52 protein-coding genes and 1 tRNA gene (1 of these 53 cut by a window edge) are annotated in these 55,417 nt (G+C 72.4%); 19 read left to right on the top strand and 34 right to left on the bottom strand.

Features of this window, described 5'->3' with window-relative positions:
- Both AC4IJH_RS29180 and AC4IJH_RS29175 read right to left on the bottom strand, forming a co-directional pair.
- Positions 1–470 carry the 5' portion of an ABC transporter permease gene (locus AC4IJH_RS29180; protein ID WP_490854890.1) on the bottom strand. Its footprint begins 361 nt before the window's first position, so only the first 470 of its 831 coding nucleotides appear in the window; the start codon lies at positions 468–470; its stop codon lies off the left edge, out of view.
- Positions 467–1,378: an ABC transporter ATP-binding protein gene (locus tag AC4IJH_RS29175; protein WP_490854889.1), complete on the bottom strand. Its 912-nt coding sequence runs from the start codon at positions 1,376–1,378 to the stop codon at positions 467–469. Before AC4IJH_RS29175 ends, AC4IJH_RS29180 begins: the two co-directional genes overlap by 4 nt.
- Positions 1,379–1,510: 132 nt before the next feature.
- Between AC4IJH_RS29175 and AC4IJH_RS29170 the strand changes: the two genes are divergently transcribed.
- Together AC4IJH_RS29170 and AC4IJH_RS29165 are read left to right on the top strand one after the other, a co-directional pair.
- On the top strand, positions 1,511–2,755 hold the full coding sequence (locus AC4IJH_RS29170) for a sensor histidine kinase (protein WP_490854888.1): 1,245 nt from the start codon (positions 1,511–1,513) through the stop codon (positions 2,753–2,755).
- Complete coding sequence (locus tag AC4IJH_RS29165; RefSeq protein ID WP_490854887.1) at positions 2,752–3,405, top strand: response regulator; 654 nt, start codon at positions 2,752–2,754, stop codon at positions 3,403–3,405. The genes AC4IJH_RS29170 and AC4IJH_RS29165 overlap by 4 nt, the downstream gene beginning before the upstream one ends.
- A gap of 476 nt (positions 3,406–3,881) precedes the next feature.
- On the opposite strand, the gene AC4IJH_RS29160 is transcribed toward AC4IJH_RS29165, so the two are convergent.
- Both AC4IJH_RS29160 and AC4IJH_RS29155 read right to left on the bottom strand, forming a co-directional pair.
- Positions 3,882–5,006, bottom strand: coding sequence for a serine hydrolase domain-containing protein (locus AC4IJH_RS29160; RefSeq protein ID WP_490854886.1), 1,125 nt, complete (start codon positions 5,004–5,006; stop codon positions 3,882–3,884).
- Between the two features lie 361 nt (positions 5,007–5,367).
- Positions 5,368–6,576: a serine hydrolase domain-containing protein gene (locus AC4IJH_RS29155; protein ID WP_490854885.1), complete on the bottom strand. Its 1,209-nt coding sequence runs from the start codon at positions 6,574–6,576 to the stop codon at positions 5,368–5,370.
- Positions 6,577–7,058: 482 nt separating this feature from the next.
- Here AC4IJH_RS29155 and AC4IJH_RS29150 point away from each other — a divergent pair, with 482 nt between their 5' ends.
- Entirely contained in the window at positions 7,059–8,216 is a 1,158-nt protein-coding gene (locus tag AC4IJH_RS29150; protein ID WP_490854884.1) for a serine hydrolase domain-containing protein, read from the top strand.
- Between the two features lie 147 nt (positions 8,217–8,363).
- Here AC4IJH_RS29150 and AC4IJH_RS29145 read toward each other — a convergent pair whose 3' ends face one another.
- From AC4IJH_RS29145 to AC4IJH_RS29135, 3 genes are all read right to left on the bottom strand, one after another.
- Positions 8,364–9,059, bottom strand: coding sequence for a response regulator transcription factor (locus tag AC4IJH_RS29145; protein ID WP_490854883.1), 696 nt, complete (start codon positions 9,057–9,059; stop codon positions 8,364–8,366).
- Positions 9,056–9,748: a sensor histidine kinase gene (locus AC4IJH_RS29140; protein ID WP_490854882.1), complete on the bottom strand. Its 693-nt coding sequence runs from the start codon at positions 9,746–9,748 to the stop codon at positions 9,056–9,058. The genes AC4IJH_RS29145 and AC4IJH_RS29140 overlap by 4 nt, the downstream gene beginning before the upstream one ends.
- A gap of 1,306 nt (positions 9,749–11,054) precedes the next feature.
- Positions 11,055–11,130, bottom strand: a tRNA-Arg gene (locus AC4IJH_RS29135).
- Positions 11,131–11,885: 755 nt separating this feature from the next.
- Between AC4IJH_RS29135 and AC4IJH_RS29130 the strand changes: the two genes are divergently transcribed.
- On the top strand, positions 11,886–13,844 hold the full coding sequence (locus tag AC4IJH_RS29130) for an APC family permease (RefSeq protein ID WP_490854881.1): 1,959 nt from the start codon (positions 11,886–11,888) through the stop codon (positions 13,842–13,844).
- Between the two features lie 48 nt (positions 13,845–13,892).
- Here AC4IJH_RS29130 and AC4IJH_RS29125 read toward each other — a convergent pair whose 3' ends face one another.
- From AC4IJH_RS29125 to AC4IJH_RS29110, 4 genes are all read right to left on the bottom strand, one after another.
- Positions 13,893–14,675: an urease accessory protein UreH domain-containing protein gene (locus AC4IJH_RS29125; RefSeq protein ID WP_490854880.1), complete on the bottom strand. Its 783-nt coding sequence runs from the start codon at positions 14,673–14,675 to the stop codon at positions 13,893–13,895.
- 139 nt (positions 14,676–14,814) lie between these two features.
- The gene (locus AC4IJH_RS29120; RefSeq protein WP_490854879.1) at positions 14,815–15,819 is read right to left on the bottom strand and encodes a tetratricopeptide repeat protein; all 1,005 of its coding nucleotides are present in this window, start codon (positions 15,817–15,819) and stop codon (positions 14,815–14,817) included.
- Between the two features lie 186 nt (positions 15,820–16,005).
- The gene (locus tag AC4IJH_RS29115; RefSeq protein WP_490854878.1) at positions 16,006–16,329 is read right to left on the bottom strand and encodes a hypothetical protein; all 324 of its coding nucleotides are present in this window, start codon (positions 16,327–16,329) and stop codon (positions 16,006–16,008) included.
- Entirely contained in the window at positions 16,326–16,541 is a 216-nt protein-coding gene (locus AC4IJH_RS29110; RefSeq protein WP_490854896.1) for a hypothetical protein, read from the bottom strand. The genes AC4IJH_RS29115 and AC4IJH_RS29110 overlap by 4 nt, the downstream gene beginning before the upstream one ends.
- 55 nt (positions 16,542–16,596) lie before the next feature.
- Between AC4IJH_RS29110 and AC4IJH_RS29105 the strand changes: the two genes are divergently transcribed.
- Positions 16,597–17,235 carry a TetR family transcriptional regulator gene (locus tag AC4IJH_RS29105; RefSeq protein ID WP_490854877.1) on the top strand — a complete coding sequence of 213 codons (639 nt, stop codon included), beginning with the start codon at positions 16,597–16,599 and terminating at the stop codon, positions 17,233–17,235.
- Positions 17,236–17,253: 18 nt separating this feature from the next.
- Here the strand turns inward: AC4IJH_RS29105 and AC4IJH_RS29100 are convergent, their stop codons facing one another.
- Positions 17,254–18,555 (bottom strand): M6 family metalloprotease domain-containing protein, encoded by a 1,302-nt coding sequence (locus AC4IJH_RS29100; RefSeq protein ID WP_490854876.1) that lies wholly within the window; start codon positions 18,553–18,555, stop codon positions 17,254–17,256.
- 295 nt (positions 18,556–18,850) lie between these two features.
- Here AC4IJH_RS29100 and AC4IJH_RS29095 point away from each other — a divergent pair, with 295 nt between their 5' ends.
- Complete coding sequence (locus tag AC4IJH_RS29095) at positions 18,851–19,495, top strand: TetR/AcrR family transcriptional regulator (protein ID WP_490854875.1); 645 nt, start codon at positions 18,851–18,853, stop codon at positions 19,493–19,495.
- Between the two features lie 186 nt (positions 19,496–19,681).
- Positions 19,682–21,199: an MFS transporter gene (locus AC4IJH_RS29090; protein WP_490854874.1), complete on the top strand. Its 1,518-nt coding sequence runs from the start codon at positions 19,682–19,684 to the stop codon at positions 21,197–21,199.
- A gap of 115 nt (positions 21,200–21,314) precedes the next feature.
- On the opposite strand, the gene AC4IJH_RS29085 is transcribed toward AC4IJH_RS29090, so the two are convergent.
- Entirely contained in the window at positions 21,315–21,812 is a 498-nt protein-coding gene (locus tag AC4IJH_RS29085; RefSeq protein ID WP_490854873.1) for a MarR family winged helix-turn-helix transcriptional regulator, read from the bottom strand.
- A 140-nt stretch (positions 21,813–21,952) separates the two neighbouring features.
- A complete protein-coding gene (locus tag AC4IJH_RS29080; protein ID WP_490854872.1) occupies positions 21,953–23,005 on the bottom strand; it encodes a questin oxidase family protein in 1,053 nt (350 codons plus the stop codon).
- Between the two features lie 153 nt (positions 23,006–23,158).
- On the opposite strand from AC4IJH_RS29080, the gene AC4IJH_RS29075 reads away from it, so the two are divergent.
- Complete coding sequence (locus AC4IJH_RS29075; RefSeq protein ID WP_490854871.1) at positions 23,159–23,725, top strand: pyridoxamine 5'-phosphate oxidase family protein; 567 nt, start codon at positions 23,159–23,161, stop codon at positions 23,723–23,725.
- 12 nt (positions 23,726–23,737) lie between these two features.
- Here the strand turns inward: AC4IJH_RS29075 and AC4IJH_RS29070 are convergent, their stop codons facing one another.
- The 3 genes from AC4IJH_RS29070 to AC4IJH_RS29060 form a co-directional block, all read right to left on the bottom strand.
- Positions 23,738–24,148, bottom strand: a complete 411-nt coding sequence (locus AC4IJH_RS29070; protein WP_490854870.1) for a PPOX class F420-dependent oxidoreductase — start codon at positions 24,146–24,148, stop codon at positions 23,738–23,740.
- Positions 24,149–24,210: 62 nt separating this feature from the next.
- A complete protein-coding gene (locus AC4IJH_RS29065) occupies positions 24,211–24,612 on the bottom strand; it encodes a hypothetical protein (protein WP_490854869.1) in 402 nt (133 codons plus the stop codon).
- Between the two features lie 58 nt (positions 24,613–24,670).
- Positions 24,671–25,249 carry a GNAT family N-acetyltransferase gene (locus AC4IJH_RS29060; RefSeq protein ID WP_490854895.1) on the bottom strand — a complete coding sequence of 193 codons (579 nt, stop codon included), beginning with the start codon at positions 25,247–25,249 and terminating at the stop codon, positions 24,671–24,673.
- Positions 25,250–25,427: 178 nt separating this feature from the next.
- Between AC4IJH_RS29060 and AC4IJH_RS29055 the strand changes: the two genes are divergently transcribed.
- From AC4IJH_RS29055 to AC4IJH_RS29030, 6 genes are all read left to right on the top strand, one after another.
- Positions 25,428–26,492 carry a sigma-70 family RNA polymerase sigma factor gene (locus AC4IJH_RS29055; protein ID WP_490854868.1) on the top strand — a complete coding sequence of 355 codons (1,065 nt, stop codon included), beginning with the start codon at positions 25,428–25,430 and terminating at the stop codon, positions 26,490–26,492.
- A 259-nt stretch (positions 26,493–26,751) separates the two neighbouring features.
- Positions 26,752–28,266 (top strand): peptide MFS transporter, encoded by a 1,515-nt coding sequence (locus tag AC4IJH_RS29050; protein WP_490854867.1) that lies wholly within the window; start codon positions 26,752–26,754, stop codon positions 28,264–28,266.
- Positions 28,267–28,478: 212 nt separating this feature from the next.
- A complete protein-coding gene (locus AC4IJH_RS29045) occupies positions 28,479–29,240 on the top strand; it encodes a DeoR/GlpR family DNA-binding transcription regulator (protein WP_490854866.1) in 762 nt (253 codons plus the stop codon).
- A gap of 19 nt (positions 29,241–29,259) precedes the next feature.
- Positions 29,260–30,207, top strand: coding sequence for a 1-phosphofructokinase (gene pfkB, locus AC4IJH_RS29040; RefSeq protein ID WP_490854865.1), 948 nt, complete (start codon positions 29,260–29,262; stop codon positions 30,205–30,207).
- 298 nt (positions 30,208–30,505) lie between these two features.
- Positions 30,506–32,506 carry a PTS fructose transporter subunit IIABC gene (locus AC4IJH_RS29035; RefSeq protein WP_490854864.1) on the top strand — a complete coding sequence of 667 codons (2,001 nt, stop codon included), beginning with the start codon at positions 30,506–30,508 and terminating at the stop codon, positions 32,504–32,506.
- Between the two features lie 222 nt (positions 32,507–32,728).
- Complete coding sequence (locus AC4IJH_RS29030; RefSeq protein WP_490854863.1) at positions 32,729–33,418, top strand: hypothetical protein; 690 nt, start codon at positions 32,729–32,731, stop codon at positions 33,416–33,418.
- A 104-nt stretch (positions 33,419–33,522) separates the two neighbouring features.
- On the opposite strand, the gene AC4IJH_RS29025 is transcribed toward AC4IJH_RS29030, so the two are convergent.
- A complete protein-coding gene (locus tag AC4IJH_RS29025; RefSeq protein WP_490854862.1) occupies positions 33,523–34,338 on the bottom strand; it encodes an RICIN domain-containing protein in 816 nt (271 codons plus the stop codon).
- 110 nt (positions 34,339–34,448) lie between these two features.
- Positions 34,449–35,195: a TetR/AcrR family transcriptional regulator gene (locus AC4IJH_RS29020; protein WP_490854861.1), complete on the bottom strand. Its 747-nt coding sequence runs from the start codon at positions 35,193–35,195 to the stop codon at positions 34,449–34,451.
- Positions 35,196–35,315: 120 nt separating this feature from the next.
- Here AC4IJH_RS29020 and AC4IJH_RS29015 point away from each other — a divergent pair, with 120 nt between their 5' ends.
- Positions 35,316–36,833, top strand: coding sequence for an MDR family MFS transporter (locus AC4IJH_RS29015; protein ID WP_490854860.1), 1,518 nt, complete (start codon positions 35,316–35,318; stop codon positions 36,831–36,833).
- A gap of 162 nt (positions 36,834–36,995) precedes the next feature.
- Here AC4IJH_RS29015 and AC4IJH_RS29010 read toward each other — a convergent pair whose 3' ends face one another.
- Together AC4IJH_RS29010 and AC4IJH_RS29005 are read right to left on the bottom strand one after the other, a co-directional pair.
- The gene (locus AC4IJH_RS29010) at positions 36,996–37,466 is read right to left on the bottom strand and encodes a hypothetical protein (protein ID WP_490854859.1); all 471 of its coding nucleotides are present in this window, start codon (positions 37,464–37,466) and stop codon (positions 36,996–36,998) included.
- Between the two features lie 79 nt (positions 37,467–37,545).
- Positions 37,546–38,841 (bottom strand): L,D-transpeptidase, encoded by a 1,296-nt coding sequence (locus AC4IJH_RS29005; RefSeq protein ID WP_490854858.1) that lies wholly within the window; start codon positions 38,839–38,841, stop codon positions 37,546–37,548.
- A 301-nt stretch (positions 38,842–39,142) separates the two neighbouring features.
- Between AC4IJH_RS29005 and AC4IJH_RS29000 the strand changes: the two genes are divergently transcribed.
- Positions 39,143–39,403 carry a hypothetical protein gene (locus AC4IJH_RS29000; RefSeq protein ID WP_490854857.1) on the top strand — a complete coding sequence of 87 codons (261 nt, stop codon included), beginning with the start codon at positions 39,143–39,145 and terminating at the stop codon, positions 39,401–39,403.
- A 3-nt stretch (positions 39,404–39,406) separates the two neighbouring features.
- On the opposite strand, the gene AC4IJH_RS28995 is transcribed toward AC4IJH_RS29000, so the two are convergent.
- Entirely contained in the window at positions 39,407–40,024 is a 618-nt protein-coding gene (locus AC4IJH_RS28995; RefSeq protein ID WP_490854856.1) for a Yip1 family protein, read from the bottom strand.
- A 275-nt stretch (positions 40,025–40,299) separates the two neighbouring features.
- On the opposite strand from AC4IJH_RS28995, the gene AC4IJH_RS28990 reads away from it, so the two are divergent.
- Positions 40,300–40,572 carry a hypothetical protein gene (locus AC4IJH_RS28990; protein ID WP_490854855.1) on the top strand — a complete coding sequence of 91 codons (273 nt, stop codon included), beginning with the start codon at positions 40,300–40,302 and terminating at the stop codon, positions 40,570–40,572.
- A gap of 58 nt (positions 40,573–40,630) precedes the next feature.
- Positions 40,631–41,374: a VIT1/CCC1 transporter family protein gene (locus AC4IJH_RS28985; RefSeq protein WP_490854854.1), complete on the top strand. Its 744-nt coding sequence runs from the start codon at positions 40,631–40,633 to the stop codon at positions 41,372–41,374.
- A gap of 56 nt (positions 41,375–41,430) precedes the next feature.
- On the opposite strand, the gene AC4IJH_RS28980 is transcribed toward AC4IJH_RS28985, so the two are convergent.
- The 10 genes from AC4IJH_RS28980 to AC4IJH_RS28935 form a co-directional block, all read right to left on the bottom strand.
- Entirely contained in the window at positions 41,431–42,618 is a 1,188-nt protein-coding gene (locus AC4IJH_RS28980) for a P1 family peptidase (RefSeq protein WP_490854853.1), read from the bottom strand.
- A 63-nt stretch (positions 42,619–42,681) separates the two neighbouring features.
- Positions 42,682–43,488: a L,D-transpeptidase family protein gene (locus tag AC4IJH_RS28975; RefSeq protein WP_490854852.1), complete on the bottom strand. Its 807-nt coding sequence runs from the start codon at positions 43,486–43,488 to the stop codon at positions 42,682–42,684.
- 432 nt (positions 43,489–43,920) lie between these two features.
- Entirely contained in the window at positions 43,921–45,135 is a 1,215-nt protein-coding gene (locus AC4IJH_RS28970) for a low temperature requirement protein A (RefSeq protein WP_490854851.1), read from the bottom strand.
- On the bottom strand, positions 45,132–45,503 hold the full coding sequence (mnhG, locus tag AC4IJH_RS28965; protein ID WP_490854850.1) for a monovalent cation/H(+) antiporter subunit G: 372 nt from the start codon (positions 45,501–45,503) through the stop codon (positions 45,132–45,134). Before mnhG ends, AC4IJH_RS28970 begins: the two co-directional genes overlap by 4 nt.
- The gene (locus AC4IJH_RS28960) at positions 45,500–45,844 is read right to left on the bottom strand and encodes an MrpF/PhaF family protein (protein WP_490854849.1); all 345 of its coding nucleotides are present in this window, start codon (positions 45,842–45,844) and stop codon (positions 45,500–45,502) included. Before AC4IJH_RS28960 ends, mnhG begins: the two co-directional genes overlap by 4 nt.
- Entirely contained in the window at positions 45,841–46,389 is a 549-nt protein-coding gene (locus AC4IJH_RS28955) for a Na+/H+ antiporter subunit E (protein ID WP_490854848.1), read from the bottom strand. The genes AC4IJH_RS28960 and AC4IJH_RS28955 overlap by 4 nt, the downstream gene beginning before the upstream one ends.
- Positions 46,386–47,942 (bottom strand): Na+/H+ antiporter subunit D, encoded by a 1,557-nt coding sequence (locus AC4IJH_RS28950; protein WP_490854847.1) that lies wholly within the window; start codon positions 47,940–47,942, stop codon positions 46,386–46,388. Before AC4IJH_RS28950 ends, AC4IJH_RS28955 begins: the two co-directional genes overlap by 4 nt.
- Positions 47,939–48,370 (bottom strand): Na(+)/H(+) antiporter subunit C, encoded by a 432-nt coding sequence (locus AC4IJH_RS28945; RefSeq protein WP_490854846.1) that lies wholly within the window; start codon positions 48,368–48,370, stop codon positions 47,939–47,941. The genes AC4IJH_RS28950 and AC4IJH_RS28945 overlap by 4 nt, the downstream gene beginning before the upstream one ends.
- Positions 48,361–51,210: a Na+/H+ antiporter subunit A gene (locus AC4IJH_RS28940; RefSeq protein WP_490854845.1), complete on the bottom strand. Its 2,850-nt coding sequence runs from the start codon at positions 51,208–51,210 to the stop codon at positions 48,361–48,363. The genes AC4IJH_RS28945 and AC4IJH_RS28940 overlap by 10 nt, the downstream gene beginning before the upstream one ends.
- Positions 51,211–51,651: 441 nt before the next feature.
- Entirely contained in the window at positions 51,652–52,395 is a 744-nt protein-coding gene (locus AC4IJH_RS28935; protein ID WP_490854844.1) for a sirohydrochlorin chelatase, read from the bottom strand.
- A 282-nt stretch (positions 52,396–52,677) separates the two neighbouring features.
- Here AC4IJH_RS28935 and AC4IJH_RS28930 point away from each other — a divergent pair, with 282 nt between their 5' ends.
- Positions 52,678–53,193 carry a group III truncated hemoglobin gene (locus AC4IJH_RS28930; protein ID WP_490854843.1) on the top strand — a complete coding sequence of 172 codons (516 nt, stop codon included), beginning with the start codon at positions 52,678–52,680 and terminating at the stop codon, positions 53,191–53,193.
- Between the two features lie 22 nt (positions 53,194–53,215).
- Here the strand turns inward: AC4IJH_RS28930 and AC4IJH_RS28925 are convergent, their stop codons facing one another.
- Complete coding sequence (locus AC4IJH_RS28925) at positions 53,216–54,319, bottom strand: methyltransferase (RefSeq protein WP_490854842.1); 1,104 nt, start codon at positions 54,317–54,319, stop codon at positions 53,216–53,218.
- Positions 54,320–54,471: 152 nt separating this feature from the next.
- On the bottom strand, positions 54,472–55,281 hold the full coding sequence (locus AC4IJH_RS28920) for an alpha/beta fold hydrolase (protein ID WP_490854841.1): 810 nt from the start codon (positions 55,279–55,281) through the stop codon (positions 54,472–54,474).
- Positions 55,282–55,417 lie beyond the last annotated feature (136 nt).

Genomic DNA, 55,417 nt, shown 5'->3' with positions numbered 1-55,417 from the left:
TGCCGGGCGGACAGGACGGACTGGCTCAGGCCGAACGACGCCGCGGCGACGCACGCTCCGAAGACCGTGGTGACCGCCGCGACGACCGTCACCTTGGCCGCCATCACGGACCCGCGGGCAGGGACGGCGGCGAACGTCGTACGGATCAGCCCGGTGCTGTATTCGCCGACGACGGTGACGGCACCGATGGCGCTGATGCACAGTACGAGGACGGTGCCCGCGGTGCCGGTGAAGGCGTGCAGCAACGCCGTCTCGCTCCGTACGAAGTCGGCCTGCCCCGCCGCGTCGTACTGCGGCCAGGCGCGGTACTGGTCGTAGGCGGCGCCCACGTTGAACCCGATGACGGCCAGCGCGCCGATCACCAAGGACCAGGCGGTCGAGCGCAGCGACCGCAGTTTGAGCCACTCGGCGGCGAGCAGGTCGCGGAACCGGGCGGGGGAATCCGGGACCGCCAGGGCGAGCGTGGTCATCGCACATCTCCTGCGAGGTATTCGGTGCTGTCGGCGGTGAGGTGCATGAACGCCTCCTCCAGCGATCCGGTACGGGGGGTCAGCTCGTGCAGCAGGACGCCCTGCCGCAGGGCGAGTTCGCCGATCCGGGCCGCGGACAGACCGGTCACCGTGAGCAGTCCGCCGCGCTCCGGCCGGATGCCCGCGCCCTCGGCCCTCAGCACGCTCGTCAGCGCGGCAGCGTCGCAGGCGCCCACCGTCACGCTCGGCCGAGTCCCGCGGGCCGCGAACTGAGACAGGCTCTCCGCGGCGATCAGCTCACCGCGGCCGACGACAACGAGCTGATCGGCGGTGTGCTCCATCTCGGACATCAGATGGCTGGAGACGAAGACCGTGCGGCCCTCGGCGGCCAGCCGCCGGAACAGCCCGCGCACCCATTTCACGCCCTCCGGGTCGAGCCCGTTGAGCGGCTCGTCGAACAGCAGCACCGGCGGATCACCGAGCAGGGCGCCCGCGATGCCGAGCCGCTGCCGCATCCCGAGGGAGAACCCGCCGATACGGCGCCGCGCGGCACCCGCCAGCCCCACCTCCTCCAGCACCTGTGCCACCCGCCGCCGCGGAAGCCGGTTGCTGCGGGCCAGCACGGACAGGTGGGCCGCCGCGCTGCGGCCGCCGTGCACATCGCCCGCGTCCAGCAGCGCGCCGACGTGCCGCAGCCCGCGGGGGCGGTCCCGGAAGGGACGGCCGTCGACGGTGACGGTGCCGCTGGTGGGGGCGCTCAGGCCCAGCACCATCCGCAGCGTGGTGCTCTTGCCGGCGCCGTTCGGGCCGAGGAACCCGGTGACCTGCCCGGGGCGCACCCTGAAGGTCAGGCCGTTGACGGCGGTGGTGCTGCCGTAGCGCTTGGTGAGTTCATTGACTTCGATCACCCGGCCCACAGTTCCGCGGGCCGCCCCCGCGCGTCATCGGACCGCCGCTGACAATCGCCGCGGTGCCTGTCGACCGTGGGTGTACACCCACGGTCCGATGGCAGCCCTGTCGTACGCGCATACGATCGGCACATGCTCGTTGCCCTGCCCCTTCCCCTGGTCAAGCGCGTGCCGCCCGGCATCTGGACGGCCCTGACGTGGTGTGCGGGCATGGCGTTCACGCTTCTCATGAACGTCCGGCTGCCCGGTGAGACAGGGCCCACCAGGCTCCCCGGCGCCTTGATCCACCGGTGGGACGGTGTGACGTTCCTGGTGGTGGCCACCGCCCTGGCGCTGGCCGGCAGCGGCCTGCTGCGCCGTCACCCGCTGCCCGCGCTCGCCCTGCTGCTCACCGCCTCCGCCCTCGCCTCGTTCCCCCTGGGCGTGGGCGAGATCCCGCTGGCCCAGTTCCTGGCGGTCGATGCCGCGCTGTACTTCATCGCGGCCACCCGGCCGCGCCGTACCGGAATCACCGCCGTCGCCTCGGCACTCGCCGTCCTCGCCGGCTACCTGACCACCCGGCTGCTGTTCGGCTGGAACGTGGGAACCACCGCGGAGCTGGCCGTGGCCCTGACGGCAGTCATCGCCGGGCTGCTCGGCCATTCGGTCCGCCAGACCCGCGAGTACGCCGAGCGCCTGAGCGCCCAGGCCGCGACCCAGGCGGTCACCGCCGAACGGCTCAGGATCGCCCGCGAGATGCACGACACGGTCGCGCACAGCATCGGCATCATCGCCTTCCAGGCCGGTGCGGCACGGCGGGTCATCGACACCCAGCCGGTACGGGCGCGCGACGCGCTGGGCGAGATCGAGACGGCCGGCCGGGAGACGCTGGCGGGGCTGCGCCGGATGCTCGGCGCACTGCGCCAGAGCGAACCCGGCCAGGCCCCCCAGGCGCCGCCGCTCGACCCGGGCCTCGGCCTCGCCGACATCGACCGGCTCGCCGCGACGACCACGGCCGCCGGCGTCCGCGTCGACGTGCGCTGGCGAGGCGGACCGCGCCCCCTGCCCCCGGAGATCGACATCTCCGCCTACCGCATCGTCCAGGAGGCGGTCACCAACGTGGTGCGCCACGCGGGCACCCGCTCCTGCCAGGTGTCCATCGACTGCCGGGACGAGGAAGTCGCCATCGAGGTCCTCGACAACGGGCGCGGCCCCGCCAACTCACCCAAGGCCGCCCCAACGTCCGACCAGGGCACGGCCCCTTCCGGCACCGGCTACGGCCTGCTCGGAATGCGGGAGCGGGCCGGCCTGCTGCACGGCGAGTTCACCGCCGGCCCGCGCCCCGGCGGCGGCTACCGGGTGGCGGCCCGCCTGCCCGTACCGGCAGGCGCCCGATGACCATCCGCGTCGTACTCGCCGACGACCAGCCCCTGATCCGCGCCGCACTGCAGATGGTCATCGCCGAAGCCCCCGACCTCGAACTCGTCGGGGAAGCCGGAACCGGCGCCGAAGCGGTCCAGCTGACCGAGCACACCCGCCCCGACGTCGTGGTGATGGACATCCGCATGCCCGGCATGAACGGCATCGACGCCACCCGGCAGATCACCACGGGACCGAGCCGCGCCCATGTCATCGTCCTGACCACCTTCGACGACGACGAGTACGTCTACGGCGCCCTGCGCGCGGGCGCATCCGGCTTCCTCGTCAAGGACATGGCCCTGGACGACATCCTCTGCGCGATCCGCGTCGTCGCCGCCGGAGACGGCCTGATCGCCCCGAGCGTCACCCGCCGCCTGATCAAGGACTTCGCCGACCGCCCCGCCACCCCGCCACGACGGGAGATCACCGGCATCACCGACCGGGAACGCGAGGTCCTGACCCTCGTCGGCAGCGGCCTGACCAACGCCGAAATCTCCGAACAGCTCTGCATCAGCATCGCCACCGCCAAGACCTACGTGACCCGCCTGCTCGCCAAACTCAACGCCCGCGACCGCATCCAACTGGTCATCCTCGCCTACGAAACAGGCCTGGTCACACCCCCTCCATGAGCACCCCACCCCCACCCCCTCCCACGCCCACACAAAAGGGCCAGCCCACGAGGATCACACCCCTGAACTGGCCCTTCTGCCTGTGCCCCCGGCAGGATTCGAACCTGCGACACCCGCTTTAGGAGCGGGACGGAATCCATGATCGGTGGTGTTTGCTCGTGCCGCGTGGTGCTGTTCCTCCTGGTCAGCGCTGCGCGGCAGGATCGCTGATCCTGCCGCGGGCGGCCCGTGTCGCGCCGTCCGCTCACGCATCGCTCACGCATGCGAGAGTCGGTGGGGTGCACGGGATGGCTTTGCGGGATCCCAGGAGATCTCGACCGTCCGTCGTCAGGAGGCGCTTGACGTGTCGGTGTGAGTCTCAGGAGATGTCTGTCGGCTTCTGGTGTCTTCGCGCTCGGCGTGGTCGGTCGTCGCAGCGCGCTCGAAAGGGGCAGGCCATGAGTGAGTGAACGTCCCGGTCAGCCAGGCGGCGTGGTTCAGCGTCGGCACAGGGCCGTGGTCACGGTCTTCTCCAGGTGCCCTACGGCTTCACCGGTGTTCGGTTCAAGGGTCATCGTGACGCTGGCGGCGCGGCCGTCGTCGGTGGCTCCGGCCCAGGTCCCGTAGCCGGGGATGCCACCGCTGTGGCCCCAGAAGGCGCACTTGTCCGACTGCTGAACCCGCATGATCCCCAGTCCCATGGTGTTGCGGGAGTTCCCTTTCTCCATGGGGACGGTGGTGCGCATCTGCTTGCGCTGGGCCTCCTTGAGGAGAGGGTTGCCGTCGTCCTTGAGCAGCGCGGAGAAGAAGCGGTTGAGGTCGGAGTTGGTGGAGACCATCGCGCCTGCCGCCCAGGCCGCGGAGGGGTCGATCTCGGTGACGTTGCGCGCGGGTGCGCCCATGGGCTCCGGGCGGTAGCCCTGGGGGTGGCGTTCGCGGATGGCCGTCTCGCCGGGGGCGGGGAAATAGGTGTGGCGCAGCCCGATCCTCTGGATGATGCGCTTGTCGAGCTGTTCGGCGAGGGGACGTCCAGTGACCCTCTCCACCATCAGCCCGGCGACCAGGTAGTTCGTGTTGCTGTACTGCCACTTCTCGCCGGGCTTGAAGGCGGCTTCGTGCCGAAGGGCGATGTCCAGGGCATCGCGGGGAGAGAGGTAGCGGCGCTCCAGGATGTCGTCGGTGACGTCGTCCTCCAAGTCGGGCAGTCCGCTGGTGTGCTGCAGGAGCTGACGCACCGTAATGCCGTTTCCGTCGATCCCCTTGCCGCGCAGGAGGTTCGGCAGGTGCTTCTCGACCGGGTCCTCGAGGCTGATTCTGCCCTCGCCGACCAGTTGGAGCACGACCACCGCGGTGAACGTCTTGGTGACGCTCCCGATCCGCACCTGACCGTCCCGGGGCATCTTCGCGCGAGTGTCCCGGTCCCCTACACCGGCGGTATAGGTACGGAATTTCCCCTTGCCGTCCAACACGCTTGCCAGCGCGCCGGGTGCGCGATCCGAGTGCACCAGCGTCTCCAGCTCCTGTCGCACAGGATCCGGCCGGGCGGCGCTTGCGGGCGCCGCTACACCGGCGGCGACAGCGGTGGCCAGGGCAAGGGCGGTCAGGGCGTGACGTTTACGCATCGAGGTTCCTCCAGAACAGCGTTGACGGGCCTTAGTGGCAAGATCAACTCTGCTGGAAACGAACGCCGTTGCCCATCAGGGATCGCCCTGATCAGACCCCCAGCCTTCCTGGGAGCGGACTCCCGCAGTCTCCCTGGGAGCAGGCTCCCAGTTCACCCTGAGACACGGCCCGCCCGCGACCGGCCCGCGTGTGTGAGGAGCCCATAGGACGTCGCGGCGGGCACGGACCGGCTCGGCCACCGTGCATCCGAACCGGCCCGCGCCCGCCGTCGACCGCGCCCCGGAGCGAGCGTCAGATGTACCCGCAGGAACAGCTTCCGCGCACTGCCGGGGCCTTCACCTCACCTCTCCCGGCGGCACTTCACCGTCGCGGCGCCGGACGCTCCCCCTGCTTGCCCTGGCCCTTGCCCTTGCCCTTGCCGTCCGCTCCGCAGAACTCCGCGTCGATCACGTCGCCCTTCTCGCTCCAGTCGCCGTTGGCGTTGTACGTGAGGGTGTGACGGCCGTCCGCAGTGGTCACGGTATGCGTCTCGGAGCCGGGGGTTCCACCGCTGTGGCTCCACAGCTTCGCGTGGCAGCTCGTCCTGACGCTGTACAGCCCGAGGCCGTAGCCGGAGTAGGCGCGCTCGTCGGGCGTGGGCACCGTCGTCTGCATTGCGGCGAGTTGCTTCCCGGGCAGCAGCTTGCCGCGCATCAGGGCGCTGAAGAACCGGTTGAGGTCGCCGGTCGTGGAGATGCCTTCGCCTGCCGCCCAGGCCCAGGAGGCGTTGTTCTCGGTGACGTCGTGGATCCTCGTCGCGCCGGGGTCCCGGCTCAGCTTCGAGTACGCCCGGCTGCTCGGCTTCGGCAGGAAGGGATCGACGCCCGGGAGACGGGTGGTCCGCAGGCCGAGCGGGTTGATGATGCGCTCACGGATCTCGTGCCGGTAGCTGCTGCCGCTGATCTTCTCGATGATCAACCCGGCCAGGATGTACCCGGTGTTGGAGTACGAGTGCCTGGTGCCGGGCGCGAAGTCCGGCTTGTGCGACAGTGCCACCCGTATCAGTTCCCGCGGTGTGTGGGTGTCGTAGCGGTGTGCGGGGAAGCCCTCCAGCAGATTGTCGTTCGCGAACTTCGTGTCGCTGGTGTAGTTGAAAAGCCCGCTGGTGTGGTTGAGGAGTTGGCGCACGGTGATCCTGCGGCCGTCGTTGCCGTTGCCCCGTACGAGGCCGGGGAGCCAGCGCTCCACGGTGTCGTCGAGGCCGAGCCTGCCCTCGGCCTCCATCTGCAGCAGCACGGTCGCCACGAACGTCTTGGTGATGCTGCCCATCCGGAACCGGTCGTCGGCGCCGCGCGGCGTGCCCGTCTTCAGGTTGCCGACACCCGAAGTCCCCTGCCAGGCAACACCCTTGTCCACTGCCGCGGCCGTGATCCCGGGGATCCCGTCGGCCACCATGGCGTCCATCGCACGCTGGGTCGCCGCGTGCCCCTTCCTGGACTCGGCGTGTGCGGGGAACGTGAACGCGGTAGCGGCCACCGCCGCCACGGCGAGACCCACCACCCCGGTGCGCACTCGTCGACGTACTGCCATGTCGTGCTCCTTCGCGGTCCGAGCGTGCCGTGCCGCGGTCGCGGCACTCACCCGGCTCGTGCGCCCCTCGCGAAGCTCGCGGCGACGCGGTGAACCGTGGTCACAGGGAAGGACCACGCCTGGATGCGCGGCAGTTGACTCTCGAAGCAAATTTGACTGAAGGCACGGGATGGCTGACATGTCGTTGTTTTCCAGATGGCTTCCTGGCGTGGCACGTCCCGGTGCCGGCCCTCTCCACTCCTCTCCACTCCTCTCCACTCCTCTCCTCTCCGACCGGAGTCGGCGAGTCGGGCGTCCCGGATCGTTTTATGGAACCGTTGCAATCGCCGGCGGCCAGGAGCACGGTCCTGGCCGAGGCCGTCTCCCGGAGCCTGCTCCCGGGGTCGGGCTCGTCCTGAGTACGGATGAACGCCCCTGCCCCTGAATGGTCCTCTTGGTGAAGGCCGGGAGTCGCCGGCGCCATCCATCAGAAGGGTTCCTCCGTGCACGAGCATGCATCGCACCGTCGCTTCCCGCGCTTTCGCCGGGGCGGCCGGCACCGGGTGGTGGCGGCCGTGGCCGCCGGCGTCGTGGCGGCCGGGGTGCTGGCGCCGACCGCGGCGTTCGCGGGCGGCAGACCGGACAGCGTTCAGGCGAGCCTGAACACGTTGGTGAAGGACGACGGACTGCCTGCCGCACTGGCCACCGTCAAGGGCCGCGACGGCCGCACCCGTACCTACACCGCCGGCGTCGGCGACCTCGCCACCGGGGCCAAGGTCCCCGTCGACGGCCAGGTGCGAGCCGGAAGCAACACCAAGACCTTCACCGCCGTCGTCGTCCTGCAACTCGTCGCCGAAGGAAAGGTCGCTCTGGACGAGCCCGTTGAGACCTATCTGCCGGGCCTGCTGCGCGGCGACGGCATCGACGGACGCAAGATCACCGTCCGCCAACTCCTCCAGCACACCAGCGGCCTGCCCGAATACTTGGACAAGGACTCCGTCCTCACCGATCCGACGCGGTACTACGAACCGCGCGAACTCCTCGATGCGGCCCTGGCCCAGAAGGCCCACTTCACCCCGGGTACGAGCTGGGAGTACAACAACACCAACTACCTGCTGGCCGGCCTGATCATCCAGAAGGTCACCGGGCGGCCCCTCGGCGAGGAGATCACCAAGCGCGTCATCGACCGCATCGGCCTGCGCCACACCTATTTCCCCACCCCTGGAGACATGACCATCCGCAAGGCCCACCCCAAGGGCTACCACCGGGACGCCGACGGGGCGCTCCGCGACTACACCGAACTGGACCCCTCCTGGGGCTGGGCGGCGGGCGCCCTCGTCTCCACCAACACCGACCTCAACTCCTTCTTCACCGCGCTCCTTCGCGGCCGACTCCTGCCCCCGGCGCAGCTCGCCCAGATGCGCACCACCGTCCCCGCCGACAAGGTAGGCCCCGGCGTTCGCTACGGGCTGGGCCTGGTGAGCCGGCCGCTGTCCTGCCACGGCCTGTACTGGGGCCACGGCGGGACCCTTCCGGGCTACTACACCGCCGGGGGAGCCACCGATGACGGCCGCTCCGCCAGCATCGCGGTGACCATGATCCCAAGTGACGCGGCCGGGCAGCGTGTGGACGCCACGGTGGACGCGGCCCTCTGCCGCTGACTCCCCTCGGTCCGGGCCTCTGCGCGGAACCCGACATCGAGCAGAGTGATCGCGGCTTCGGTGGACGGGGGTCGCGATCACGCTGCCCGGCACAGCGGCCTTCCGTGTGCCTGTGCGGCTGTCCTCTGCCGGCCGGGGCAGCCAGGTTCAGCCCCCCGAGTTCGCCGACCGGGCCTCGACCAGGCCGGACTCGTAGGCCGCGATCACCGCCTGGGCACGGTCGCGGACACTCAGCTTGGCGAAGACGCTGGTGATGTGGTTCTTGACCGTGGAGACGCTGATGTCCATCGCCGACGCGATCTCGGCGTTGTCGAGGCCGGTGGCCAGCAGATGCCACACCTCGACCTCGCGGGGCGTCAGTTCGCCCGCGCCGGGCACCCGCGACGGCGGCTGCGGACGGCCCGGCGCGGTGACATAGGCCGAGATCAGGCGGGTGAGCAGGCGGGGCGCCACGGCCGCCTCCCCGGTGTGCACGGTGCGCACGGCCGCCACAAGCTCCTCCGGGGAGACGTCCTTGGGCAGGAAGCCGCAGGCGCCGGCGCGCAGGGCGGCGACCACGTACTCGTCCATGTCGAAGGTGCTCAGCGCCAGGACTCGGCAGGCGGGCAGCTCCCGCGCGAGCCGCTCGGTTGCCTGGACACCGTCGAGAACCGGCATCCGGATGTCCATCACCACGACGTGGGGCCGATGCTGGTGCGCGAGCTCGACCGCCCGCTGCCCGTCGTCCGCCTCGGCCACCACGTCGAACGCCGGGTCGGGGGTCAGGATCAGGGCCACCCCCCGCCGCACGAGCGGCTGGTCGTCCGCGATCAGTACCCTGATCCGCTCCGAGGGCCCTGTCATCCGAGCTGCTCCTCTCCGTCGACCGGCGCCACCGGCAGGGTGGCCGCCACCCGGAAGCCACCGCCGTCGAGGCCGCCGGCCACCATGCTGCCGCCCTGTAGCGCGACGCGCTCGCGCATGCCGATCAGTCCGTACCCGGTGCGGTGCGACCTCGGCCCACCCGCACCGCCCGCTCCTGCCAGGGCGCCCACCAGGGTGTCGGCCGGTGCGGCCGTGCCGTTGTCGGACACCTCGACGGTGATCCGGTCCGGGTGGTACGTCAGCCGCACCCGCGCCTGGGCCCGGCCGGCGTGCTTGCGGGTGTTGGTGAGGGACTCCTGGACGATCCGGAACACCGCCAGGCCGGTGCTCGGTGGCAGCGGGCGTTCCGCCCCGATGACGGCGAAATCGACGGGCAGGCCGTCCCTGCGGGCCTCGTCGACGAGCTGGACGAGGCTCCCGACACCGGGCTGCGGCGCGGACGGCACCTCGTCCGGCTCGTCGCCGGCCCGGAGCACGTCGAGCAGTTGGCGCATCTCTCGCAGCGCTATCTGCCCGGAGCCCTCCAGGGTGACCAGAGCGTCGCGCACCACCTCGGTGTCGCCCCCGAGGTTGGCCCTTGCACCACCGGCCATCAGCTGCATGGTGGTGAGGTGGTGGGCGACGATGTCGTGCAACTCCCGCGCGATACGGCGACGTTCCTGGGCCACCGCACGGTCGGCCAGCAGTCTGCGCCGGACCTCCACCGCGTGCTGCCAGCGCTTCAGTGCCTCGGCCGCAGCGATGACCAGCGCCGGGGGGGGGGGGGGGGGGGGCGAGCACGTTGCTCGCCACGTCCGCGACCGGCGGGGGCAGCGGATGCCCCCGTCCCAGCAGTGTCACGGCGGCCGCCACGAGGGCGGCCGGCGCCGCCACCGCGAGACGGCAGGACCGGGCCACGGCGAACAGCGCCACGGTGAGCGTGCCGTTGAAGTGGTGCGGTACCGGCCCGCTCAGGTTCAGTGCCAGGCTGAGGACCAGCACCCCCGCCAGTGACGCCAGCGGGTAGCGGCGCCTGGTGAGCAGCGGTACGGCCGCCAGCACGAGCAGGACCAGCGCGGCCAGGGAGACCGGCTGGCCGCGGTCCGGGCCGCCGACCGTGTACCCGAGGAGGTCGAGGACGGCCACCCCGGCAGCCACCAGCGCGTCACTGGCGGTCCAGGGCAGGCCGTCGGCTCTCGGTGACGGCGGCAGGGGCCGGTGGCGCGTCGACATGCTGGTGGTGGTCCTTTCCATGGCCGGCCGGTCCCGGCCTTCGCCGGTCCACCGCGACCGTCGTTCGTGAGCCGTTCCCGCGGCGGCCTGCGATCCCGGGAGGAGCCAGCGTCCGCGGTCCATTCTCGCAGTGGCTCCCGGCCCCGGGCAGGTACCCGGGACCGATCCCCGACCAGGCCCCTGGTCCTGGTCGGGGCCGTGTGCCGGACCCAGGTCCTGAAGGCGTTCTCGTCCCCTGCGCGGACGACGGCGCCCGGTGTGCCGGCGTACACCGAACGCGGCCCTGGCGAGATCTCCGCAGCCGGGGATCATCGCGGGGACGCGGTCCGGCCGGTGCACCGACGTCTCAAGTGCGCGATCAGGAGGACGCGTTGACGCAGCAGCGCGATGCCCGCGCCTGCTGACTCACGATCGAACTGCACACCGCTCTCACGGCTTGGGCCGCGCCCCTGCCCGGTGTGGCCATGGCCGTGCCCGAAAGCGTAGGTGACAGGGGCACGGGGCCGGTGGTGGGTTGGGTCAGAGGGGGGCCGGATGACGGCAGCTCCATCACAAGATCTCCGAAAGAGCCGCATCGCGTGGCCGCCGACAAGGCGAAGGCTGCGAGCGGCTGCGGTTGCCAGAGCCGACCGACCACGAACGCGCAGAACCCGTGCGGAGATCAACTCCCCGTCCGCTCACGCAAACGGCCCCGGACGAGACGTCCGAGGCCGAGCAGGACCCCTCCCTGAGGGATAAACCCCAGGTCAGAGCGGCAATGCATGGTGCCCCCGGCAGGATTCGAACCTGCGACACCCGCTTTAGGAGAGCGGTGCTCTATCCCCTGAGCTACGGAGGCGTGCGGTGGTGGGGCCGGGCCCGGGCTCCGGGGGCGTGCACCCTGGTCGAGGGGGTGGAACGCCTGTGGAGGCAGGGAAGGTCCCGCAGGACAGGGTAGCGGACGCCCAGCGGTGCGCGCGGCGGGCCCAGGGGGTTTGTGAGCGGGGGCACTGGGGCGTGGGGTGCGCGACCTTCGGCGGCGTGGGCGGGACATGGGCCGCTGATGGGGGCGGGGTGCGTGTGCCAGGGTGGCGAGTCGCGCGTCGGCGCGTATCCCCCTCGCCCTCGGCGACGCGTTCCCCCTCCCACTCGGCGACGCCGCGCGAGGTGGAGGAGGGGCGCATCCCCGTACGGGCCAAGGCGGCGGTGTCAGCGGTGGGGGCGTTGATTCTCCCGGGCGGTACGGCGGGAGCAATTACGAGCGGCTTTCGACCGAGGGCAAGGCGGCGCACGACACGTTGAACTGTGCCAAGGGGCCGGGGAAGAAGAAGGGCAGTTGCAAGGAGCTGCACCGCAAGTGCCGGTCGGCGGGGGCGCGGGCCACCAGCTCGAAGGGGGAGCAGCTCACCTGCCGCACGTCGCCGAAGGACGGCAGGCTGCGGTGGCTCGTTCCCGGGGAGTAGGCGTACGGCTGCACCGCACTCGGCGCCGGGTGCTGTCCCGGCTTCGTCGCGGCGAGCTTCGTTGCGGCGAACGGGAGGTGGTGGGCACCCGGATGGCCGACCGGTCGCCGTGCCCGGCGGGGGGCGGGGCCGGCGGTGGTGTGATGGGGGGATGAGCGACTTCAGTGCCGTGCCGCCGGGGGCGCTGCCCGAGCCGGTTTCCTACCGGATCAAGCGGCGGTTGCTCGGGCCGCCGCTGGTCACCGAGCGGATCGCGCAGGAGAAGCTGAACAACCGCACCGCGCTGGGGGTGCTGGCCTCGGACTGCATCAGCTCCTCGGCGTACGGCTCCGAGGAGATGCTGCGGATTCTGGTGCCCGTGGCGGGGGCCGCGGCCTTCACGCTGCTGATGCCGGTGACCGGGGCGATTCTCTTTGTCCTGGTGCTGCTGACGCTCTGTTACAGCGATGTCGTCATGATCTATACGCGGGCGGGCGGCTCGTATGTCGTCGCGCGGGACAATTTCGGGCCGAATGTGGCCCAGGTCGCCGCCGTCGCGCTGCTGGTGGACTACGTCGTGACCGTCGCCGTCCAGGTCTCGGCCGGTACGAACGCGATCGTCTCGCTCGCCCACCTGGTGGGCGGCGGCTGGACCGGCATGGACCATCTCCAACTGCCCATCAGTGTGGGGGTGGTGATGGTCCTGGCGTACGGGAATCTGCGGGGGCTGCGGGAGGCGGGGCGCGTCTTCGCCGTCCCCGCCTATCTCTTCATGGCCGCCGTCGGGCTGCTGCTCGTGGTGGGGCTGGCCCGCTGGGCCTTCGGGGACCTGCCGCACGCCGACGTACGGGCCGCGGGCGCCGTACCGCTGGGCGAGGCGGGGGACGGCTGGCTGTACGGCGCCTCGCTGTTCATGGTGCTGCGCGCCTTCGCCAACGGCGGCTCCTCGCTGACCGGCCTGGAGGCGATCTCCAACGGCATCTCCGTCTTCCGTGAGCCGCAGGGCCGCAACGCCCGCCGCACCCTGATCGCGATGAGCTGCATCCTGGGCACGCTCGTGCTCGGGGTGTCCTGGCTGGCGCACCTCACCCACGCCATCCCCTACACCGACGGCACCCCGACCGTCATCGCGCAGGAGGCCCACCTCGTCTTCGGCGGCACCTGGCTGGGCACGGCAGGGCTGGTCCTCGTACAGCTCGCCACTGCCCTGATCCTCTACACCGGCGCCAACACCCCCTTCACCGGCTTCCCCTTCCTGGCCAGCTTCGTGGCCGAAGACCGCTTCCTGCCCCGGCAGTTGACCCGCCGCGGGCACCGCCTGGCCTTCTCCAACGGCATCCTCGCGCTGACCGTCGTCTCGCTCGCGCTGCTGCTGGTCACCGGCGCGAACGTGGACAAGCTGGTGGCCCTGTACGCGATCGGGGTGTTCACCGCCTTCACCATGGCCGGCTCCGGGCTCACCGCCTACCACTGGCGGCGCCGCGAGCCGGGCCGCCGCTTCAAGCTCGCCGTCAACGCCAGTGCGGCCGTGGTCTCGGCCGCCGTCGTGCTGGTCTTCGCGGTCACCAAGTTCACCGAGGGCGCCTGGTTGGTGGTCGTGGTCTTCCCGCTCGGCGTCTGGGCGCTGATCCGTATCAACCGCGAATACCGCGACGAGGCAGCCGCGTTGGAGGCGCTGCCGGTGGGCAGCAGCGATCAGCCGCGCTGGCGGCGGCACCTCGTCTTCGTCCTCGTCGACGCCTTCGACCCGGCCGTCTTCGAGGCCCTGCGGTACGCGCACGAGCTGCGGCCCGACGAGATCCGCGCCGTCCACATCGCCGTCGACGCCGCCCGCGCCCGGCACCTGGCCGAGCGCTGGCAGGCGGCGCACAACACCGACGTACCGCTGGAGACCGTTCACTGCCCGGACCGGCGGCTGGTGCGGGCGGTCGGCGACCTGGCCGTACGGACCACCCAGGACGGCGGCACCGCGCTGACCCTGCTCATGCCGCGCCGCACCTACCGCACCCTGCTCGGCCGCCTCCTGCACCGCGGCACCGGTGAATCCCTGGCCCGCGCCCTGGACCGGCTGCCGTCCGTCGCGGTGACGATCCTGCCGTACACCGTGGGCCGGGCCCGGTCGCGGCGCTGAGCGGCCGCGCCCCTTGAGGGGCGCGCCCCGGCCTCTGTGCGTACGTCCTCAGTCGTCGTACAGCAGGGGTACGGCGCTGCGCAGGGCCAGGCCGGTGCCGACGGCGAGGACCAGCGCGGCGGTCAGGCGGGGGAGCCAGGGGCGTACCCGCTCCAGCCATCCGGCGCCGCGCGGCAGGCGCGCGGAGAGCCGGTCGCCGAAGCGGGCCACGAGCAGTCCGGCGGCGGTGAGCGCGGCGGCCATGCCGATGCCGTACGCCAGGACGAGGGTGATACCGAAGGCGGTGCGGTTCAGGGCGATCGCGCCGAGGAGGACGACGAGCGCGGAGGGGCTGGGGACGAGGCCCCCGGCCAGGCCCATACCGATCAGGCTGCGGCGGCGGTGGGGGAGGGGGTCATGATGGTGGCTGTGGCTGTGGCTGTGGCTGTGGCTGTGGCTGTGCTCATGCGTATGCCCGTGTTCGTGTCCGTGCGTGTGCCCGAATCCGTGCCCGTGCCCCGCCGCCCCGACGTCCCGCAGCAGCAGTACGCCGACCCCGGCGACCAGGAGTCCGCTGGCCACGCCCAGCCAGCCCAGCAGGCGGTCGGCGGCGAAGGAGGCGGCCACGGTGAGCAGCAGGCCCAGCGCCAGTACGCCCGCGGTGTGGGTGGCGGTGACGGTGGCGCCGACCAGCGCGGCGTCCCGTGCCCGGCCGCGGCGCCCCGCCAGCCGATCCGGCCCTGCCCGCCGCCGTCGGAGACGGCCGCCTCGGCGGGGCCGCGCAGCCTTACGGCCGCGGTGAGCCGGCGGCTGAACCGGGTCGTGCGCAGCCCCGCCTCGCCCGGCGGACACTCCACCCGCGCCCGTGTCACCCGCCAGTCCGCCCGCTCGCCGTCCACCTCGATGTGCAACTCCCGTGCCGTACGCGCGCATTCGGCCCCCGCGTCGTCCCGGCCGTGCGCCTGGAGCGTGGGGATCTCCGCCCGGTCGATCACCGCCGTGTCCTCGATGCGGTCCGGGTGCAGGACGAGGCCGTGGAAGCGGTTGACCGTGAAGTTCCCCAAGGGGTGGGCGAGTTGGGCAGCCGCCGACGGCTGTGCGAGCAGGGGCGCCTGGATCGGCAGCAGCGCAGCCGCCGCTCCCCGCGCGAGCGCCCTCGCCGTGCCTCCAGGGCCCGGCGTGCGCGCGGCGCCTGCAAGGGGGAGAAGTGCGGGTTGAGGCGCAGCGCCGCGCGCAGGTGGCCGCGGCCCGTACCGGTCATGCCCAGCGCCCGCTCGATCTCGCCCCGGTGGTAGGCGAACGCGGCGCTTCGCCACCCCAGTCGGGCCGCCCGGCGCGCGTACCGGAGCGCTTCGGTGTCCTGCCCGGCCCGGTGCAGGGCCCGGCCCAGCGCGTCGGCCACCTGGACGCCGGGCCGCCGCTGCCACTCTTGCCGCAGTGTCCGTACGGCGGCGCGCGCATCGCCGTGGTCGGTCTCGAAGAGCCCGAGGGTGAGGTCGTCGGAGGCGCCGTTCGCCGCCAGGAGCCGGACCTGGGCGCGCAGCACCTCGTACTGGCGCCGCGCCTGGTCCTTCCTGCCCAGGGATTCCTCCAACTTGCCCAGTTCCAGGACGTATTCGGGCAGTGGTACGCGCTCGGTCAGCCGCCGGTACCCGGCCGGCGCCGCATCCGTACGGCCCGGCGCGGCCAGCGCCTTCGCCCGCCCTGCCAGCGCCGGGTGCGCGGCCTCGTACTGCCGCAGCGCGCCGCGCGCGTCACCGCGCTCCCAGGCGAGTTCGCCGAGGCGGTGCAGGCAGAAGGCGGCCTCCGCCGGAGTGGCGGCCATCTCGCGGGCGCGCTCCAGGGCGGTGGCCGCCTCGTCCGGTCTGCCGTGCATCTCCAGCTCGTACGCGGCACGGGTGAAGGCGGCCAGGCCGGGCCGCAGATCGAGCAGCCGCTGCACGGCGGCGGTCGCCGCCCTGTGCTCGCCCAGCTGGGTGTAGGCGTCCACCAGCACCGGATACACCGTCCACAGTCCCGGCCGCTCCCGCCGGGCCCGCTCGCCCCACGACCACGGCCGCGCCCGCCACCGCTGTCTTGGTAACCATCCGCTCACTGTGCGGGCGGCGGCGCCCGGATCGCCTTCAGGCGCTCCGCTGGGTCGGACATTCGGCCGACGGGCGGGCGGCGCCGCCCGGCCGGGTCAGCCGCCGATGTGCCAGCTCACCGTGCCGTCGGCCGTTACCAGTGCGGCGAGCAGGATCAGGTCGGCGGCGCCCAGGGCGAGGCCGAGCAGCGCGCGGCCGCGGCGGCGGGTGCCGCGGATCAGCGCCAGCGTGGCCAGCACGAGGGCGCACGGGCCGAGGACGACGTTGAAGGCCAGGGTGCCGACGAGGCCCAGGACGAAGGAGGCCACGGCCATCGCGTCGGCGTGTGCGGCGGGGCTGCCCTCGGGTGTTTGCGGGGCGCGCTCGGCCGTCGTACGGGTGGTCTGCGGGGGTCGCCGCGTCAGTGTCGTCGGGGTCATCGGGCCGCTCCCTTGGAGGAGTGGTGGCGTTCGCGCAGGAAGAAGGCCAGGAGCCAGGCGCCGATGGCGGCGGCCGCGACGAGGGTCGCGGCGAGGGGGAGGTGTGCCGCGGTGCCCAGCAGGATCCCCAGCAGGAGAAGGGCTGCGACGAGGAAGAGCATGATCTGCCTTTCCGTATCGGCGAGTTCGGATTTCGGAGGACAGTTGTTCACTCAGTTGCCAGTGTAGGGGTGGAGCCACTGGGAGAACGGTTGTTTACTGGATGGTGTGAGTCACACTCTTGGGGTCCGGCAGGCCCAGAAGCAGCGGACCCGGCAGGCCCTTCTCGACGCGGCGCTCGGCCTGCTGGAGGAACAGAGCCTGAGCAGCCTGGGGCTGCGCGAGCTGACGCGGGTGGTGGGCGTGGCCCCGGCCGCCTTCTACCGGCACTTTTGCGACCTGGGCGAACTGGGCGTCGCGCTGGTGGAGGAGGCGCTGGGCAGCCTGCACGGCATGGTGCGCGCGGTGCTCGCCGAACAGGACGCGGCGCAGGGGCGGATCGACGGCGCGGTCGCGGTGGTCGAGCGGTTCGTACGCGAACACCCCGCCCATGTACGGTTCGTCGCCCGCGAGCGGCACGGCGGCGTACGCGCCGTACGCCGGGCCATCGCCCACGAGCTGGACACCTTCGCCGACGAGGTCGCCACCGCCCTGAAGTCCCAGCCGCAGTCGGAGGGTTGGCGCGCCCAGGAGGTACGGATGCTGGCCGAGCTCTACGTCGACCGGCTGGTGATGACCGCCTCCGCCCTCCTGGACGCCGCCGACGAGGGCGACGCCGTCGCCGCCCGCCGCACCGTGGACACCGCCCGCAGCCAGCTGAGACTGATCAGCGTCGGGCGGCGGCACTGGCGCGACGCCGCCCTGTAGTCATGGCGCCGGGCCGTCTCAGGAGTACATGTGCCGAGGGGCCGTGACCCGGACGCGATACCTGCCGTCCGCCTGCTTGGCGAGCACCCGCACCGATGTCCCGCTGCGCGGGTCGGTGTAGGTCTCGCCCGGCCGGAACGGCGCGTCCGTCAGCTCGGGATAGACGTCGGGGTCCGTGGTGCGGCAGCCGCCGCTGCGGGGCGTGGAGTCCAGGACGTGGACGGGCCCCAGTCCCGAGGGGATGTCGGTGGCGAGCCAGGAGATCAGCACGCCGGGGCGGCAGACGGCCGGATCCAGGGCGCTGCGCTCGCGCGCCTCCAGGACGAAGGCGCTGTACGCGTCGGTGGGAATCACCACGATCTTCGTGCCGCCGGGGACGGCGGTGGGGGTCAGGGTGTGCTCGGTGACTCCGTCGGTGGCGTCGCTGCCGTACGGCAGCACGCAGTTCACCTGGTCGCGCCCCAGCCAGCCCATCTTCCACTTGTGCCAGCCCATGAAGTCGTTGTGCGGCCCCCAGTCCTCGTCCATCGGGTCCCAGTGGCCCACCGGCGGCGGGGCCTTGCGGCCGTCGGCGTAGTAGAGGTCGGGCAGGCCGAAGGAGTGGCCGTTCTCGTGGTTCAGGACGCGGAAGGCGCTGTTGCCGGTCTGCCGGCTCCAGATGAACGAGACGTTCTGGAAGGGGATTCCGTCGTCGGTGAACAGGCCCATCTCGCCGCCGCTGAAGGTCACCGACAGCACGGTCCGCGTGGCGGGCGGTCCCGCGTTCGGCGTGGCCAGGACGTTGATCACGTCGTAGTCGCGGAAGTCGGTCTCCTCGTCCACGGCGTCCAGGATCTCCTGCGAGAGCGCGGCGTAGCCGTTGCCCGAGCCGGGGCTGAAGCTCGCGCCGCGCTTGATCCCGTACGAGGCGAAGGGGCGGGACATCCGGATCCACTTCAGGACGGGAGTGGAGCGGTAGTCGAGCTTGCCGTAGGAGCTGGTGCGGAAGAAGTCCGCGGCGGCGGGGAAGAACTCCGCGTAGCGCCGGGCGGGGGTGAGCGGGGCCCGGGCGTCCGGGAAGTCGATCAGGAGGGTCAGCGCCCTCACCGTGCCGCTGGAGCGGGCGTAGCCGGGAGGGGTCCGGGCGGTCTCGGCCACGTTGTCGGTGATGCCCTCCAGGGCGCAGGGGCCGGTGGGCGGCGCGGCCCGGAGGCCGGCGGCGGGGCGGGGCGGCGGGGCGGCGGCCGGTCCTGCGGCGCCGGCGGGCGGGGCGGTGGCCAGGGCGAGGAGCGCCGTCGCGGCAGCCGTGAACGCCGCCAGCGCGGCGGATATCTGCTTCATGCTGATCACCCTGTGGCGGTGGGTGATCAGCTGCGCGCGGGATTACGGCATTTGGCGTCACGTACAGAGCCACCGGGCCGGGCGTGTACGGAGCCGCGTTTGGCGTCACGTACAGCGCCGCCGAGCCGGGCGCGTACCCGTACGTCACCTCATGTGGTGCAGGTCACAAGCGGACGTGAAATATCCGGGGACGCTCTCCCCGTTTAACCCGGTGTCCCACGAAGCGGGGACCGGCTCCCCGCTTCATTGCCGCACCCGTCCTGCGGGTCCGGACCCCGAGAGGAGAAGTGCCGACGTGGCCGCCAGCGACGTGAAGATCCCGCAGCCCCGACTGCGGGCCGACGCCCTGCGCAACCGGGAGCGCATCCTCGCGGCCGCCCGGGAGGCGATGGTCGAGCAGGGGGCCGAGATCCCCCTCGACGAAATCGCTCGACGGGCCGGGGTCGGCAATGCCACGCTGTACCGGCACTTCGCGGATCGCCCTGCGCTGATCCACCACGTCACGCTCTCCGTCATGTCCCGTACCGCGGACCGGGCGGAGGCAGCCCTCACGGAGGAGTCCGATGCTTTCCAGGCGCTGAGGCGCTTTGTCCACGCTGCGGTGGAGGAGCGGATCGGGGCCCTGTGCCCGCTGCTCTCGGACGGCATCGACAAGGACCACCCCGACATGCTCGCGGCGCGCGACCGCCTGGAGGCGGCCGTCGAGGCCCTGATGGGCGCGGCGCGGGACAGCGGCCAGCTGCGCACCGACATCGCCGTCGGTGACCTGATGGTCGCGCTCACCCAGCTCACCCGGCCGCTGCCGGGGAGTGGCTGTATCGATTTCGACAGATTCGTGCACCGGCACCTCCAGCTGTTCCTGGACGGCCTGATGGCGCCCGCGCGCTCCGAACTGCCCGGCGCGGCGGCCACGTTGGAAGACCTCCGGCAACGGCCCTGAGCGCCCTGAGCGGAGCCGTGCGCCCCGTGTGTGCGGTCCCCCGCGCGTCCCGTAACTCCCCTCATCGACCCGGCAGCCCACCCCCACGACCCACCCGTCCCATTTCTCCGTATCCATACGTACGCGCCCGCTGACAGGCGATTGCGCCGCGTTTTTCGCTCACTGCACCACTAGGTGGATCCCGTCATGCCAGAAACAGCCCACTCCGTCGACCCCAGGCGCTGGAAAGCGCTGATCTTCATCGCTCTCGCCCAGCTCATGGTCGTGCTCGACGCCACGATCGTGAACATCGCGCTGCCCTCCGCCCAGGCCGACCTCGGCATATCCGACGGCAACCGGCAGTGGGTCATCACGGCCTACGCGCTGGCCTTCGGCGGGCTGCTGCTGTTCGGCGGGCGCGTGGCGGACCTGTGGGGCCGTAAGCGCACGTTCATCATCGGCCTGGTCGGCTTCGCCCTCGCCTCCGCGCTCGGCGGTGCCGCGAGCAACATGGGCCTGCTGCTCGGCGCCCGCGCGCTGCAGGGCGTCTTCGGCGCGCTGCTGGCCCCGGCCGCGCTCTCGCTGCTCGCGGTGACGTTCACCGAGGCCAAGGAGCGCGCGAAGGCGTTCGGCATCTTCGGCGCCATCGCCGGTGGCGGCAGCGCCATCGGCCTGACGCTGGGCGGCCTGCTCACCGAGTACCTGAACTGGCGCTGGACCTTCTACGTCAACATCCCCTTCGCCGTCATCGCCGCCGTCGGCGCGCTGCTGGTGATCCGGGAGCCCGCCGGCTCGCGCAACCCCTCCAAGCTCGACATCCCCGGCGTCCTGCTGGCCACCCTCGGCCTGGTCTCGCTGGTGTACGGCTTCACCCGCGCCGAGTCCGACGGCTGGACCTCGGGCTGGACGCTGGGCCTGTTCGCCGCGGCCGCCGCCCTGCTGCTGGCCTTCGGCGTCGTCGAGTCCAAGGTGAAGAACCCGCTGCTGCCGCTGCGCGTGGTCACCGAGCGCAACCGCGGCGGTGTCTACCTCTCCCTGGGCCTGGCCGTCATCGGCATGTTCGGCCTGTTCCTGTTCCTGACCTACTACCTCCAGGTCGTACGGGGCTACACGCCGGTCGTCACCGGCCTGGCCTTCCTGCCCATGGTCGGCGGCATGATCGTCGGCTCCACGCAGATCGGCACCCGCCTGATGACCCGGGTCCCGCCGCGGCTGCTGATGGCCCCGGGCTTCCTGCTCGCCGCCGTCGGCATGGTGATGCTCACCGGCATCGGGCTGGACACCTCCTACCCGGCGCTGATCCTGCCCGCCTTCGTCCTGCTGGGCCTGGGCATGGGTACGGCGTTCATGCCGGCCATGTCGCTGGCCACGCACGGCGTGCGGCCCAGCGACGCGGGCGTCGCCTCCGCGATGGTCAACACCTCCCAGCAGGTGGGCGGCGCGATCGGCACCGCCCTGCTGAACACCGTCGCGGCCAGCGCCACCACCGCGTACGCCACCTCGCACGCGGCCGGTGCCCGCTCCCTGGACGTGCTCAAGCTGGAGTCGATGACGCACGGCTACACCACCGCCATCTGGTGGGCGGCCGGCATCCTGCTGCTCTCCGCCGTGATCGCGTTCACCTTCATCAACACCGGCCACCAGGGCGGCTCCACGCCCGCGGCGCGCTCCGGTGACGGCGAGGGCGCGGAGCAGGACGTGCCGGTGCCGGTGATGGCGCACTGAGCGAGGCGTACGGCCCGGGACGGGGGTACGGGCCGTACGCGAGCCGGGCGGGTCCCCGCAGGCCACAGGGCCGCCGGGGGCCCCGCCCCGAGGGCGTCGGCCCGTCCCGTCTCCGCTACCGGAGCCAGGGCAGGTCGGCGCCCTTCGGCTGCAGCCCGTCGGTCATCACCCGGCAGATCTCGGCCAGTTGGCCGACCTGCTCGGGGCTGAGGCGGTCGAATATCGCCGCGCGGACGGCCGCGACATGGCCCGGCGCGGCCTTCTCCAGCACCCGCATGCCCTCGTCGGTCAGGACGGCGATCTGGCCGCGCTTGTCCGAGGGGCAGTCCTCGCGCTGCACCCAGCCGTTCTTCTCCAGGCGGGCGATGGCGTGCGAAAGGCGGGACCGGGTGATCTTGGCGTTCTGGGCCAGCTCGGTCATCCGCATCCGGCGCCGCGGGGCCCGGGAGAGGTGCACCAGGAGCCCGTAGTAGACGTGCGGCATGCCCGCGTCGCGCTGTAGCTGGCGGTCGAGGTGATCATCGAGCAGCGAGGTGGCGTGGAGGTAGCACTGCCAGGCGTACTGCTCTTCGTCGCTGAGCCAGCGCGGCTCGTCCGCGGATCGATTGCTCATGCTTCCACTGTCTCACCCGTCGAAGAATTCTTGAACATTTAACAACTGAGGCGGGAGTGTGACCTGGGACTTCAGGGGGAGCGGAGGCCCGAGCCCGCCCGGAGTCCGTCACATCGCCCCGCCTGGGCACCCCTGCCCCCTCAGTCGTCCACCTTGATCAGCCGTACGGCGTTCAGGGCCGCCGACAGGGCGCGCGTATCGCCGTCCTCGGAGCGGGCCGCCACGTCCAGCGCGGTGTCCGCGAACTTGATCGCGTGCTCGTTGCCGTTGGCGACCAGCGCCTGCTCGAAGACCTCCTCGGGGGTGAAGGCGGACGCGTCCGGGGCCGCCCGCGGGGTGTCGGCGGCGTAGATGGTGGTGATCGCCGAGGTCGCCGCCCAGGCCGTGGCGAGTGAGGCGCCCCACAGCTCCTTGGGCAGCGCGGGCAGGGTGCGCAGCACGGCGTTGGGGGCGGTGGCGGCGTGCACCAGCATCACGCCGTTGCCGTGCCCGTAGTCGGCGTAGTTCACGGTGGCCGCCCGTACGAGATCGGCGAGCCGGTCCCGTATCGCCTCGGGCTCCTGCGGGATGCGCAGGGACTGCGTGGTCTCCAGCCACCCTTGCGTGGAGGGGAGTTCGGCGTACCCGTCCACCGGGGTGGGGGCGGGCGCGGCGAGCCGGGGGAGCGCGGCCAGGGCCTCGGCCGGGGTGGCGGCGCCCGCGGGGTGCACGGCGGCGGGCAGCGGGAGGTGGCGGGCCGCCCAGTAGCCGACGGCGTGCGCGAACTCCGCGAGCCGCGGCCCGTCCTCGCCCTCCTCCAGAAGACTGCGCACGGCGTGGCCCACGCGGATCACGGGGTGGGTGGCGGCGCCGGCGATGCCCGGCAGCAGCCGCGGCCACCACTGGGCGAGCACCTCCCGCCAGGGGCGCTCGGCGATCTGCTCGGTGAAGTAGGCGGTCCAGTCGGTCACCCGGCTCGTATCGCCCAGCGCGCTCTGCCAGTTGGCGTCGGTGATACGGGCCACGGGGCGGGGTACGTCCTCCAGCTTGCGCTCGTAGGCGTCGAGCCAGCTGTGGACGGTACGGGCCTGGCCGTTGCGCACCAGGGCCTCCACGGCCATCGGGCCGTGGTTGCTCAGAAAGCCCCGGAACTCCGGGCCCGAGCCGTGCAGTCGCTGCAGGGCTTCGTCGAGAGTGCCACTCGTCGTATCCATGCGCCGAGGCTAGAACTGCGTGCATGGGGCAGGTAACGGTCGTTGGCCCTACGCCGCTGGTCGCACCGGACCTTCGGCCCAGCGCCGGAGGCGCCGGCGGCACGGCGAACAATCACGACACAAGGTGTCGGGTATCGCGGGCATTCTGGCCGCATGAACAGCCGCGAGCGCACAGACGACACGAGCGGTACGGGCGGTACGGGCGGCGCGATCCCGTCCGCCCGCTGGCCGCAATTCGTCGCAGCCCAGCCCGAGTTGGCGCGGCGCGTACGCGAGCGCTTCGGCGCGTACCGCCACCACGTCCTGGCGACCCTGCGCAAGGACGGCTCCCCCCGCCTGAGCGGCCTCGAAGCGGACTTCCGCCACGGCGAGCTGTGGCTGGGCATGATGGCCAACTCCCTCAAGTCCCGCGACCTGCGCCGCGACCCCCGCTTCGCGCTGCACGCCAACCCCGGCGGGGACTCGGACATGGCCGACGCCGGCGACGTATGCCTCGACGGCCGCGCCGTGGAGATCACCGACCCCGCCCTGATCGCCCGCTACACCGCCGAGGCCCACCCGCCCGAGCCCTTCCACCTCTTCCGCGCGCACCTGACGGCAGCGACCCGCACCTACATCCAGGACCCCCACATCGTCCTGGAGTCCTGGCACCCCGGCGGCCCGCTGCGCACCTTCCGGCGGGGGAACGACGACGCGCCGCCGCAGGTGAGCCCGGCGTGACGCGCCCCCGGATCAGCCGACGTCGCGGCCCCGGCCGCCGCTCTCCTCCAGATTCCAGCTGATTACCCGTCGCGGGTGGATGCGGATCACGTCGTTGCTGAAGAACTCCGGCGCCATCGGCGGCGCGTCCAGCGTCAGCAGCTCGGCGTGGCCGCGGATCTCCACTCCGCGGCCGTTGCCGCGCGCCACCGGGTCGTCCGTCGGCGACAAGTCGTCGACCACTAAAGAGACTTCGGGCCGGGCCTGGGCGTTGCGGTACTTCCGGCTCGTACTGAGCTTGGGTCCGCCGATGTCGATGGTGCCGTCGGCGTTGAGCACAAAGCCCACCGGACGCACCTGGGGCCCGCCGTCCGGGCCGATGGTCGCCAGCCGGGCCAGCGGCTGGGCGGCGAGGTAGTCACGTTCCTTGGGTGTGAATGCCATGAAGGGGACGCTAGGACCTCAACGGCGATCGAGGTCAAGCGCTGCCGGTGCAGCCGGTCAGCTCACCGCTCGTGTGTGCGGAACACGTACAGCGCGACGGCGAACATTCCGGCGCCGAGGGCGGCGGCCAGGGCGGTGGCCCTCAGGACGGAGGGGCCGGTGAGGCTGTAGAGGAAGCCCATGGCGGCGCCGAAGAGGGCGCCGTAGGCCAGCGCGCGCACCTCGGTGATCAGGGCGGACTGGTGGCGGATCAGCAGGACGCCGAGGGCGCCGACGACCACGGCGGCGGCCAGGCCCAGGAGCCAGGAGCTGCCCCAGGAGCCGCCGTTGGTGTGCTCCAGGAAGACCGCGTACAGGCCGTACGCGAGGGCGCCGGTGGCGGGGAGCGCCACGGCTGCCGAGAGGTGGTGCTGCGGTTGCGGCCGGGCCACGGCCGTCCCGTGCCGCGGGAGGTGCGTCTGCATGACGGACTCCTTCATCGTCGGCCCCCGCTCTCCAGGCCACACCCGCCACCGGGGTCCGTCAACCGGAGGGGGAGCCGGGCCGGGCCGCGGGCGCGGCGCGGCCGGGGCGGTCCAGGGGCTTCTCGTACCAGGCCACGTCCCAGAAGCGGCCGAATTTGTGGCCCACCTCGCGGTACGTGCCGACATGGCGGAAACCGAACCGTACGTGCAGGCGGGTGGAGGCCTCGTTGGGCAGGGCGATGCCCGCGTACGCGCGGTGCACGCCCTCGCCCGCCAGCGCCTCGAAGAGGGCTGTGTAGAGCAGCGTGCCGACGCCTCGGCCGGTGGCCTGCGGCGCGCAGTAGACGCTGACCTCCACGGACGTGGCATAGGCCGGCCTGGCGCGGAAAGGGCTACTGGACGCGTACCCCAGGAGGGGCGGGCCCGTGTGCCCCGCCTCGGCGCTCTGAGCAACCAGAAGGCGGTGCGGGCCGTCTTCAGGGTGGGAGAGCAACCACGAGCGGCGCTGCTCGGGGGTGAAGGGCTCGGTGTCGAATGTGACGGGCGTCTCACGGACGTAGCGGTTGTAGAGGTCCGTCAGGGGTCCGAGGTCCGCCTCGGTGCCCGCCCTGACCTGCACTTCTCTGCGCTCCGGCAGCATGCGACCCCCCTCGGTGGGGACGCAGGGTACTGCATGATCACAAAAACAGGTGCGCAGCATGGGAATTCTGTCCGGATTCCAGCCGTTGTTTCCTACGGACGGGGTACCCGGACCGAACACCAGGTGTCCCACCGCCACCATCCCGCGAAGAACTCATCGCTAAGGGAGCACACGCATGGCAACCCGTGCCGTCGCCCGTCAGTCCGGCAAAAGCGGTGCTGACAGGGTCAGCAGCGTTCGCGCCGTAGGCGGGGAGATCGCCGACCGCGACCTGGTCGGCATGTACCTCGACGAGATCGCGCGTACGCCCCTGCTCGACGCCGCCAAGGAGGTCGAGCTGTCCCAGACCATCGAGGCGGGCGTCTACGCCCGGCAGATCCTGGACGGGGCCGTCACGCCGTCCGAGGGTGCGGCGGACGCGGCGGACGCAGCGGACGCCGCACAGGGCGACCAGGCCGACGTGCCCGTCAATGCCGCCGGTGCCACCCGCGAGGAGCTCGAGGCGCTGGCCGCCGAGGGCGAGCGGGCCAAGGACGTCTTCATCCGCTCCAACCTGCGCCTGGTCGTCGCCGTCGCCCGCCGCTACCCGCGCAGCGGTCTGCCCCTGCTGGACCTGATCCAGGAGGGCAACGCGGGCCTGGTGCGCGCGGTGGAGAAGTTCGACTACGCCAAGGGCTTCAAGTTCTCGACGTACGCGACGTGGTGGATCCGCCAGGCGATCACCCGCTCCATCGCGGACCAGTCCCGTACGATCCGGCTGCCCGTGCACCTCGTGGAGGAGCTCGGCCGCATCCGCCGCGTGCAGCGCGAGTTCAACCGGGAGAACGGCCGCGACCCGGAGCCGGCGGAGATCGCCGCGGAGCTGGGCTCCACGCCCGCGCGCGTCACCGACGTACTGGACTGGGCGCGCGACCCGGTCAGCCTCAACATGTCGGTGGACGACGACGGCGACACCCAGTTCGGCGACCTGCTGGAGGACACCTCCGCGGCCTCGCCCGAGCAGTCGGTGCTCACGCTGCTGCGCAGCGAGGAGCTGGAGGACCTGATCGACCGGCTCGACCACCGTACGGCCTCGATCATCAAGGCCCGGTACGGCATCGAGGACGGCCGCGAGCGGACGCTGACGGAGGTCGGCAAGCAGCACGGCCTGACCCGTGAGCGGATCCGGCAGATCGAGAAGCACGCGCTGCTGGAGCTGAAGAAGATGGCGCGCGACACGGGCTTCGACGCGGCGGCCTAGCCCGCGCCCGCGGCGGCCGGTCCGCCGTCATGGCGGGGCGTGGCCCGCGCCCGCCCCGTACAACCCCATAAGCGAGCCCCGGTGCCCCACCCCCCCTGGCGCCGGGGCTCTCCCCTGTCCGGGGCGCGTCGCGGACGAGGCGTACGACACGTCCGGTTCGGGACTTTGGCATGTCCGTTTCGGGACCTTTGCCGGGTAGGGGAGCGGCTTTATGCCGTTCCAATTGCAAAGGTATGCCCGAAAGCAAAAGGACTTGATCATGGCCGCATCCCTGACGAAGAACAGTGAGGCGACGCCGTCGCCGAGCGCCCCGCCCCCGGGCGGCGCCACGTTCTTCGGCCATCCCCGTGGCCTGGCCACCCTCTTCATGACGGAGATGTGGGAGCGGTTCAGCTTCGTCGGCATGCGGGCCCTGCTCGTGCTGTACCTGGTGGCCCCCGCCTCCAGCGGCGGGCTCGGCTTCGACGCCGCCACCGGCGCGGCGATCTTCTCCGTCTACAACGCCATGGTCTACCTGCTGGCGCTGCCCGGCGGCTGGGTCGCCGACCGGGTGTGGGGCGCCCGCAAGGCCGTCGCCATCGGCGGCGTCTGCATGGTGGGCGGCCACTTCCTGCTGGCGCTGGCCAATACGGCGACGTTCTTCGTGGGGCTCGCCTTCATCGCGCTCGGCGCCGGAATCCTGAAGTCCAACATCTCCACGATGGTCGGCCAGCTCTACCCGGACCGCACCGACCCGCGCAGGGACAGCGGCTTCACGATCTTCTACATGGGGATCAACCTGGGCGGTTTCATCGCCCCGCTGGTCATCGGCACCGTCGGCCAGAGCGTCGACTGGCACCTGGGCTTCGCGCTGGCCGGCGTCGGCATGAGCCTGGGCCTGACCCAGTACCTGCTCGGCAGCCGCCACCTGAGCCCGGCCAGCTCCGTGGTCAACGCCCCGCTGAGCGCCGCCGAGCGCACCCGGCTCGTCAAGCGCGGGCTGCTGTGGCTGGCCGCCGCGGCCGCCTTCTACACCGTCGTGGGCCTGACCGGTTCGCTGAGCGTGGGCTGGGCGCTGTGGCCGCTGACCCTGGCGGGCCTGGCGCTGCCGGTGTTCTGCTTCGCGCGCATCAAGCGCGACAAGGACCTCAGCGCGGACGAGCAGTCCAAGATGAGCAGCTTCATCTGGATCTTCATCGCGGCCGCCGTGTTCTTCATGATCTACGACCAGGCCGGCTCCGTGCTGAACCTGTTCGCGCACGACAGCACCAACAACGCGATCTTCGGCTGGACCTTCCCGACCAGCTGGTTCCAGTCGATGAACCCCGTCTTCGTGATGGCGCTGGCGCCGGTGGCCGCGATGCTGTGGCAGTGGCTGCGCAGCCGCAACCCGAGCGTGCCGGTGAAGTTCTCGATGGCGCTGCTGATGATCGGCATCTCCTTCTTCGTGATGGTGGCGGCGCAGGCGGCCGCGTCCGGTGGCGCGCAGGTCTCCCCGATGTGGCTGGCCACCGTCTACTTCATCCACGCCATGGCCGAGCTGTGCCTGGCGCCGGTGGGCCTGTCGGCGACGACCAAGCTGGCGCCGCGCAAGTACGCGAGCCAGATGATGGGCGTGTGGTGCCTGGCGGTCACCGCGGGCGACTGTGTGGCCGCGATCATCCAGCAGGTGATGGGCGACGCCACCGGCGGCGGCGCGTACTTCGCCCTCCAGGCGAGCCTGGCCGTCCTGGCGGCGGTCGGCGTCTTCACCTTCCGCAAGCGGATCGGCGCCCTGATGGGCGATGTGAAGTAGCCGCCTGCCGCGGCCTGGACGCGGGTACGGATGCCGGGCAGCCCCGGCGGCGAGGGACGAGACCTTTGCCGCCGGGGCTTCTCTGTGCCCATCGACACCCGCCGATGCCCGTTTGTGTCCGACCTGCGCCCACTTCTGTTTACTTTGCTGAAATCCGGGCGTACTCTGCCGGTGAAACCACAGGTTCGGGCATGGATCGGAAGTAAACCCACATGTACGCACCGGAGCGGCAGCAGGAGATCCTGCGCCTGGCGCGCGAGAGCGGACGGGTCGACGTGCTCTCCCTCGCCGAGGAGTTCCAGGTCACCGCCGAGACCGTACGCCGCGACCTGAAGGCCCTGGACCGGGCCGGACTGGTGCGCAGGGTGCACGGCGGCGCCATACCGGCCGGGCGGCTGGACTTCGAGCCCGACCTCGCCGAGCGCGACACCGTCGCCGCCGACGAGAAGCAGCGCATCGCGCGGGCCGCGCTCGCCGAACTCCCCGGCCGGGGAAGCGTGATCATCGACGCCGGTACGACCGCGGCGCGGCTGGCGGCCGAGCTGCCGCTGGAGGCCGGCCTCACCGTCGTCACCCACGCGCTGCCCGTCGCCGCCCGCCTGGCCGACCACCCCGGCCTCACCCTCCACCTCGTCGGCGGCCGCATCCGGCACCGTACGCGCGCCGCGGTCGACGCCTGGGCGCTGCGCGACTACGGCGAGATCAACGCCGATGTCGTCTTCCTGGCCACCAACGGCTTCTCCCTGGCGGGCGGCCTGACCACCCCCGACCTCGCCGAGGCCGCCGTCAAGCGCGCGGTGATCGCCGCCGCGCGGCGGGTCGTGCTCCTCGCGGACTCCCAGAAGTTCGGGCAGGAGCACTTCGCCCGCTTCGGCGGTCTGGACGAGGTGGACGTGCTGATCACCGACAGCGGGCTGAGCCCCGAGGACGCCCTCGCCATCGAGCGGGCGGGCACGGAAGTTGTCCGCACATGAACACGGAAGTTGTACGCGCATGATCCTCACCGTCACCCCCAATCCCAGCCTGGACCGCACCTACGAGATCCCGGGCCTGGAGCGCGGCGGCGTGCTGCGGGCCACCGCCGACCGGGTCGACCCCGGCGGCAAGGGCGTCAATGTCTCGCGGGCGGTGGCCGCCGCCGGGCAGCGCACCGTCGCCGTACTGCCGCTGGGCGGCCCGGCGGGCGCGGCGCTGGCCGGGCTGCTGGGGGCGGAAGGGATCGATGTGGCGGGTGTGCCGATCACCGGCCCGACCCGCTCCAACATCTCCGTGGTGGAGCCGGACGGCACCCTCACAAAGATCAACGCGTCGGGGCCCGAGCTGACCGCCTCCGAGTCGGAGGCGCTGCTGGAGACCGTGCGCGCCCAGTCGGCCGGAGTGGAGTGGATCGCCTGCTGCGGCAGCCTGCCGCGCGGGCTGGCGCCCTCCTGGTACGCGGAGCTGGTGGCGCGGGCGCACCGCGCCGGGGCCCGTATCGCGCTGGACACCTCCGGTCCCTCGCTGACGGCGGCGCTGCGCGAGCGGCCCGATGTCGTCAAGCCGAACGCGCAGGAGCTGGCGCAGGCGGTCGGCCGTCCGCTGGCGACCGTCGGCGATGTGGTCAAGGCGGCGCAGGAACTGCGCGACCTGGGCGCCCGTGCGGTGCTGGCGTCGCTCGGCGCCGACGGACAGGTGCTGGTCGAGGACGACGGCGTCTGGTTCGGCAGCGCCACGGTCGCCGCCGTCCGCAGCAACGTCGGCGCCGGGGACGCCTCGCTGGCCGGTTTCCTGGCCGCGGGCGGCACGGGGCCCGAGGCGCTGGGGGCGGCGCTGGCGTACGGGGCGGCGGCGGTGCAGTTGCCGGGCAGCGCGATGCCTGCGCCGAAGGATCTTGATCCTTCGGCGGTGCTGGTCACGGATGCCGTTCCGGCGGACCGCCCGCTCACGGAGCCGGCGCCGTGAGTGCGGGCCGGTGGCCGCGTCCTCAAACGCCGGACGGGCTTGTCGGTCGCTGTGCTCGTCCTCAAACGCCGGACGGGCTGGAAGGTGCCGGGCCGAGGCTCAATTCGGCCGGTCCGGAGCTGGATCGGGCGGGGCCGGGGCTGGTTCTGGCTGAGCCGGAGCTGGAATGGGCGGGGCCGGGGCTGGTTCTGGCTGAGCCGGAGCTGGATCGGGCGGGGCCGGGGGCCCGGCCAGGGGGCGGATGGGTTGGACCGCTTCGCCTCTTTGCGGGCGATGACGCGAGCAAGGGAGCCGCGTGATGAGTGAGTTGATCACTGCGGGCCTGGTCGATCTCGACCTGGCCGCCGAGAGCAAGGACGCGGCCGCGCGGTCGCTGGCGGAGCGGATGGCCGCGGCCGGGCGCGTCACCGATCTGGAGGGCTTTCTCGCCGATGTCGCCGCGCGCGAGGCCCAGATGCCCACCGGGCTGGACGGCGGCATCGGCATCCCGCACTGCCGCAGCGAGCACGTCACCGAGCCGACGCTGGCCTTCGGGCGCAGTGCGGCCGGGATCGACTTCGGGGCTGCGGACGGGCCCGCCGACCTGATCTTCCTGATCGCGGCACCGGCGGGCGGGGACGCCGACCACCTGACGATCCTCTCCAGCCTGGCCCGGCACCTGATGGACGAGGCGTTCACGGGCGCGCTGCGGACGGCGGACGATCCGGCGGTGGCGGCGGCCCTCATCAGGGGCGAGGAACCCACCCCACAGCCCGCACCACAGTCCACCGCACAGCCCGCCCCCGGGCAGACGGACGAACCGGCCCCGGAGCAGGGCCCGTTCACCATCGTCGCCGTCACCTCCTGCCCCACCGGCATCGCCCACACCTACATGGCCGCCGAGTCGCTGGAGAAGGCGGGCAAGGCGGCCGGGGTCGAGGTGGTCGTCGAGACGCAGGGCTCGGCGGGCTTCGAGCGGCTGGACCCCGCCACCATCGAGGCGGCCGATGCGGTGATCTTCGCGCACGACGTGGAGGTGCGCGACAAGGGGCGCTTCGCCGGGAAGCCGACCGTCGACGTCGGCGTGAAGGCCGGGATCAACCGCCCCGCCGAACTCATCGCAGAGGTACGGGAGAAGGCCGCCCGCGGGGACACCACCGCGCCCGCGACCGCCCCCATGGACCAGGGCGGCGACGAGGGCGACGGCTTCGGGACACGGCTGCGTGCTTGGTTGATGACCGGGGTCAGTTACATGGTCCCGTTCGTCGCCGCAGGTGGTCTGCTGATCGCCCTCGCCTTCGCGATCGGCGGGTACGAGATCGACAAGGCGCCGTCCGTGGCCGAGCACTTCCTGTGGACCGAGTCCGCCAGCTGGGCGGCGCTCCTGTTCCAGATCGGCGGCGTCGCCTTCGGCTTCCTGGTCCCCGTCCTGGCCGGCTATATCGCGTACGGCATGGCGGACCGTCCAGGGCTGGTCCCCGGCTTCGTCGGCGGCGCCGTCGCGCTGACCATCAACGCCGGGTTCCTCGGCGGTCTGATCGCCGGTCTGATCGCGGGCGCGGTGGTGATGGCCGTCCAACGGGTCCGCGTACCGGCCCCGTTGCGGGGCATCATGCCCGTGGTCGTCATCCCGCTCATCTCCTCCGCCGTCGTCGGCTTCCTGATGTTCCTGGTCGTCGGCAAGCCGGTCGCCTCGCTGCAGAAGGCGCTGACCGACTGGCTGAGCGGGCTCTCCGGCGCCAACGCGATCATCCTCGGCGTGATCCTGGGCCTGATGATGTGCTTCGACCTCGGCGGGCCGCTCAACAAGGTCGCCTACGCCTTCGCGGTCGGCGGCCTGGCCAACCCCAACGAGGGCAGCCTGAAGGTGATGGCCGCGGTGATGGCCGCCGGTATGGTCCCGCCGCTGGCGATGGCGCTGGCCACGACCGTTCGCGGCAGGCTCTTCACCAAGACCGAGCGGGAGAACGGCAAGGCGGCCTGGGTGCTGGGCGCCTCCTTCATCACCGAGGGCGCGATCCCGTTCGCGGCGGCCGATCCGCTGCGGGTCATCCCCTCCGCGATGGCGGGCGGCGCGGTCACCGGCGCCCTGTCGATGGCCTTCGGCTGCACCCTGCGCGCCCCGCACGGCGGCATCTTCGTGGTCCCCCTGATCGGCGAGCCCTTCCTCTACCTCCTCGCGATCGCCGCGGGTACGGCGGTCACCACAGCCCTGGTGATCCTCCTCAAGGGCCTGCGCCGTACGGACGCGCCGCAGCCGGGCGCCGACACCGGAGCGGAACGGAGCGAGGCCGGTCAGAAGGCGGCGGCCGCCGCCTGATCCGTCCGGATCCTCCCGGCCCGGTCCGTGGGCGACTCGCCCCGCGGACCGGGCCGGTCGCGTTGCCAGCGGCTTGTTACCGGCGCGTTAGTCAGGCATTAGCCGGGCCGGGCAGGCTGATGCACGTACCGAAGAACACAGCACAGCAGAACACAGCACAGCAGAACACAGCACAGCAGAACACAGCACAGCACCGTGACTCAGACCTTGGGGGAAAAGACCATGTCCTTCGCCGCTTCCACGCTTCGCCGCAGCCGCCGTCTTGCCGCGGTCTCCGTGATTGCCGTGGCCGCGTTCTCGCTGACCGCCTGCGGTGGAGGCGAGGAGAAGGCAGGGGGCGACCAGCCGTCGAGCAGCGTTCCCGCTCCCGCGGGGGACCAGCCGAAGCCCGCTGACGGCGGGCAGGCCGGCGGCAGCTCCACCGACGGCACGTCCGCGGGGAAGGGCTCGCAGGGCGCGACGACGGGCGGCAAGCAGGGCTCGGCGACGGGCGGCGGCGCGGCCACCGGCGGTGGTACGGGCGGCACCGGCGGCGCGGCGACCGGCGGCGGCACCGGCGGTGCGGGCACCGCCCCGGGCGGCAAGGGCGAATCAGCCGGGAAGGGCAGCAACAAGGGCGTCAACGGGACCTGGGTGGGCACGCTGAAGTACCTGGCGCCCGGGAAGCTCACCGTCGCCCCGAAGTCCGGTGCCGAGCAGGCCTTCTGGGTGGCCGCCGACACCAAGATCCTTGGCGCGGCTGCCATTTGCGGCGGCAAGGACGGCCAGGTCACCGCCGACGGCTCGGGCTACGGCACCACCCGCTGCACCGACGCCGACCTGGACAAGGCCGCCAAGCTCGGCAGCGTCCAGGTCCGGGTCACCCTCCAGAACGGCATCGCGGGCACGGTCGCCGAGCACTACCACCCCTGATCCACTGCCCACCCCCGAGAAGCGGCCACGCACGCCGACCCCCTGGCGCGCGTGGCCGCTTCATGTCCGGGTGTCCGGATGCCCGCGCCGGTGCGGCAGGCATGTCAGTAGGCGTGCACCTGGCGCAGCCGCCAGCGCTGGCTGGGGGTGCCGCGGTGTTCTTGGACCACGACGTTGGCGCCGTTGTCCGTGCCGGCGTCCAGCACGTCCAGCGCCTTGCGGCTGCCGACGCCGACGAAGGTGTACGAGCCGTCCTCCGCCTTGGTGATCCACCACCGTTGCGCCGTGCTGCCGTTGGGCTCCCACTGCTGGACGTTGGCCCCGTCAGCGCGGCTGTTGCCCACCACGTCCAGCGCGTTGTCGCTGTTGCGGCTGACGAGCCGGTGAGCGCCGTTCTGTACGTGGGAGATCGTCCAGATCTGGTGGCGGGCGCCGGTGGGCTCCCCCTGCTGGACATTGGTGCCGGAGCGGTTGCAGGCCCCGGACACCTCCAGGCACTTGCCGCTGTGCACCGCGCTGATCACGTAGCTGTTGCTGTGGCGGAAGGTCTCCAGCGGGAAGTCGAGCACATACGCGCTGGAGACGGCGTGGTGCAGGTCGCCGACCTCCCGGTTGTGGCGCATCAAGGTGGTCCCGCCATCGGCGACGACCCGGGGGCGGGCGGCGCCGGGCGGGACCGTCGCCGCCCGTCCGCCGCCCTCGGCCTCCTCGTAGAAGGCCACCGGGCGGTCCATGTTGTTCACGACGGAGGACGCGCAGTCGTCGAAGTCGTAGCTCGCCAGGTCGCGGATGGGCTCGTCCGAGACCAGGACGCGGCCCCAGCCCTCCTCGCGCACATTGAAGTTGAGGTCGTCGTACAGGGCCCAGTGGCCCGGAGGACAGGCTTGCGTACCCTCTGCCTTGATCACCTTGACGGTCATCGCTGGGATCCCTCTCCGTGGCGCGGCAGCAGGAATCTATGGGTGTTGGTTCCCCTCGGGTACGGCGAGAACTGGACATATGCAGCGGTGGCGCTGATTCCGCTGCGCGCTCAGATCCCCATCCGGGCCGCGATACCGTCCAGGACGCAGTCCAGGCCGGTCTCGAAGCGCCACTGCGGGTCGTCCTTGCGGGTCGCTTCCTTGGTGTAGCGGTGGTAGGCGGGGTAGCGCCCGGTGCTCATGAGGTACGTCATCTGCGGTGCGAGGGCCTGGCGCACGTCGTCGCCGGAGTCCCAGCCGCGCTCGCGGAAGAGCTGGTGGTAGGCGGCCTCGGCCGAAACGGCGCCGTGCACATAGGAGTTGACGGTGCCCAGCACCGCCATCATCGCGTCCACGTCCAGGCCGAGGCCGTCCAGCGCGGACAGCCCCCGCTCGGCCGCGGCCAGCCGGCTGGGAGACAGGGAGCGCAGCGACTGCGGCGTGGAGATCTGGATCAGCCAGGGGTGGCGCAGCGCGATCTCGCGGCTCTGCAGGGCGTGGGTGCGCAGCACCTCGCGCCAGCCCGTGACGCCCTCGGGGGTCCTCAGGCCGGTGTAGGCCGCGTCGACCATGAGGTCCAGGACCTCGGACTTTCCGGAGACGTACCGGTAGGCGGCCATGGGCGCGACGCCCAGTTCGGCGGCCAGCCGGCGCATGGTGACGGCGTCGATGCCCTCGGCGTCGGCGAGTTTCATCCCGGCCGCGGCGATCCTCTGCGGAGTCAGGGTGGCGCGCGGCGCCGGTGCGGGCCGCTCCACCCGCTCCCACAGCGAGACCTTCTGTGCTGCCTGTTCCCGCTGGTCCTTGTGCCCTGCCATGGCGCTGTGTCCTTCCCTCGGCCGGCGCGTACAACGTATCAGCGGTGTACGTCGTACACATCAATGTGTACGGTGTATCTCCATCGTGTACGACGTACACGCACAAGGGCGGGAGGGGCAGTGAAGAAGCTCTATTTCGGGGTCTTCGGGCTGATGCTCGGGATGTTCCTGGCCATGCTGGACGGCCTGATCGTCGGCACCGCGCTGCCGACGATCGTCGGCGAACTGGGCGGGCTCGACCACTTGTCGTGGGTGGTGACGGCCTACATGCTCACCGCCGCGGCGGCCACACCGATCTGGGGCAAGCTCGGCGACCTCTACGGCCGCAAGGGCATGTTCATGGCCTCGATCGCGGTGTTCCTGGCCGGGTCGATGCTCTCGGGCCTGGCGCAGGACATGACGCAGCTCATCGGCTTCCGGGCGCTGCAGGGGCTGGGCGCGGGCGGGCTGATGGTCGGCGCGATCTCGGTCATCGGCGTGCTCGTGCCGCCGCGCGAGAGCGGCCGTCTGCAGTCGATGATCGGCGCGATGATGCCGGTGGCCTTCATCGGCGGCCCGCTGCTGGGCGGCTTTCTGACCGACCACCTCAGCTGGCGCTGGGCCTTCTATGTGAACGTGCCGGTCGGCGCGGCCGCGCTGCTGATCGTCGGCACGGGCATCCGGCTGCGTACGGAGCGGATACGGGCCCGCATCGACGTCGCGGGGGCGCTGCTGCTGACCGCGGGCATCCTGGCGGTGACCCTGCTGGCGAGCTGGGGCGGCGTCCGCTACGGCTGGGGGTCCTGGCAGATCCTCACCCTGGCGGCGGTGGGCGCGCTGGCGCTGGTGTGGTTCGTACGGGCCGAGCGGCGCGCGGCCGAACCGATCCTGCCGCCGCGGCTGTTTCGCAGCCGCAACTTCACCCTCGCGCAGATCCTCAGCTTCCTGGCCGGCGCGGTCATGGTCGGCGGCACCAACTACCTGCCGCAGTACATGCAGTTCGTCCAGGGCCTGACGCCGACCGCCAGCGGCATGCTGCTGCTGCCGCTGATGTTCGGGATGCTCGCCGTACAGCTGATGACCGGATCGCTGGTCGCCCGCACCGGCCGCTACCGCATCTACCCGATCCTGGGCGGCGCGGTGCTGGCCGCGGGGATGCTCGTCCTGCTGCTGCTCAAGGTGGGGTCGAGCACGGCCGTCGCCTCGGCGCTGACCCTGGTCGCGGGCCTGGGGCTGGGGTTCCTGCTGCAGACCACCGTGCTCATCACCATGAACAGCGCCGAGCCGCGCGACATGGGCGCCGCCGGCGGCGCGGTCACCCTGCTGCGGACGATCGGCGGCTCGCTCGGCGTGGCCCTGCTCGGCGGGATCTACAGCGGCCGGGTGGCGGCCACGATGGTGGACCGCCTGGGGGAGACGGCGGGCCGCCGGCTCGCCGGCGGCGAGGTGACGCCCCACCTGCTCGGCACGATGCCCGAAGCGGTGCGGGACGCCTACCGGGCGGCGGTCACCAGCGGGCTGCACGGGGTGGCGCTGGGGGCCGCGGTGCTGGCCGGGATCGCCTTCGCCGTCGCGTGGTTCGTACGGGAGGTGCCGTTGCGCGGGAGCGAGCCGGATGGCGCGGCCGGGGAGCGGGTGCTGGACGAAGCGCGGTCGTGACTCGGCGGGCTTGCGGAAGTCCGGTGCGGTGCCGCGCCCCGCAAGGGGCGCGGGGCCGTGTTGATATGCGGCTGTGCCGCGTGGGCGCGACCGGTCACGGACGGCCCGCAGTCGACCGACCGCACTTCCCGCGCAGCGCTGAGCGGCTGCCCCTTATGGGGCCTAGCCTTTGGCCCAGGCCACCAGGGCGCCGCCGACGGCGGGCAGGCCCCACATCGCCGCTCTCGCGAGGTTTCCGAGCGTCGGGCTGCGGCGGGCGGTGGCGACGCGGGTGAGGTATTCCAGGCCCGCGGTGGAGCAGGCGAAGGCGGCCAGGTACCAGGGGACGTTGCCGAAGTCGGGCAGGCGCAGGTCCTTGCGCAGACCGATCAGCGCGCCCCACCAGGCCATCGCCCACACCAGGGCGCCGCGCAGCGCCCAGACCGGTGAGAGGTCCAGTACGGGCTGCTTGGGGCGCGTACGGGTCAGGGTGCCGCAGACCAGGACGACCGCGCCGAGCAGGCAGACGGCCAGGGCCAGGACGGAGGCGGCGATCAGGCCGATGGAGACCGCGCGCGGGACGTGCGCGGGGAGGTCGGTCAGATCGCTGAAGGCGCTGCGGTCGCCGATGCCGTCGGCCAGATGAAGGAACACGAAGATCGATTGTGCGTCGGTCCGGGAGGCGAGTCCTAGGGACTTACGTCCCGGACCGCCGCACATGCGGATCCAGCGCTCAGAGTGCGCTGCCCGCCTGCCACTGGCTCCAGGACATGTTCCAGCCGTTGAGGCCGTTGTCCGGCTTGATGGTCTTGTCCGGGGAGTTCTTCACCACGACCACGTCGCCGACCAGCGAGCTGTCGTAGAACCACTTGCCGGGGGTGTCGCCCCCGCCGCCCTTGACGTCCCGCAGGCCGACACAGCCGTGGCTGGTGCCCTGGCTGCCGAAGATGGACGGGCTGCCCCAGTAGTTGCCGTGGATGAAGGTGCCGGAGGAGGACAGGCGCATGGCGTGCGGCACGTCCTTGATGTCGTACTCACCGCCGAAGCCGACCGTCGAGCCGTCCATGCGGGTCTGCTTGAACATCTCCGAGATCACCATCTGCCCGTTGTACGTCGGGTGCTGGGCGCTGCCGCCGGAGATCGGGATGTCCTTGACCTTCTTGCCGTCCCGCTCGACGGTCATGGTCTGGGTCTTCATGTCCACGGTGGAGACCTGGGAGCGGCCGATGTCGAAGGTCACCGTCTTGGACTGGACGCCGAAGACGCCCTTGGAGCCCTGCACCCCGTCCAGGTCGATCTTCAGCGTGACCTTGGAGTTGGCCTTCCAGTACTCCTCGGGCCGGAAGTCCAGGCGCTGGGCGCCGAACCAGTGACCGACCACCTTCTGGCCGCTGCTGGAGGTCACCGTGATGTGGGACTGGACATCCTTCTTGTTGGTGATCGGCTTGTTGAAGGTGAAGGAGACCGGCATTCCCACGCCGACCTTCTTGCCGTGGTCGGGCGTGTAGTTGCCGATGAAGCTGTTGGCCTGGGAGACCGTGGTGAAGGAGGAGTTCTCGGTCGCGGCGCGGTTCTTGGCGTCCACCGCATTCGCGGTGATCTTGTACTTGGTGCCGCGCTCCAGCTGCTTGCCGGGCTTCCAGGAAGTGCCGTCGGCGGATATGGAGCCCTCGACGGTGGCGCCGGAGTCCCCGACCGTCATCGTCACGCTCTTCAGCTTGCCGCCGCTGACCTTGACGACGGTGTCGTTGATGCTGGCGTCGGTCGCGCCGTTCTTCGACGAGATCTGGATCTTCGCGTCGGAGGCGTCCTTGGCTGCCGCGGCATCCGCGTTCGCCTGGCCCTTGCCGTCGCCGCCCTTGTCGTCACCGGCGGCGTCCCCGCCGCAGGCCGTCAGCGCCAGCGCGCCGGCCGCGAGAAGGGAAACCGCCGCCAGACCGCGGCGCGCCGTGCGCCGGCTGCTGCGGGGGCGAGCGGGCGCGCTGTTTTCCGGCGCGGGGGTGTCCGGCGATGTCACGGGCTGCTCCATGGGCGAGAGGTGTTTCCAGCGCTTCTAAACAGCTCTCGCGGGGAGGTTTTGGTTCCACCCCAACGCCCTTGTGGCGAAGGTCACATGAGGGGTGCGAGTGCCCGGCGGGGCACGTATGCAAGGTGCTGCGCGAGCGAGGCGGGGCAGTTGAGAGGGCCCGTGCGGGGCGGAATGCCGCACTTCGGGACCAAGGTCCCATGGCCCCCTGTCGAAGGTCCCTCGGTGTGGTGTCTACTGGGCGCCCGGCGCATCGCCCGACGCGACCGAAGGACCCCGAGTTCCCCACGACCTGGAGGACCGCATGCTCCCCTCCGTCACCATCCTCCAGCAGCTCGGCCTCGCCGTACTGGCCGTCGCCGTCGTCGTCTGGATCGTGGGCCTGGTCAGGGTCGTGCGCCGGGACCGCGCCGAGGCGTCCCCCTGGACCGGCGCGCAGGACCTGCTGTCCTCGGTGCCGCGCCAGACCGACCCCGCGGGCCCCGAGCGCGAGGCGGTCAACCTCAGCGAGGCGGAACGCGAGACCTTCGAGGGCCTCGTACGGAACTTGGCCGGGCGGCGCTGAGGCTCAGCGAACCGGCCCCAGTTTCAGCAGTGCCAGCGCGGCCAGCATCTGGATCGTGACCGCGACCGCCGCCTTGCCGGTGGGCAGATGGTGCTGGCCGCGTATGAGCAGTACGGCGAGCGTGCAGCCGAAGCCCCAGGTCGTCCAGGCGATCGCGGCCAGCAGGACGGAGCCGGACGGGATCCAGTGCGCCAGCACCAGCCGCGGCAGGTCGGTGACCCAGAACAGCACGATGAACAGGCTGACGGTCGGGGCGAATTTGCCGTTGCCGCCGATCGTGCGGGCTATCGCATGGGTGACCATCCCCAGCGCCAGACTGGCCAGCAGTACGCCCGCCTCGGCCACCCCGGCCACCATCAGCGCCGTGTGCCGGTCCGTGGCGTACTGCTGCCGGAAGGCGTCCACCGACAGTACGCCGAGCGCGCCGCTGATCAGGCACAGCACCGTCGCCGCGCTCCACGCGCTGCGGTCGCGCGCCTCGTCCAGCACCTCCACGGGACGGAACCACAGGCCGAGCACCAGACGGTGCCACCACAGCCGCCGCCGCTTGGGGACGGGGGGCTTGCGCTGTACGAGCGTGGGAGGCGGGGGAGGAGGGGGAGCAGGGGAGGACGCGGCCATAAGGCCGTTCTACCACTGACGATTTGGCGGTGGCCGAGGTGGATGCCGCACTGCGACAGCGGGCGGCGGCGGGCCGCCACGGGGCGGCCGGGTGACCGAAATCGCAGGGACTTTGGTCCCGCTTCCCCTTGTCAAAGGTCCCGAAGCATGGTGTTAACTGGGGCAGTCGGGGAGGAAGCGACAACAAGCGTCAGGAAGCGGCCCAAGCACCTGAAGCAGTCGTCGGTGCTCAGCTGTCGCAGCGCTGTATTCAGCCACTGTGCCTGGAGGACCCCATGTTCCACATGCTCGACCACCTCGCCGATCCGCAGCGCGTGAGCCTCGGCCTGTTCGGCGCACTGGCCGTGGTCTCGGTCGTCGCGGGCGCCCGGGCCCTGTGGCGGCAGTCCCGGCGCCCCCGTACGGGGCCCGGTGCGCCCGCCGAGACCTTCCTGGAGCGGATCAACCACCCCCTGGACAACGTCCGGCTCAGCCTCGCCGAGGAGCGCGCCTTCCAGGTCGTGGTGCGGCAGTTCGCGGCCGGGTCGAGCGGCCTGCGCTTTCGCTGACCTGTGCCCGGCCGTGTCGCGCCGGGCGCCCGCAGAGCGGCGGTGAGACCCTCCCCGCATGAGCCACGGCACGCCCGCACCCTCCGAGCCCGCCCCCGACCAGGGCCACGAAGAAGCCCACAACGGCAGCCTGGGAAGCCGGTTGAACTGGCTGCGGGCCGCCGTGCTCGGCGCCAACGACGGCGTGGTCTCCACCGCGGGGCTGGTCGTCGGCGTCGCCGGGGCCACCGACGCGCGCGGCGCGCTGCTGACGGCCGGGCTCGCCGGGCTGCTGGCCGGGTCGATGTCGATGGCGGCGGGCGAGTACGTCTCCGTCTCCACCCAGCGCGACTCCGAGAAGGCAGCCCTGGCGCTGGAGAAGCGGGAGCTGGACACCCGGCCCAAGGCCGAACTCGTCGAGCTGACCGAGCTGTTGGAGGGCAAGGGGCTCACCCCCGAGCTGGCCCGGGAGGTCGCCGAGCAGCTCACCGAGCACGACGCGCTGCGGGCGCACGCGGAGGTCGAGCTGGGCATCGACCCCGACGACCTGACCAACCCCTGGCACGCGGCGGGCGCCAGCTTCCTCGCCTTCACGGCGGGCGCGGTGCTCCCGCTGCTCGCCATCGTCCTGCCGCCCGCGTTTTTGCGCCTGCTGGTCACGGTCGTCTCGGTGATCGCCGCACTGGTGCTGTGCGGCTGGGGCAGCGCCAGGCTGGGCGCCGCCCCGGTACGGCCCGCCGTCCTGCGCAACGTTGCCGGTGGCGTACTGGCGATGGGGGTTACGTACGCGGCCGGTTCGTTGCTGGGCGCGGCGGGGGTCTAGCTTCCGTACGCGATGTCCTCGAACGCCGGACGGGCTGGATCGATCGCGGTCGGCGCTCAGTCGCCGTACAGATCCCGGTACGAGGGAAAGGCGCCCCCCGGCCCGTCGACACTCTCGGCGGCGAGCGCGGCCTTGACCACCGCGCGCGTCACCGCGTCCGCACCCGCCGCGAGAATCTCGTTGAGGGCCCCCGCCTCGGTGTGCACGCCGAACGCCGGGTCCGCGTCGGGCTGTTCGGGCACCAGGGGCCGGGACCCGGTCGACAGGGCGAAGACCGTGTCGCCGTCGGACAGGAGGTGTACGGGCCGCACCGCGCGGGCCAGCCCGTCGTGGGCGGTGCCCGCCAGCTTGTGGGCCTGCGCCCGCGAGAGGGTGGCGTCGGTGGCGACGACGGCCAGGGTGGTGTTGAGCGAGGGGCGTACGGCGGCGGCCGAGCGGGCCGCCGACTCGGCCCTGGCCGCGTCCAGCCGGCGGCGGGCCGCGGCGTGGACGGCGGGGGAGGGCGGCCGGACGGCCTGATGGCCGTACAGCTGGCCGTACAACTGCCCGTAGAGCAGACCCGAATGGGGATCCACGAGCGAGCCCGCGGCGTTGACCGCCGCCAGCGCGGCGACCGTCACGCCCGAGGGCAGCACCAGGCTCGCGGTGCCGATGCCGCCCTTGAGGCCGCCGGCCACCGCGCCCGTACCGGCGCCCCTGTTGCCTTGCGGTACAGGGGAGTTGAGGTTCGTGCGGAACGCGGCCTCGGCGGCCTCGTGGCCGAAGGCGGCGCCGGGCCGGGCGCGCCAGTCGCCGCCGCGCCCCAGGTCGAACAGGGCGGCGGCCGGGACGACCGGGACGACCTGCGCGGGGTCGGGGCCGACGCGGAAGCCGCGGCCGTGCTCCTCCAGCCAGGCCACGGTGCCCGAGGCGGCGTCCAGCCCGAAGGCGCTGCCGCCGCTGAGCACGACGGCCTCTACCCGCTGGACGAGATTGCGCGGGTCCAGCGCGTCGGTCTCGCGGGTGCCGGGCCCGCCGCCGCGCACGTCGACGGCGGCGATCGCCCCGCCCTCCGGCGCGAGGACCACGGTCGTGCCGCTGAGCCAGCCGTCCCGCGTGCGTTCGGCATGTCCGACCCGAAGGCCCGTGACATCCGTCAACGCATCCCGGGGACCGGTGCGTTGCGCCGAGGAGTCGGCGTCAGCGGCGGCGGGGGACACAGCATCTGGGGACACAGCATCTGGGGACACAGCATCGTCAGCCATGCCTCATGGGTACCACGAGGGTGCGACGGCGCGAGCGGTGCGGTGGCCCCGGGCGCGGTGGCCTCAGAAGCCCGCCGGGCCCATCACGATGACCGGGTGCTGCGCGGGGTCCAGGGTGCGCAGCAGCTCCTGCATCACCTCGGGCTTGAGGCTGATACAGCCCTGGGTCGGTCCGTTGTGGTCGACGTGCAGCCACACCCCGCCGCCCTTGGCCGCGCCCAGCGGGCGCTTCTGGTCCAGCGGTGAAGTGCCCGGCACGCGGTTGTAGTTGATGGCGATGACGTAGTCGAAGGCGCCCTCCAGGGGCTCCCCCTCCACGCCCGTGCCGTGCGCCACGAAGCTGCTGTTGCGGTCGTAGGGGAGCTTGGTGCCCTGCGGCGGCGCCAGCCTGCCGCCCGCGTCGGTGAGGGTGTAGACGCCCTGCGGGGAGCGCAGGTCGCCGTAGCGGTGGTCCTTGGTCCAGCCCCGGGAGGCGTTGTGGGCGGGCCAGGTGGGGCCGGGCCGCCAGTCCTGGGAGCCCTCGGCGCGCGTGTAGAGGACCACGCCGGAGTCGTGGGCGTCGTGGCCCTTGCCGGTGGCCACCAGGACCTGGCGGGAGTCGGCGGGGATCTGCTTGCGGACGGCGTCGCTGAGGCCGGGAATGTCCTTGGGGGCCGCGGCGGCGGACGGCGCGGCGGCCGGGGCGGTGTCCGGGGCGGCGGTGTGCTTGCCGGTGTCCTTGGCGCGCTGGTCGTCGTGGTCGTCGCCGCTGGCGGGCCACGCGCACAGCGCGGTGCCTGCCGCCAGCACCGTCACGATCAGGCCGGTCGCGGCCTTGCCGCGCCGGGTCAGGCGTATGCGCTGGGTCTTGCTGGCGTGGCGGGGGGCCATGTCGTGAGACTCCTCGTGTCCGGCCGGACGGGGAAGACGGACCTGCTACGGCGTCTGCCGACGGGCATAAAGGGCAATCTTCACCGTACATGGCACAGGGATTCGAGCCGCTGCCACCCCCCTGCCCGTTGCGCGGCGCAAGGGTCCAAGGTCCCCGGAAATTCGGGCCTTTTGACAGGGCGTCGAGGGCCGACACACCGGCCCGCCGGGCCGCGCTACGCCCCCGGCCCGCCGCCCCTGCCACCGGCCGGACCGTCCCCGTACGGCAGACCCCCACCGTTCGCGCTGCCCGGCGAGAGCGCCCGGCCGGCCCTGTCCCGGGGCCGGCCGGCCCCGGCCGCGGTCCCGCTGGTCGCCCGTACCCGCGAACTGCCCCCGACCGTACGGGACGTGACGGGCCGAGTCCCCGGCGGCCCGCACCGCGGCGCCCTCTCAGTCCCGTACCGCGGAGCGCTTGACCGGGTGTGCCAGGATCGGCACCACCACGCCGACCGCCATCACGATGCCGCTGAAGAGCACCGGCCGCGGGGTGAACGTCATGGCCAGCACCAGGCCGGCGATGCACGGGTAGAGCGCGTTCATCGCCACGCCCTTGAGGTGCGGACGCAGGTGCAGCGCCCACACCAGCAGGACGTAGACGGCGGTGGGGACGGTCACCAGCGAGGCGACCAGGGTGTCGTCGAGGTTGACCTCGCCGGTGATGTCGTCGGCGTCCAGTACGATCCCCGGCCCTACCGCCGCCACCGCCGCGAAGATCCCGTAGTGGCCGTATCCCCACAGCAGGGACGACTTCAGCGAGGTCAGCCCCTGGTGCGCGGGCACCGCGAAGTACAGCCACCACATGGAGAAGGCGATCAGCACGGCGCCCACGATCACCATCGCCAGCTCCCCGGCCCCGCGCGGGGACTCCATCTCCGCCTGGATGGCCAGCACCACCGCGGTCGCGGTCTCACCGAGCAGGATGATGGTGAACAGCCCGTAGCGCTCCACGATGTGGTGCGGGTGCCAGGGCGTCTCGCCCGCCCGCTCCGCCCAGGCCGGTACGAGCACCTCGCACACCGCGAAGAAGGCGAAGTACGCCCACTTCCCCGCGCCCGGCACCGCCAGCCACCCCAGCCAGCCCGCCTGGCAGAAGGTGATGCCCAGCGCGTAGCGCAGCGCGGTGGTGCGCCGCTCGGGGTGCGAGGCGGCGGCCCGCAGCCACTGCGCGACCATCGCGATCCGCATCACCACATAGCCGATGACCGGCACCGTGAAGTGCTGCTCGGACAGCGCCTCGGGCACCCCGGCCGCCAGGATCAGCGCGCCGGTGATCTGCACCAGGGTCGCCACCCGGTACGGGGCGTCGTCGGTATCGTAGGCGGAGGCGAACCAGGTGAAGTTCATCCACGCCCACCAGATGGCGAACAGCACCACCAGGAACCCCAACGCGCCCTGCACCAGGTGGTGTTCGGCCACCTCGTGCTCCCAGGCGCGCCCCGCCTGGGCCACCGCGACCACGAAGCACAGGTCGAAGAAGAGCTCCAGGGGCGTGGCCGCCCGGTGCGCTTCGGTGACGCTGCGGCCCTTCATCGGCCGGTACCACCGCCAGACGCCCTCGGTGGAGGCCGCGGGCTCCTTCCCGGGCCGGTAGTAGTGCTCGCTCATGCCCGTTCCTCGCTCTCTCCCGGCACCCCGGGCAGGTCGCGTGCCAGCTCGTCCACCGCCAGCAGTTCCTCGTGGACCACTCCCGTACGGTGCGCGGCGCGGCCGATCATGTGGGCCGCCACGGGGGCGGTCAGCAGCTGGAAGAGCCCGATGAGCAGCAGCGTCCCGATGTCGGAGAGGGTGCGCAGCCGCAGCCCGACGCCGAGCAGGAGCAGGAGTGTGCCCAGCACCTGCGGCTTGGTCGCGGCGTGCATGCGCGAGAGCAGGTCCGGCAGGCGTACCAGCGCGAGCGCGGCCAGGAAGGTGAGCAGCGCGCCCAGCAGCAGGCAGACGGCGGAGGCCAGATCGGCGGCCTGGGTCCAGTTCACCGCGACTCCTCGGGGCCGTCCGCGCGCCCGCCGTCCGTGGGCCCGCTGTCTGCGTGCCCGCCACCCTCGGGCCCGCCCAGGGACGTCTCACGGGCGATGGCGAAGCGGGCCACGCACACCGAACCGGTGAAGCCGAACAGGGCCAGTACGGCCATGGCGGGCAGCGAGACATTGGTGCGCAGCTGCACCGCCGTCACCGACATCACGCCCACGGCGGTGATCACCAGCACGTCCAGCGCCAGGGTGCGGTCCAGCAGCGAGGGGCCCGCGATCAGCCGGGCCAGCAGCAGGGCCGCGGCCGCCGTCAGCAGTACGGCCGTCACGGCCAGCACGGCGTTCATCTGCTCCCTTTCCGGTCGCGCTTGGCGTGCCGGGCGGGCGGGGCGAACGCGCGCAGCACCCGCTCCTCCAGCGCCAGCGCCTCCGCGCGGCTGCGCGCGATCCGCTCGGTGGTGTCGGCGGCCAGCACATGCACGTACAACAGGCCCTCCTGCGGCCGCAGTTCGAGGACGGCGCTGCCCGGCACCAGGGACAGCAGCCCGGAGATCAGCGCGATCAGCAGCGGGTCGCGGGTGTGCAGCTGCACCGCCAGCACCGAGCTGCTCGGCAGCCGGCCGGGGCGCAGGGTCAGCGCGATCACCTGGACGCTGGCCGTCACCATGTCCAGGAGCTGGCGTCCGGCCAGGTACGCGCAGGCCAGCGGGCGCAGCCGCAGCCCGCGGCCCATCGGCGGCAGCCGCAGCAGCCAGGAGACGCCGAGCGCGACCAGCAGCCCGGCCGCCACGTTGGCGAACGTCAACTCGCCCTGGAGCAGCACCCACACCAGCGTCAGCCAGACGATCACCGATGGCTGCGGCCTGGCCCGGCCGCCGTTCGCCGCGCTCATGCGCCACCTCCCAGGACGGCCCGTACGTACACCGCGCGGTCCAGCAGCTCGGCCGCGGTGTGCTCCGCGTAGCCGACCAGGGGCTCGGCCCACACCGTCATCGCCAGGCCCAGCACGACCAGCGCGGCGGTGGCGCCGACCATCGCCTTGGGGAAGGGCGCGGTGGTCACCACGCCCTCGCCGCTGACGCCCTCCCAGCTCTCGGCCTGCGGGCCGGTGGGCAGCGGGGTGTCCGGCTCGCGCCAGAACGCCTTGCTCCACACCCGCGCCACCGAGTACAGGGTCAGCAGCGAGGCCAGCATCATCCCCGCGACCAGGATGTACGTCGTCGGAGTGCCCATGTGCACGCCCGCGTTGAGCAGCCCCACCTTGCCGATGAAGCCCGACAGCGGGGGGATGCCGCCGAGGCTGAGCGCGGGGATGAAGTACAGCGCGGCCAGCAGCGGCGAGAGCCGGGCCAGGCCGCCCAGGCGGTCGATGGAGGTCGAGCCGCCGCGGCGGTCCATCAGCCCGGTCGTCAGGAACAGCGAGGTCTGTACGACGATGTGGTGCGCGATGTAGAACACCGCGCCGGAGAAGCCGCGCGCGCTGCCCAGCGCCAGCCCGAACACCATGAACCCGATATGGCTGACCAGTGTCAGCGACAGCATCCGCTTGACGTCCAGCTGCACCATCGCGCCCATGATCGGCAGCAGCATCGAGGCCAGCGCCACCCACATCAGCACGTCGTCCAGGCGCCCGTCGGGGAAGAGCAGCGTGTTGGTGCGGATCATCGCGTACACGCCGACCTTGGTCAGCAGCCCGGCGAAGACCGCGGTGACCGGCGCGGGCGCCGTCGAATAGGAGTCCGGCAGCCAGGCGTTGAGGGGGAAGACGGCCGCCTTGATGCCGAAGGCGATCAGCAGCATCAGCTGGAGCACCAGCCGGATGCCGTCGCCCAGCGCGTCCAGCCGCCCCGCCAGCTGCGCCAGGTTGAGTGTGCCGGTGGCCGCGTACACCAGCCCGATGGCCGTCAGGAACAGCACCGAGGACAGCAGGTTGACCGCGATGTACGTGGTGCCGGTGCGCAGCCGCGACTCGGTGCCGCCGAGGGTGAGCAGGACGTAACTGGCCACCAGCAGCAGCTCGAAGCCCACGTACAGGTTGAACAGGTCCCCGGCCAGAAAGGCGTTGGAGACCCCCGCGGTCAGCACCAGGAAGGAGGGGATGAACACCGCCTGCGGCGTGCGCGAGACGGCGTCGGCCACGCCCTGCCCGATCGCGTACACCAGCACCGCCAGCGCGATGGAGGTGGAGACGAGCAGCATCAGCGTGGAGAGCCGGTCGGCGACCAGGACGATGCCCAGCGGCGCGGCCCAGCCGCCCACGTGCAGCACCTGCGGGCCGTCCTGGTAGACCTGCACCAGCAGCACCGCCTCGACGATCTGCACGGCCACCAGCGCGCACACGCTCACCGCGCGCTGCCCGTTGAGCACGCGCGGGCCGAGCGCCGCCGTCACACCGTTGCCCAGCAGCGGGATCAGCACGGGCAGGGCCACCAGGGCGTTGTTCACGAGGTGCCTCCCGGGCGCGGCTCGTCCTGCGGCTCGTACTCCGACTCGTCGCTGGCGCCGGTGCGGGCGCACCGGTCCTTGCCCGCCAGCCGCCGCGCCTCCACGTCGTCCTGGAGTACGTCGTCGCCCGTCAGCTGCCAGTAGCGGTAGGCCGTCGCGAGCAGGAACGCCGTCATGCCCAGCGTGATGACGATCGCGGTCAGGATCATGACCTGGGGCAGCGGGTCGCTCATCCGGCCGTCCCCGCCCAGGATCGGCGGGCGCCCGGCCCGCCCCGAGGTGGCCAGGATCAGCAGGTTGGCGCCGTTGCCCAGCAGCACCACGCCCAGCAGCAGCCGGCTCAGGCTCTGCGAGAGCAGCAGATACACCCCGGCGGCCACCAGCACCGCGACGGTGCCGGCCAGCGTCACACTCACGCTCAGCTCCACGCCGTCACCTCCCGCTCCTGCCACTGCCGGTCGATCTCGGCGCCCAGCGCCCGCAGGAAGTCCAGGACCATGCCGACCACGAGCAGATACACCCCGATGTCGAAGAAGAGGGCGGTCGTGGTGTGCACCTGGCCCACCAGCGGAAGGCCGAAGTCGATCGCGGCGCTCTGCAGCACCGTCCCGCCGAACGCGAGGGGCGCCAGGGCCGTCAGCGCGGCGAGCGTCAGCCCCGCGCCGATCAGCACCTGCGCGCCGATCGGTGCCGCCTCGCCCAGCTCGAAGCGGCCGCCCGCCAGATAGCGCAGCACCATCGCCAGGCCCGCGGTCATGCCGCCGGCGAAGCCGCCGCCCGGCGCGTTGTGCCCGGCGAAGAGCAGATAGAGGGAGAGCACGACGGCGGTGTGGAAGGTCAGCCGCGTCATCACCTCGAAGAGCAGCGAGCGGCGCCCGGCGGCCACGGTGTACGCCGCCCGCAGCAGCCCGGCCACCGCTCCCTGCGCTTCCTGAGTCCCCGTCGCGCGGGGCACCGCGGTCAGCAGGCGGCGCAGGAACACCAGCCCGGTCACTCCGGCGGTGCAGGCGCTCAGCACGGAGATCTCGCCGAAGGTGTCCCAGGCCCGCAGGTCCACCAGCGTCACATTGACGATGTTGCGCCCGCCGCCCTCGACGGCCGCCTGCGCCATCCCCGGGTCGGAGACGGGCCGCTCCACCCGCGCGCCGCCGGCCGCGATCAGCAGCCCCGCGGTCACCAGCCCCGCGCCCACCGCCAGCAACGCCCGCCAGGCGCGCCCGATCCGCCCGGGGCGCCGGGCCGGGAAGTGCGCCGGCAGCCGCCGCAGCACCAGGACGAACAGCACCAGGCTGACCGTCTCCACCAGGAACTGGGTCAGCGCCAGATCCGGCGCCCCCTCCAGTACGAACAGCACGCTGGTCCCGTAGCCGGTCACGCCTGCCAGCAGCACCGCGCTCAGCCGGTGCCGCATCGCCACCAGCGCCACCGCGGCGATCGCGATGACGGCCCCGGCCGCCAGCTGCACCGGCGAATCCCACGGGTGCGTCCGCGTGTGCCACGGCCCGCCGCTCACCAGCGCCAGTACCGGCAGTACCGCCAGCACCACCAGGATCGCCGCCAGATGGCCCGTCAGGGACCCCCGCTGCACCGTCGTGGTCACCGTGAACGCCACCCGGTCCATCCCGAGCATCACCCGGTGGTAGACCCCGTCGGCGCTGAAGCGCAGCGCCACCGCGGCCTGCGCCCGCAGCACCCGCTCCCGCGCCACGAACAGCAGCGCCCCCACGGCCAGCGTCACCCCGGTCAGCCCCAGCGCCAGCCCGAACCCGTGCCACAGCGCCAGGTAGTACCCGTGCCCGCCGCCGGTCCCGTACTGGTCGGCGTACGCGGCCACCGCCCCGTTCCACAGCGGCGCGGCACACCCCAGCGCCACCCCCAGCGCCGCCAGCAGCACCGGCGGCGAGGTGAACAGCCACCCGGGCCGGTGCCGCACCCCGGCCACCGCACCGCCCCCCGGCCCGTCGAAGAAACCGCCCCACAAGAAGCGCGCCCCGTACGCGAGGGTCAGCGCCGAACCGGCCACCACCCCCGCCAGCACCAGCTGCCGCCACGGGCCGCCGAGACCTTCGGGACCCGCCTCGATGAACGCCTGGTACGCCGCCTCCTTGGCCACGAAACCCGCGGTCGGCGGCAGCCCCACCATCGACGCCAGCGCCACCACCGTGGCCCAGAACACCACCGGCGTCTCCCGGCGCAGCCCGCGCAGCCGCCGCATGTCGCGGGTGCCCGTCGCGTGGTCCACGATCCCCACCACCATGAACAGCGCGCCCTTGGCCGCGGCGTGCGCCACCAGCATGGCCAGCCCCGCCACCGCGGCCGTCCGCGTGCCCGTCCCCAACAGCACCATCAGCAGGCCCAGTTGGCTGACCGTGCCGTACGCCAGCAGCAGCTTCAGGTCGTACTGCCGCAGCGCCCGCCACCCGCCCAGCAGCATCGTCAGCAGCCCGAGCCCCACCACTACGGCGCGCCAGGGCGGATACCCGGCGAAGGCGGGGCCCAGCAGCGCCACCAGGAAGACGCCCGCCTTCACCATGGCGGCGGCGTGCAGATACGCGCTGACCGGGGTGGGCGCGGCCATCGCCCCCGGCAGCCAGAAGTGGAAGGGGAACTGCGCGGACTTCGACAGCGCGCCCACCAGGATCAGCACCAGCGCCCAGGTCACCGGGCCCGTCGCGGGCGGCGGGTCGGCGAGGATGGCGGAGACGGTGAAGCTGCCCGCGGTGTGCCCGAGCAGCAGCAGCCCCACCAGCATCGCCAGTCCGCCGAGCGTGGTGACCACCAGCGACTGCAGCGCGGCCCGGCGGCTCTCCTGCCGCTCCCGGTAGTGCCCGATGAGCAGATAGGAGAAGACCGTGGTCAGCTCCCAGAAGACATAGAGCAGGATCAGGTTGTCCGCGACCACCAGCCCCAGCATCGCCCCCGCGAACGCCACCAGGGTGGCGGCGAACCGGCCCACCGAGCGGTCCCCGGGGTCGAAGTAGCGCGCGCAGTACACCAGCACCAGCGCGCCGACGCCGGTGACCAGCAGCATCATCACCATCGCCAGCGGATCGACGTGCAGATCCAGGTTCAGCTCATAGGCGGGGAGCCAGGAGACCCGCTCGACCAGCGGCGACCCGTCCAGTACAGCGGGCGCCCGCGTCAGGGCCCATACGGCGCACCCGGCCGGCACCAGCGCCAGCACCAGGAAGGCGCCGCGCCCCAGAACGCGTACGAGAGCAGGCGCGGCAAGCGCGGCCACGATGTGCGCGACCAGCAGAAACAGCACGCACCCGTCCTCTCCCTGAGTCCTCGCGACCGCCGGACGCGGCGGACCGATCTAACGAGACATCAGGTCCGGCGGACTTTCGACCGGGGGAGACGGAGCGGAGCGGGCGATTACGCGGCGCGCCCCGCGTCAACGCGTCCGACGCCAGGGCGAGTTGGCGCGCGCGTATCCGCCGGACGGGGGATTGTGGCGGCGCGCGGCCGTACGGGGGGCCGTTTCCGCCGGCGGCCACCACCCGCGCAGACCCGGCCCGCACGAGTCCGGCCCGTGCGAATCCAGCCCGTACAGATCCAGCCCGTCCAAATCCAGCCCGTCCGGCGTTTGAGGACGAGCCCGGCGCCGGCCGGGCGATACCGCGGCGGCCACCACGGCGCGCGCACCCCCGCTCCGGGCCGGGGGGCCGACCCCCGCCGGGGCCGGACGAGCCGACCCGCGTCCGGGTCAGACGGCCAGATACGAGGACAGCGACATCCGCCCCGCGGCGTGGCGCCGCAGCACCAGGCGGGCCAGGCGCGAGTGGTCGGCCAGCGGGGCCGTCACGACCCACGCCGCGCCGCCCAGCCGGTCCAGGGACGCGCTGAAGCGGCCCGGCGCCAGCAGGTGCGCGGCCACGGCGATCCGCCGGTGGCCGTCCCTGCGCAGCTCCTCGACGGCCTCCTCGACCGAGGGCCCGGCCGCCGAGCAGTACCCGGGCCGCACCGGCACCCGCCCGCGCTCCCCGCCCAGCAGCTGCCGCAGCTGACGGGCGGCCGTACGCGCCCCGTCCGTGCCGCCGGGGCGCGAGGAGCCCGCCGAGGCCAGCACGACCGCGTCCGCCTTGCCGCCCGCCCGGCGCTCGGCCGCGCGCAGCCGCTCGTACAGCGCGAAGGCCACCGACACCTCGCCGCTGAGCCCCGCGGTCAGCGCGCACCGCAGCCCCCGCGCCCGCGCGGACTCCACGACGGCGGGGATGTCCACGGTGTGGTGATAGCCCTCGCCCAGCAGCAGCGGCACCACGACCGCGCTGCCGTGTCCCTCCGCGGAGACCGCCTGCAGCGCGTGCGCCAGGCTCGGTTCCTGGTGGTCGAGGTGGCCGGTCACCGGCCGTATCCCGCCGAGCCGGGTGATCAGACCGGCGAGCCGGTCCACGGTCTGTGCCGCTTCCGGGACTGCGCTGCCGCGAACGGCCAGTACGAGCTCGGGCATGGCCTGGGCCGCCTTTCCACGATCGATGCGGTCGGGACGGAAGTTGGCCGGGCCGCTGCCAGGGGTCGGGGTGGCGCGGCCCGTGCCTTCACGCTAAGCGCGCACACCGCCCAAGTGGTTCAAAACCACTCCTTGTCCGTCAGGTTGCCGGACCTGACGGGCCGTCCCGCGTACTCACCGCTCTTGCCGCGGTCCGGTGGCCACCTGTGGTAGTCCGGACATCAACAGCACCCGGAACACCCCGCACCCGGAACACCCCGCACCCCACAGGAGTCACCGGCCATGGACGAGGCCCCGCCGGTCCGCGCCGCCGCCCGCACCGACATCACCGCCCGCACCGACATCACCACCCGCGCCGACCTGGAGGCCCTCCTCGGCCGCTTCTACGAGGCCGCCTTCCGCGACCCGCTGATCGGCGGGTACTTCACCGCGCTCGCCCGCACCGACCTCGGGGCGCACCTGCCGCGCAGCGTCGACTTCTGGGAGCGCGTCCTGTTCGGCGCCGCCGCCCGCCCCCGCGACGCCTACGCCCCGCACGCCGCCCTGCACCGCCAACGGCCGCTGAGCGCCGAGCACTTCGGCCGCTGGCTCCAGCTGTGGCGCTCCGCCGTCGACGGACTGCACGCCGGCCCCACCGCGGAGCGCGCCAAGGCGCAGGGCGAACGCATCGCGCTGGCCATGCTGCGCCGCCTCGACGGGCGCGCGGCCCCTACGGACGCCCACGGCGCGGCACCGCTCGGTTTCGTCCCCCTGACCGCCCTCGAACTGCGTACCCCCGCCCGCCGCCCGACGGCGTAACACCCCCCGTACGGCCGTACCGCTAGCCGTCGTTGCCCGCCTTCGCCACCGCCTCCACGATCGAGGGGAACGCCGGTGTGCGCAGCGTCCGGGTGCGCCGCAGCCCGGCTCCGGCGAGCAGCGCGTCCAGGTCGCCGGGCTCCCGCGCCCGCCCCTCCTGGAGCATCATCATCGCCACGTCCAGGCCCTTGCCCGGGTGCGGCTCGTTGCCGGGGCGCAGTACGGAGTCCACGATCAGCACCCGGCCGCCGGGCGCCATGGCCCGCCGGCACGAGCCGAGGATGCGGACGCAGTCCTCGTCGCCCCAGTCGGGCAGCACGTGCTTGAGCAGGTAGAAGTCGCCGCCCTCGGGCACCGCGGTGAAGAAGTCGCCCGGCACCGCCCGCCACCGGCCCGCCAGCTCCGGAACGTCCAGCAGATGCTCCCGCAGCGCCTGCTCCTGGTCGCACAGCACCCCGGTCAGCCCCGGGTGCCGCAGCAGTACGTCGCGCAGCAGCCCGCCCCGGCCGCCCCCGACATCGACCACCACCCCCCGCTCGGGGAACGGATAGGTGTCCGCGACCCGGCCGTTGACCGGGTCGGAGAAGGCCGCCATGCCGACGTCGAAGAGCTCGCGGGCCGCCGCGTGGTCGTTGAGGTACGAGAAGAAGGGTGCGCCGAAGACCTTGGGGAAGGCGGGCTCCCCGGTCCGTACGGTCTCCTGCAGCGCCGACTCGGGGCGCAGGAACATCTCCTCGGTGAGCATGACGACCGCGGCGTGCAGCGAACCGGGAGTGCCGGTCCGCAGATACCGCGCGGCGGGGGTGAGGTGGAACGCCCCGTTCTCGTCCTCGCGGAAGACCTCGCGCGAGGCGAGATAGCGCAGCAGCCGCCGCAGCGAGACCTCGTCGGTGTCCGTACGCCGGGCCAGGTCGGCGGTGGTGCGCGGGCCCGCGTCGAGGTGGTCGGCGATCCGCAGGTCCGCCGCGGCGCGCAGCGAGGCGGAGTAGAGATGTCCCAGGGCCTGGTCCAGCAGGTGTGCGGCGGCGACGGCTTCGGGCGCGACATCGGCCGCGGGCTCCTCGGCGCTCGCGTGGCCGGCCGGGCCCTTGGTGTGGGGGTGGCGGTGGGTGTGCGAGGTGTTCAACGTCCGTCTCCAGCAGTCGAGTTCCGGGAGTACCCCCTCCACCCTTCCCCGCGGCTGTGCGCCCTCACCTCCGACCGGCCCGCCTACGACCGACTTCCGACTCCGGCCCGACTCGCGCTGCGCCGTTCATGCCGGGCCGCCGCGCCGCAGGGTCACCCCGCGCGCAGGCCGTCCAGGAACTCCCCGACCGCCCGCGCGAACCCGTCCGGGTCGTCGTCGTGGATCCAGTGCCCGGCGTCCGGGAACTCCACGAGCCGTGTGCCGGGCCGCCGTTGGGTCATCTCGCGCGCCAGCGGCGTGGGCAGCAGCGTGCTCCCGTGCCCGTGCAGCACCAGCGCGGGGCAGGCGGAGGCGAGCCAGTCCTGCCACCAGTCGCCGACCCCGCCCTCCTGGACGGACATCATCTCCTCCCAGTCGAAGAGCAGCCGCCAGCGGCCGCTGCGCGGGTCCTGCTCGGCGCTCCGCAGGAAGTACGCGCTGTCCGGGACGCCGCGCGCCTCGATCGCCGCCGCCAGCTGTGCGCGGGTGGCCGCCTCGCGGGGCCAGCCGCGCACATCGAGCACCGGGTGCTCGACCTCCGGGGTCCGCATGACGGGCCCGACGTCCTCCACGATCAGCGCGGCGACCAACTCGGGGTGCCACGCGGCGAGTTGGTAGGCGTTGATGCCGCCGAGCGAATGTCCGAGCACCACGACGGGACCCAGCCCCAGCTCGTTGACGAACAGCGCCAGATCGCCGACGAAGTCCTTGCGCGAGCCGCCCCCGCCGTGCTCGCTGTGCCCGTGCCCGCGCTGGTCGGGCGCGATGACGCGGGCCCGCCCCGCCAGCCGCTCGGCCGGCCCGCCGAAGATCGCGCCCCGGCCGAAGGACCCGTGCACGGCGAGCAGCACCGGCCCGTCGCCGCCGAAGTCCTCGTACGCCATCTCACGCCCGCCCACCCGGACCACCGCATGCGACCCCATGCGCCCCAACCCCTCTCGTCACCGCTGTCACCGCCCGCCCCCCCCGATCCAGCATGTCACCGCCCCTGCTCCCCGCCCCTTGACCTTGCCCCTGGGACAAGGCCCAGCATCGACCGTGCCGGGCCCACAGGGGCCC

The organism is Streptomyces sp. UF-297 (assembly GCF_058245575.1).
The sequence above is the reverse complement of the archived record's forward strand: the minus strand, read 5'-3'. Positions and strand labels throughout refer to the sequence as shown.

Bases quoted from the DNA above. Each gene is read 5' to 3' on its own strand.
- AC4IJH_RS29170 (WP_490854888.1), top strand. From the start codon at position 1,511: ATGCTCGTTGCCCTGCCCCTTCCCCTGGTCAAGCGCGTGCCGCCCGGC.
- AC4IJH_RS29165 (WP_490854887.1), top strand. From the start codon at position 2,752: ATGACCATCCGCGTCGTACTCGCCGACGACCAGCCCCTGATCCGCGCC.
- AC4IJH_RS29160 (WP_490854886.1), bottom strand. From the start codon at position 5,006: ATGCGTAAACGTCACGCCCTGACCGCCCTTGCCCTGGCCACCGCTGTC.
- AC4IJH_RS29155 (WP_490854885.1), bottom strand. From the start codon at position 6,576: ATGGCAGTACGTCGACGAGTGCGCACCGGGGTGGTGGGTCTCGCCGTG.
- AC4IJH_RS29145 (WP_490854883.1), bottom strand. From the start codon at position 9,059: ATGACAGGGCCCTCGGAGCGGATCAGGGTACTGATCGCGGACGACCAG.
- AC4IJH_RS29130 (WP_490854881.1), top strand. From the start codon at position 11,886: ATGAGCGACTTCAGTGCCGTGCCGCCGGGGGCGCTGCCCGAGCCGGTT.
- AC4IJH_RS29115 (WP_490854878.1), bottom strand. From the start codon at position 16,329: ATGACCCCGACGACACTGACGCGGCGACCCCCGCAGACCACCCGTACG.
- AC4IJH_RS29100 (WP_490854876.1), bottom strand. From the start codon at position 18,555: ATGAAGCAGATATCCGCCGCGCTGGCGGCGTTCACGGCTGCCGCGACG.
- AC4IJH_RS29090 (WP_490854874.1), top strand. From the start codon at position 19,682: ATGCCAGAAACAGCCCACTCCGTCGACCCCAGGCGCTGGAAAGCGCTG.
- AC4IJH_RS29085 (WP_490854873.1), bottom strand. From the start codon at position 21,812: ATGAGCAATCGATCCGCGGACGAGCCGCGCTGGCTCAGCGACGAAGAG.
- AC4IJH_RS29080 (WP_490854872.1), bottom strand. From the start codon at position 23,005: ATGGATACGACGAGTGGCACTCTCGACGAAGCCCTGCAGCGACTGCAC.
- AC4IJH_RS29075 (WP_490854871.1), top strand. From the start codon at position 23,159: ATGAACAGCCGCGAGCGCACAGACGACACGAGCGGTACGGGCGGTACG.
- AC4IJH_RS29070 (WP_490854870.1), bottom strand. From the start codon at position 24,148: ATGGCATTCACACCCAAGGAACGTGACTACCTCGCCGCCCAGCCGCTG.
- AC4IJH_RS29065 (WP_490854869.1), bottom strand. From the start codon at position 24,612: ATGCAGACGCACCTCCCGCGGCACGGGACGGCCGTGGCCCGGCCGCAA.
- AC4IJH_RS29055 (WP_490854868.1), top strand. From the start codon at position 25,428: ATGGCAACCCGTGCCGTCGCCCGTCAGTCCGGCAAAAGCGGTGCTGAC.
- AC4IJH_RS29050 (WP_490854867.1), top strand. From the start codon at position 26,752: ATGGCCGCATCCCTGACGAAGAACAGTGAGGCGACGCCGTCGCCGAGC.
- AC4IJH_RS29045 (WP_490854866.1), top strand. From the start codon at position 28,479: ATGTACGCACCGGAGCGGCAGCAGGAGATCCTGCGCCTGGCGCGCGAG.
- pfkB (WP_490854865.1), top strand. From the start codon at position 29,260: ATGATCCTCACCGTCACCCCCAATCCCAGCCTGGACCGCACCTACGAG.
- AC4IJH_RS29035 (WP_490854864.1), top strand. From the start codon at position 30,506: ATGAGTGAGTTGATCACTGCGGGCCTGGTCGATCTCGACCTGGCCGCC.
- AC4IJH_RS29030 (WP_490854863.1), top strand. From the start codon at position 32,729: ATGTCCTTCGCCGCTTCCACGCTTCGCCGCAGCCGCCGTCTTGCCGCG.
- AC4IJH_RS29025 (WP_490854862.1), bottom strand. From the start codon at position 34,338: ATGACCGTCAAGGTGATCAAGGCAGAGGGTACGCAAGCCTGTCCTCCG.
- AC4IJH_RS29020 (WP_490854861.1), bottom strand. From the start codon at position 35,195: ATGGCAGGGCACAAGGACCAGCGGGAACAGGCAGCACAGAAGGTCTCG.
- AC4IJH_RS29005 (WP_490854858.1), bottom strand. From the start codon at position 38,841: ATGGAGCAGCCCGTGACATCGCCGGACACCCCCGCGCCGGAAAACAGC.
- AC4IJH_RS29000 (WP_490854857.1), top strand. From the start codon at position 39,143: ATGCTCCCCTCCGTCACCATCCTCCAGCAGCTCGGCCTCGCCGTACTG.
- AC4IJH_RS28995 (WP_490854856.1), bottom strand. From the start codon at position 40,024: ATGGCCGCGTCCTCCCCTGCTCCCCCTCCTCCCCCGCCTCCCACGCTC.
- AC4IJH_RS28990 (WP_490854855.1), top strand. From the start codon at position 40,300: ATGTTCCACATGCTCGACCACCTCGCCGATCCGCAGCGCGTGAGCCTC.
- AC4IJH_RS28985 (WP_490854854.1), top strand. From the start codon at position 40,631: ATGAGCCACGGCACGCCCGCACCCTCCGAGCCCGCCCCCGACCAGGGC.
- AC4IJH_RS28980 (WP_490854853.1), bottom strand. From the start codon at position 42,618: ATGGCTGACGATGCTGTGTCCCCAGATGCTGTGTCCCCAGATGCTGTG.
- AC4IJH_RS28975 (WP_490854852.1), bottom strand. From the start codon at position 43,488: ATGGCCCCCCGCCACGCCAGCAAGACCCAGCGCATACGCCTGACCCGG.
- AC4IJH_RS28970 (WP_490854851.1), bottom strand. From the start codon at position 45,135: ATGAGCGAGCACTACTACCGGCCCGGGAAGGAGCCCGCGGCCTCCACC.
- AC4IJH_RS28960 (WP_490854849.1), bottom strand. From the start codon at position 45,844: ATGAACGCCGTGCTGGCCGTGACGGCCGTACTGCTGACGGCGGCCGCG.
- AC4IJH_RS28955 (WP_490854848.1), bottom strand. From the start codon at position 46,389: ATGAGCGCGGCGAACGGCGGCCGGGCCAGGCCGCAGCCATCGGTGATC.
- AC4IJH_RS28935 (WP_490854844.1), bottom strand. From the start codon at position 52,395: ATGCCCGAGCTCGTACTGGCCGTTCGCGGCAGCGCAGTCCCGGAAGCG.
- AC4IJH_RS28930 (WP_490854843.1), top strand. From the start codon at position 52,678: ATGGACGAGGCCCCGCCGGTCCGCGCCGCCGCCCGCACCGACATCACC.
- AC4IJH_RS28920 (WP_490854841.1), bottom strand. From the start codon at position 55,281: ATGGGGTCGCATGCGGTGGTCCGGGTGGGCGGGCGTGAGATGGCGTAC.